This window comes from Clostridium sp. AM29-11AC, assembly GCF_003480545.1.
In the GTDB taxonomy this organism is placed as follows: Bacteria; Bacillota; Clostridia; order Lachnospirales; family Lachnospiraceae; genus Otoolea; species Otoolea saccharolyticum_A.
This window is the reverse complement of sequence record NZ_QUJI01000004.1, coordinates 186821-230094: the sequence shown is the minus strand read 5'-3', so window position 1 is coordinate 230094 and position 43274 is coordinate 186821. Positions and strand designations below refer to the sequence as shown.

General features: G+C 43.7%; 49 protein-coding genes and 1 pseudogene (1 of these 50 cut by a window edge). 25 read left to right on the top strand and 25 right to left on the bottom strand.

The features are described from left to right. The 5 genes from DW757_RS05210 to DW757_RS05190 all read left to right on the top strand — a co-directional run. A partial coding sequence (locus DW757_RS05210; RefSeq protein WP_182433255.1) for a TraX family protein occupies positions 1 to 841 on the top strand: 841 nt, incomplete at its 5' end. 15 nt (positions 842 to 856) lie between these two features. Then, complete coding sequence (locus tag DW757_RS05205; RefSeq protein ID WP_118751166.1) at positions 857 to 2098, top strand: DUF6070 family protein; 1242 nt, start codon at positions 857 to 859, stop codon at positions 2096 to 2098. A 335-nt stretch (positions 2099 to 2433) separates the two neighbouring features. Further along, positions 2434 to 3324 carry a hypothetical protein gene (locus DW757_RS05200; RefSeq protein WP_118751165.1) on the top strand — a complete coding sequence of 297 codons (891 nt, stop codon included), beginning with the start codon at positions 2434 to 2436 and terminating at the stop codon, positions 3322 to 3324. Between the two features lie 83 nt (positions 3325 to 3407). Next, positions 3408 to 3938, top strand: coding sequence for a hypothetical protein (locus DW757_RS05195; RefSeq protein ID WP_118751164.1), 531 nt, complete (start codon positions 3408 to 3410; stop codon positions 3936 to 3938). A gap of 35 nt (positions 3939 to 3973) precedes the next feature. After that, the gene (locus DW757_RS05190; protein WP_118751163.1) at positions 3974 to 4354 is read left to right on the top strand and encodes a hypothetical protein; all 381 of its coding nucleotides are present in this window, start codon (positions 3974 to 3976) and stop codon (positions 4352 to 4354) included. A gap of 174 nt (positions 4355 to 4528) precedes the next feature. On the opposite strand, the gene DW757_RS05185 is transcribed toward DW757_RS05190, so the two are convergent. The 8 genes from DW757_RS05185 to DW757_RS05130 form a co-directional block, all read right to left on the bottom strand. Continuing rightward, positions 4529 to 5728, bottom strand: a complete 1200-nt coding sequence (locus DW757_RS05185) for a site-specific integrase (RefSeq protein ID WP_118751162.1) — start codon at positions 5726 to 5728, stop codon at positions 4529 to 4531. Positions 5729 to 5813: 85 nt separating this feature from the next. Then, on the bottom strand, positions 5814 to 6008 hold the full coding sequence (locus tag DW757_RS05180; RefSeq protein ID WP_087175101.1) for an excisionase: 195 nt from the start codon (positions 6006 to 6008) through the stop codon (positions 5814 to 5816). Between the two features lie 320 nt (positions 6009 to 6328). After that, on the bottom strand, positions 6329 to 7627 hold the full coding sequence (locus DW757_RS05170) for a virulence-associated E family protein (protein WP_015540959.1): 1299 nt from the start codon (positions 7625 to 7627) through the stop codon (positions 6329 to 6331). 10 nt (positions 7628 to 7637) lie between these two features. Next, positions 7638 to 8285 carry a CHC2 zinc finger domain-containing protein gene (locus tag DW757_RS05165; RefSeq protein ID WP_182433254.1) on the bottom strand — a complete coding sequence of 216 codons (648 nt, stop codon included), beginning with the start codon at positions 8283 to 8285 and terminating at the stop codon, positions 7638 to 7640. Positions 8286 to 8356: 71 nt separating this feature from the next. Beyond that, on the bottom strand, positions 8357 to 9946 hold the full coding sequence (mobQ, locus tag DW757_RS05160; RefSeq protein WP_118751160.1) for a MobQ family relaxase: 1590 nt from the start codon (positions 9944 to 9946) through the stop codon (positions 8357 to 8359). Positions 9947 to 10913: 967 nt separating this feature from the next. Further along, complete coding sequence (locus DW757_RS05140) at positions 10914 to 11297, bottom strand: hypothetical protein (protein ID WP_118751156.1); 384 nt, start codon at positions 11295 to 11297, stop codon at positions 10914 to 10916. A 142-nt stretch (positions 11298 to 11439) separates the two neighbouring features. Further along, entirely contained in the window at positions 11440 to 12738 is a 1299-nt protein-coding gene (locus tag DW757_RS05135) for a tyrosine-type recombinase/integrase (protein WP_002586625.1), read from the bottom strand. Between the two features lie 107 nt (positions 12739 to 12845). Continuing rightward, a complete protein-coding gene (locus DW757_RS05130; protein ID WP_227191350.1) occupies positions 12846 to 13520 on the bottom strand; it encodes a helix-turn-helix transcriptional regulator in 675 nt (224 codons plus the stop codon). 173 nt (positions 13521 to 13693) lie between these two features. On the opposite strand from DW757_RS05130, the gene DW757_RS05125 reads away from it, so the two are divergent. Together DW757_RS05125 and DW757_RS05120 are read left to right on the top strand one after the other, a co-directional pair. Then, positions 13694 to 13909, top strand: a complete 216-nt coding sequence (locus DW757_RS05125; protein ID WP_002586623.1) for a helix-turn-helix domain-containing protein — start codon at positions 13694 to 13696, stop codon at positions 13907 to 13909. Between the two features lie 233 nt (positions 13910 to 14142). Continuing rightward, positions 14143 to 15579 (top strand): MobA/MobL family protein, encoded by a 1437-nt coding sequence (locus DW757_RS05120; RefSeq protein ID WP_087301848.1) that lies wholly within the window; start codon positions 14143 to 14145, stop codon positions 15577 to 15579. A 53-nt stretch (positions 15580 to 15632) separates the two neighbouring features. On the opposite strand, the gene DW757_RS05115 is transcribed toward DW757_RS05120, so the two are convergent. The 9 genes from DW757_RS05115 to DW757_RS17320 all read right to left on the bottom strand — a co-directional run bounded on the left by DW757_RS05115 (position 15633) and on the right by DW757_RS17320 (position 19927). Then, on the bottom strand, positions 15633 to 15800 hold the full coding sequence (locus tag DW757_RS05115) for a cysteine-rich KTR domain-containing protein (protein ID WP_087301850.1): 168 nt from the start codon (positions 15798 to 15800) through the stop codon (positions 15633 to 15635). Position 15801: 1 nt separating this feature from the next. Then, on the bottom strand, positions 15802 to 16194 hold the full coding sequence (locus tag DW757_RS05110) for an arsenate reductase ArsC (protein ID WP_002586621.1): 393 nt from the start codon (positions 16192 to 16194) through the stop codon (positions 15802 to 15804). 2 nt (positions 16195 to 16196) lie between these two features. Next, positions 16197 to 16577 carry a thioredoxin family protein gene (locus tag DW757_RS05105; protein WP_074141146.1) on the bottom strand — a complete coding sequence of 127 codons (381 nt, stop codon included), beginning with the start codon at positions 16575 to 16577 and terminating at the stop codon, positions 16197 to 16199. Between the two features lie 18 nt (positions 16578 to 16595). Then, complete coding sequence (locus tag DW757_RS05100; protein ID WP_072851497.1) at positions 16596 to 17609, bottom strand: permease; 1014 nt, start codon at positions 17607 to 17609, stop codon at positions 16596 to 16598. Between the two features lie 88 nt (positions 17610 to 17697). Continuing rightward, positions 17698 to 18006 (bottom strand): metalloregulator ArsR/SmtB family transcription factor, encoded by a 309-nt coding sequence (locus DW757_RS05095; protein ID WP_002586618.1) that lies wholly within the window; start codon positions 18004 to 18006, stop codon positions 17698 to 17700. A 127-nt stretch (positions 18007 to 18133) separates the two neighbouring features. Then, complete coding sequence (locus DW757_RS05090) at positions 18134 to 18511, bottom strand: TnpV protein (RefSeq protein ID WP_002586617.1); 378 nt, start codon at positions 18509 to 18511, stop codon at positions 18134 to 18136. Between the two features lie 574 nt (positions 18512 to 19085). Continuing rightward, positions 19086 to 19400, bottom strand: a complete 315-nt coding sequence (locus tag DW757_RS05080; RefSeq protein ID WP_118751153.1) for a DUF3847 domain-containing protein — start codon at positions 19398 to 19400, stop codon at positions 19086 to 19088. Beyond that, positions 19397 to 19735: a DeoR family transcriptional regulator gene (locus tag DW757_RS05075; protein WP_118751152.1), complete on the bottom strand. Its 339-nt coding sequence runs from the start codon at positions 19733 to 19735 to the stop codon at positions 19397 to 19399. The genes DW757_RS05080 and DW757_RS05075 overlap by 4 nt, the downstream gene beginning before the upstream one ends. After that, a complete protein-coding gene (locus tag DW757_RS17320; RefSeq protein WP_182433253.1) occupies positions 19736 to 19927 on the bottom strand; it encodes a hypothetical protein in 192 nt (63 codons plus the stop codon). A 533-nt stretch (positions 19928 to 20460) separates the two neighbouring features. Here DW757_RS17320 and DW757_RS05060 point away from each other — a divergent pair. Beyond that, positions 20461 to 21282, top strand: coding sequence for a helix-turn-helix transcriptional regulator (locus DW757_RS05060; RefSeq protein WP_118751150.1), 822 nt, complete (start codon positions 20461 to 20463; stop codon positions 21280 to 21282). Between the two features lie 70 nt (positions 21283 to 21352). Here the strand turns inward: DW757_RS05060 and DW757_RS05055 are convergent, their stop codons facing one another. The 7 genes from DW757_RS05055 to DW757_RS05025 all read right to left on the bottom strand — a co-directional run bounded on the left by DW757_RS05055 (position 21353) and on the right by DW757_RS05025 (position 26750). Further along, the gene (locus tag DW757_RS05055; protein ID WP_118751149.1) at positions 21353 to 21550 is read right to left on the bottom strand and encodes a helix-turn-helix domain-containing protein; all 198 of its coding nucleotides are present in this window, start codon (positions 21548 to 21550) and stop codon (positions 21353 to 21355) included. Next, complete coding sequence (locus DW757_RS05050) at positions 21543 to 21965, bottom strand: sigma-70 family RNA polymerase sigma factor (protein ID WP_118751148.1); 423 nt, start codon at positions 21963 to 21965, stop codon at positions 21543 to 21545. Before DW757_RS05050 ends, DW757_RS05055 begins: the two co-directional genes overlap by 8 nt. A gap of 162 nt (positions 21966 to 22127) precedes the next feature. Then, positions 22128 to 22766, bottom strand: coding sequence for an ABC-2 transporter permease (locus DW757_RS05045; protein ID WP_118751147.1), 639 nt, complete (start codon positions 22764 to 22766; stop codon positions 22128 to 22130). After that, positions 22750 to 23511, bottom strand: a complete 762-nt coding sequence (locus tag DW757_RS05040; RefSeq protein WP_118751146.1) for an ABC transporter ATP-binding protein — start codon at positions 23509 to 23511, stop codon at positions 22750 to 22752. The genes DW757_RS05045 and DW757_RS05040 overlap by 17 nt, the downstream gene beginning before the upstream one ends. After that, positions 23511 to 23990 (bottom strand): helix-turn-helix domain-containing protein, encoded by a 480-nt coding sequence (locus tag DW757_RS05035; protein ID WP_118751145.1) that lies wholly within the window; start codon positions 23988 to 23990, stop codon positions 23511 to 23513. Before DW757_RS05035 ends, DW757_RS05040 begins: the two co-directional genes overlap by 1 nt. A gap of 575 nt (positions 23991 to 24565) precedes the next feature. Continuing rightward, a complete protein-coding gene (locus DW757_RS05030; protein WP_118751144.1) occupies positions 24566 to 26362 on the bottom strand; it encodes a BlaR1 family beta-lactam sensor/signal transducer in 1797 nt (598 codons plus the stop codon). Position 26363: 1 nt separating this feature from the next. Further along, positions 26364 to 26750, bottom strand: a complete 387-nt coding sequence (locus DW757_RS05025) for a BlaI/MecI/CopY family transcriptional regulator (RefSeq protein ID WP_118751143.1) — start codon at positions 26748 to 26750, stop codon at positions 26364 to 26366. 224 nt (positions 26751 to 26974) lie between these two features. On the opposite strand from DW757_RS05025, the gene DW757_RS05020 reads away from it, so the two are divergent. The 6 genes from DW757_RS05020 (at position 26975) to DW757_RS04995 (ending at position 32848) form a co-directional block, all read left to right on the top strand. Then, entirely contained in the window at positions 26975 to 27778 is an 804-nt protein-coding gene (locus DW757_RS05020) for a transposase (protein ID WP_243033392.1), read from the top strand. An 80-nt stretch (positions 27779 to 27858) separates the two neighbouring features. Further along, positions 27859 to 28056: a helix-turn-helix domain-containing protein gene (locus DW757_RS05015; protein ID WP_118751142.1), complete on the top strand. Its 198-nt coding sequence runs from the start codon at positions 27859 to 27861 to the stop codon at positions 28054 to 28056. After that, on the top strand, positions 28049 to 28720 hold the full coding sequence (locus tag DW757_RS05010; protein ID WP_118751141.1) for a response regulator transcription factor: 672 nt from the start codon (positions 28049 to 28051) through the stop codon (positions 28718 to 28720). The genes DW757_RS05015 and DW757_RS05010 overlap by 8 nt, the downstream gene beginning before the upstream one ends. Next, complete coding sequence (locus DW757_RS05005; RefSeq protein WP_118751140.1) at positions 28717 to 29904, top strand: HAMP domain-containing sensor histidine kinase; 1188 nt, start codon at positions 28717 to 28719, stop codon at positions 29902 to 29904. The genes DW757_RS05010 and DW757_RS05005 overlap by 4 nt, the downstream gene beginning before the upstream one ends. A gap of 60 nt (positions 29905 to 29964) precedes the next feature. Further along, on the top strand, positions 29965 to 30645 hold the full coding sequence (locus tag DW757_RS05000; RefSeq protein ID WP_118751139.1) for an ABC transporter ATP-binding protein: 681 nt from the start codon (positions 29965 to 29967) through the stop codon (positions 30643 to 30645). Between the two features lie 4 nt (positions 30646 to 30649). Next, entirely contained in the window at positions 30650 to 32848 is a 2199-nt protein-coding gene (locus DW757_RS04995) for an ABC transporter permease (RefSeq protein ID WP_118751138.1), read from the top strand. A gap of 75 nt (positions 32849 to 32923) precedes the next feature. Here the strand turns inward: DW757_RS04995 and DW757_RS04990 are convergent. Then, positions 32924 to 33478: pseudogene (locus DW757_RS04990) on the bottom strand (DUF4368 domain-containing protein); the annotation flags it as partial. Positions 33479 to 34290: 812 nt separating this feature from the next. Here DW757_RS04990 and DW757_RS04980 point away from each other — a divergent pair. The 11 genes from DW757_RS04980 to DW757_RS04930 all read left to right on the top strand — a co-directional run. Next, positions 34291 to 34707, top strand: coding sequence for a response regulator transcription factor (locus DW757_RS04980; protein ID WP_118751137.1), 417 nt, complete (start codon positions 34291 to 34293; stop codon positions 34705 to 34707). A 560-nt stretch (positions 34708 to 35267) separates the two neighbouring features. Beyond that, positions 35268 to 35720 (top strand): sigma-70 family RNA polymerase sigma factor, encoded by a 453-nt coding sequence (locus DW757_RS04975; protein ID WP_118751136.1) that lies wholly within the window; start codon positions 35268 to 35270, stop codon positions 35718 to 35720. Between the two features lie 606 nt (positions 35721 to 36326). After that, positions 36327 to 36740 (top strand): type II toxin-antitoxin system PemK/MazF family toxin, encoded by a 414-nt coding sequence (locus DW757_RS04970; RefSeq protein WP_118751135.1) that lies wholly within the window; start codon positions 36327 to 36329, stop codon positions 36738 to 36740. Next, complete coding sequence (locus tag DW757_RS04965) at positions 36728 to 37066, top strand: hypothetical protein (protein ID WP_118751134.1); 339 nt, start codon at positions 36728 to 36730, stop codon at positions 37064 to 37066. The genes DW757_RS04970 and DW757_RS04965 overlap by 13 nt, the downstream gene beginning before the upstream one ends. A gap of 26 nt (positions 37067 to 37092) precedes the next feature. Next, the gene (locus DW757_RS04960; RefSeq protein WP_118751133.1) at positions 37093 to 37485 is read left to right on the top strand and encodes a hypothetical protein; all 393 of its coding nucleotides are present in this window, start codon (positions 37093 to 37095) and stop codon (positions 37483 to 37485) included. A 254-nt stretch (positions 37486 to 37739) separates the two neighbouring features. Continuing rightward, on the top strand, positions 37740 to 38858 hold the full coding sequence (locus DW757_RS04955; RefSeq protein WP_118751132.1) for a tyrosine-type recombinase/integrase: 1119 nt from the start codon (positions 37740 to 37742) through the stop codon (positions 38856 to 38858). A gap of 12 nt (positions 38859 to 38870) precedes the next feature. Beyond that, positions 38871 to 40847 carry a site-specific integrase gene (locus DW757_RS04950; RefSeq protein ID WP_118751131.1) on the top strand — a complete coding sequence of 659 codons (1977 nt, stop codon included), beginning with the start codon at positions 38871 to 38873 and terminating at the stop codon, positions 40845 to 40847. Further along, on the top strand, positions 40828 to 42330 hold the full coding sequence (locus DW757_RS04945; RefSeq protein ID WP_347559962.1) for a tyrosine-type recombinase/integrase: 1503 nt from the start codon (positions 40828 to 40830) through the stop codon (positions 42328 to 42330). The genes DW757_RS04950 and DW757_RS04945 overlap by 20 nt, the downstream gene beginning before the upstream one ends. After that, positions 42320 to 42742 (top strand): DUF6262 family protein, encoded by a 423-nt coding sequence (locus DW757_RS04940; protein WP_243033389.1) that lies wholly within the window; start codon positions 42320 to 42322, stop codon positions 42740 to 42742. Before DW757_RS04945 ends, DW757_RS04940 begins: the two co-directional genes overlap by 11 nt. Positions 42743 to 42754: 12 nt before the next feature. Further along, entirely contained in the window at positions 42755 to 43111 is a 357-nt protein-coding gene (locus tag DW757_RS04935) for a DUF6262 family protein (RefSeq protein ID WP_118751128.1), read from the top strand. Then, positions 43098 to 43274: the beginning of a DUF6262 family protein gene (locus DW757_RS04930; RefSeq protein WP_118751127.1), read on the top strand. Its footprint extends 210 nt past the window's final position; only the first 177 of its 387 coding nucleotides appear in the window; its start codon is at positions 43098 to 43100; its stop codon lies off the right edge, out of view. Before DW757_RS04935 ends, DW757_RS04930 begins: the two co-directional genes overlap by 14 nt.

Here is a 43274-nt window from a genome sequence, read left to right as displayed (position 1 = left end):
TATCGAATTCTTATCTGGAAGGTTTCATTCCCATAGACACAGAATATTTTACAGCCTCGGTATGCCCGTTTGGATGCGCTGGATTGGACGGTTGGTGGCTCCTATCTTTATCTTTTGTAGTGTTTGGAGCTTTACATATACGAGAGACAGAAAAAAATATTTATTTAGACTCTACATTGCCGGAGTTATCATGTCTCTTATTCAATGGAAATTGTATATTCCCAATAATTTTTTTCGGTCGCTGTTCAGCTTGATGGTTATATTATATCTGTTTGAGTGCTATCAGAAGAAATTAGAGTTTGGAAAGAAACTTGTTTTTTATTTATGCTGGCAGATCGGAACGATTGGAATATGCATCATTCTTTTATCGTGCTTATGCTTACCCGAATCGTTTATTGTGTATGTTCTGGCAGCAGTTATGGGAACTATTTTTAATTTGGAAGGCGGCTTGATTTATGTTTTTCTAGGTGTGCTGTTTTGGCTATTCAGAAATCAAAAAATTAAACTAGCAGCGAGCTTTTGTATATTTGATGTGTTCCTATTTGGTCTGACCACAACTTCCATAATTTCGCTGTCACTTGGATGGTTGCGCTTTCATTTTCCAATATTGACTGCCCCTCTAGAGGGTTTACGGTATCTGTTAGATACGGTTATCGGGCTTCCGCCTGCTGAATTGGGCGGATCTATTTGGCTGCAGAATTATGAATGGATGATGATTGGGAGTTTGCCATTTTTGCTTATGTATAACAAAAATAAGGGGAAATCAAAAAAATGGTTTTTTTATATCATATATCCCGTGCATATTGTTGCTTTATGGTATATCAGAAATTATTTCTTATAGAGTGGAGGAAGTTCTATGAAAAAAATATCTTTATTTTTGCTGATATTTTGTATGGTATTTTTAGGCGCGTGCCAAAATGGGGATTCTTCAAGTAAATCGAGTACAGAGACCGAGGTCAATTCTTCAGATACAGTTGTTGAGATAAATGAAAAGGATGTGTATGAAAAAGGATACGATCTGCCTGTGGATGAAAAAGCGGGGGAACTGGCAAAAGAAGAATGTAAAGAAATTATGGAAATGATTGAAGATATTTATATAAATGCGGATAAAGGAATCGCTTCTAATGTAGTGCTTTCAGACGAAACCATACTTCAAATGAAAGAAATAATTATGGAAACTGGAAATCCTATAACTAGTCCAGAACCTTATGCGGTAATGGAGAATTATAAGAAGCTAGAGGATTTCCTATATGCCTGTATGAACGGTGAAAAGGGTTCTGCGGTCGTCTATGAGTTAAATTACAGCGGTAGCGTTAGTAGAAAAGAATATATTTTTGATGGGACAGATATGTATCTTTTGGCTACTGGAGGAATTTGGAATCGGAATAATCAGCCATCAATTTCCTATGTTTCTTATACTAGAATCAAACAGTGGGAATACACAGAAAAGGGATGGTTTTGTTACGAACTCTGTGTTCCAGAGTATCCAGAGGTAACAGAAATGGTAGACGGGAGTTATCTAATTAGAGTGAAGCCGATGGCAGAAGAACAGAGAGAAATGTCTGAAAGATGTGTACAGGGGTTAGGGTATCGAGGAAATAATCTTTTATGCTCAAATTGGGATGCAACACATATGGAAGAATTAGATTTCAATGGATTGTATGAATACCTATATACAATGAAATATGGAGAAAGATTCAATGCAGAGGACTATCCAAATGGAATTCCCAGGGATACGTTTGAAGACTTGATTATGGAGTATCTCCCGATAACGGAAGATCAGATCCGGGAATATGGAGTGTTTGATGAGGAAAGTCAGACTTATCCTTGGGCGAGACTTGGGTGTATGAATTATTCACCAACATTTTTTGGAACTTCTTTGCCGGAAGTTATTGATATTAGGGAAAATGAAGATGGTACAGTGACGTTGACGGTAGAAGCTGTATGTGAAATGGTTATCTGTAATGATGCAGTTATTACTCACGAACTTACAGTACGTTTTTTTGAGGGTGGGATTTTTCAGTACTTGGGAAACAAAATTTTGAATGATGGCATTGAAGATATACCAGACTATCAATACCGGATACGCGAAGAATAATTGGCTTCAATTTGGGAAAATGATTTGATATATGCAGCGTTTTGTGGTAATCTTACAAATGTAAGAAAATGACCTGGAAGATTATTATTCTGCTGAACGGAAAAATGAATGGTCATATATAGTTGCACCAGAAAAGAACTAGATCATTGAATTGGTAGAGCATAGCAGGATAAGTTTTTCAGAAAAGGTAATCGATGATAGATACCATATTGTTTATTCATGGCGAGATAGGCCAGATTTATTAGAAGAACAAGATTTTTGGGGACATTAAATTGAGATAGGATAACGGATGTGCAGAAAAGTGGGATTTTGTAGAAGAACGGAGGAAATACAATATGTTAGACAAAAGATCAGAAGATCAGATTCAACGCGCTTATGACCGCCAGAAGAAAGGAAGAACAAAAGGATTTTTAGTCCTTCTGGTTGTCTATATTTTAATGATAGGAATTGTCAGCCTTTTTTCAGGGAATCCAATACCCCATAAGGAAACCCTTTTGTTCTTTTCTATATGGGATTATGGTTGGATATATACATATCCGTATTTGGTGGTGCTTTGTGGCGTGGTCGGCTTAGCTTTTTCGTTAATATGGATATACTATATAATTCTGAGAGACCTTATCAAAATTGATGAAATTGTTCTGCAACAGTGTGATGTTGAAATGTATCTGGAGACAATGAGATACGGGGTATCCTATGGAAAGAAGTTGAAATTCAGGGGCTTTCAGAAATTACTTTTTATGTTGTTGCAGCAAAGGTTATCAACGGCACTGATTTCAAATGCAAAATTGGAGGAATGCAGACAATTTTTAACTGAGGAATGGATAGGAAAAAAGAATAGTAGTTTATATAAGCTGGCAATTATGAATTTGGATCTTGTCGAGGCGTATTACCATTTAGACACTGATAAATATAACAGTCTGTTCCAAAAGGCGGCTCCTGCATTCAAAAAGCATAAATTATTTGTTGCAGAGCAGATGTTTCTGGAACAAAAATATGAGCAGACAGCAGCTTTTTTAGGAACGTATAAAGGGAAGAATCCTTACAATGAAGTACAGCGTCAGTATTTGCTGGGTGAATGTTTTGATAAAACCGGAAATAAGCAAATGGCAGAAGAATGTATGCGTCATGTATCTACACATGGAAATACAATGCCATGTAAAAAGAAAGCGCAGGAATGGATCTTAAGTAATATTCCAAAAAGAATTGAAAGCAGTATTACAAATTAAAAGACGAAAAATATTTCCGCAAAGATTTAAATTGGATAGGGAAATTAAACATAATTTCCCAGTGGAACAAGGGGAGAATTCCAATGAGTAAACATGAACTGATAGGCGAGAGATGTAAAAAATATTGGGGCGTTATTCCTATTGTAGTATTTTTTCTGGTAAGGATTATTGTTAGTTTGATAGAAGTTTCCACTGATTCAGCATTACGAAATATTCCACAGATGCTATTGTCCTGGTTTGGAGGAATATCAATTGCGATACTGGTCTTTTGGATAGGAAGAAGTCTTTTTTGGAAGAACAAAGAACAGATTCCAAGAGGGATTCGAATATTACGAGCCACATTTTGCGTAATATATTGTGGGGGAATTATAGTAGCAATTGGAATAGGCTTTTTAAGTAGTGTGTTCTTTTACAGCCCTGAGCATATTGTGGAGCAAAATGGAACCCGTATGGTAGCCAGTGTACATAGCTTTCTGCAAGAGACAGTTTATTATTATGAGTACAAAAACGTTTTGTTCCGTGGAACGGAACAGATAGGATGGAAAGATTATGGAAATGGTGGCGGAGATCCATTTCAGCAGGAAAAAGAGCCACAGCATTCATTTTTAAAATAGATTGATAAAGGGAGGTTTTACAAATAGAAAAAAGAGTGATAAGAAAACGCATCTTAGTATTTATATTTGGTATACTTATCGTTGCCTCGATAATTTTCTTTGTTGGAGAGAAAGTGCTGGATGATGGCTGGTATTATATCCCAGAAAGAGCAATTCGAATTGCCTTAATCTTATGTGTTCTTTGGCAATGTATGTTAATTGTGGGCGTATGCTTATTACAAAAGCAATTAAAGATCCATTTAAGTGGTTGGATCAAAAATGTGACAAGAGTGATAAGTGTTGTAGTGACGATTTCCCTCATATTACTCTTTGCGTGGAATTGGATTTTATATAACCTTAAATTTGATATAAAAGTGGAACAATATGATGAACATATAGCCCTTTATGTAAAAAATACTTTTGTGGCAGATGAATAGTATTTTTATCATATCTTATATATCCCTTCATAAGCCTTCAAACCTTGATATTTCGGGCTTTCCGGCGCTTTTTTCAAATTTTGTGTTTTGCCCCAAACCTACGCTATTCTTTGTAAATCTACGCGAATTCACGGGCAAATGGTGTAGTAAGTGGTGTAGTAACTCGGTGCATTTTCAACCTGATTTTCTCCGCTTTTCCGGCGTGCCCATTTCTTTGAAATCAATGATTTTCGCCATCTGCTCCGCCGCCCGGTCATAGCTGGCGTGGGTGTAGACATTCAGTGTTACTCCCACATCAGAGTGTCCCATCACATACTGCAAGGTCTTTATATCCATACCGGCGTTTGCCATATTCGTACAGAAGGTATGGCGGAACACATGGGGCGTGATATGCGGCAGCGGCTTGTCCGGGTACAACTTCTTATACTTTTTCATCGCCCAGCGCATTTCATTTTCTATGTGTAATGCTACCTTGGGCTTGTCGTCCTTATCCAGCAGCAGAAAGCCGCTGTACCCGTCTACAATGATTTCCGTCTTTATCTTCTTGCGGCGTTCAAGGATATTGTTCAAACTTTGATAGACTTCCTCTGTCATCGGAATAAAACGGCAGCCGCACTCCGTCTTTGTTTTCTCGACGTAATACTTTCCGCCCCGTTCCCGGACAAGCTGATGATCTACCCGGATTCGCCGGTTCTCAAAATCCAAATCACTTTTTGTAAGGCCGCAAAACTCACTGACACGCATTCCCGTTCCCAGCAGCACGACAAATTCATCATAATACTTGGTGTAGGTTTCGTCCTCCCGGATAAAGCCCATCCAAATCTCCTGCTGTTCCTCCGTCAAGGCAATCCGTTTCTGTGAGTCATTGGGAACCACGTCCACTAATTTGAAATCAAAGGGATTTCGGCGGATAATATCCTCGTTGTATGCCATCTGAAAAGCGGGTTTCACAACGCCCCTGACGCTGGTAATGGTGCTGTACCCTTTCCCGTCACTGTGGAGCTTCATAATCCACTTTTGCGCGTCTGATACCTTAATATCCCTTATCTGCCGGTAGCCAAAATCTTCTTTCTTTATCAGGTTCAGAACAAAATTGTAACCGACTTTGGTATTGTAGCGCACGCCCTGTTTCAAACTGATATAACGCTCCACAAGGGCAATCACAGTTACTTTTCCAGCGGCATAGTCAATCCCTTCATCAAGCTGCTTCTGGATTTCTTTTTCCTTTTCCCGCAGTTCCTTCAAATCAGAGGAATAGACGGTCTGCCGTTTGCCTCGAATGTCTGTATAGCGGTACTGATAAATCAGGTCTTTTCTCTGGCTCTCTCCTGTCCGCAGGATTCTTCCTTTATGGTCTTTGCGTTTCTCGGACATTGTCAAACTCCTTTCCGTGATGGAAAGAGCCTTGATATGACATAACTATTGTATCATATCAAGGCCGCCTTTTACATCACAAATTTCAGATAGAATAAGCCTGTTCAATGTACTGGTCGAACAGGCGGCGTTTAATCAAGCGTTTATTTCCTACCCATAAAACGAACCGACAATTCTGGTCGTTTGTCAGGTCACGCAATTTATTGATACCAATTCCAGAATAAGCCGCAGCTTCTTCCAGACTTAGATTACTCTTCTCCCAAATAGGGACTTCTTTCATAGGCAGTTACCTCCATAACTATCGTTGTCGCAGCAGTCGCCAAATGGATATGCAAGCATATCCGCTTGGCTCGTTGCCTGCGCAAATGAAATAAGCCAGACAGGAGAGGGTCGGCAACGAAGTCCGGCAACGGGCTTCAAAAAACCTCGAAAACAATCTCTGTCTGGCGGGTTACTGTTTATTTACTTTTTCTTTTATTTTTCTGTTGCTTTGGTTGTCAGAGGGGAGAAAAGCCCGCAGTTACGGGCTTTTTCCCGGCAACCGGCTCGGCAACGGGATAGCAACGGGGTCGGCAACCGGCTGTGGTTTCCCCGGATTTTTCAGAAGGGAAGTTCCATCTGCTCGGTCACTTCCACAAATCCGTCCGGCGTTTTTTCACGCCCGTTGTCAGCGCCCGTTGCCGGGGCTTCCCGTTCCCAGCCCTTTTGCCTGCCGTATCCTTCAAATATCCGGGGATTGGAGAAATACTTCCATCCCGTGATACAGTGGTTCATGATGTCGTTGACTTCCCGGATTTCCCATTGCTTCGGCTCGTCAAAGGGATGGTTCAGGGCTTCCTTAAAAAGCTGCTTGGAGCATACGGCGCTGCCGGTGTAGCGGTCAAGGTATGCCTGTATCATCCCGGCCTTGGTGTCCTCCGGCATGAAATCCCGCTGGTGTTCTTTGAGGTACTGTATCATTTCGGGTGTAAAAGACAGCTTAAAATCGCCGCTTTTGTAGGTCGTCATGGCTTCCGCCCATACCTGTTCGATATAGGCTCTGGAAGCGGCTTCATCGTCCAAAATGTGTACCTCGGCCTGTTCGGGGTAGACCATGACCGGCAGGAAGCGCCGGTTCCCGGAACGGTCAAGGGGCAGGAAGTCCAGCGCATTGGAAGTCCCGCCAAACACGCATTGCCGCAGCCTGTCCTCCGGGTGGGTTTCGTAGGGGATTTTATAGACCTCCTTCTGGCGGCTTAAAAATGACTTGATTTCCTCTATGCTCTTGGCGTTGGCAGTGGCAATCATCTCCGACATTTCAATTATCCAGTGGCCTTGTAACTTCCGGTACACGTTATCATCGTCCAGCTTCCGCAAATCATCGGAAAACCACTCGTCCTTTACGGCCAGCAGCCGGAAGAAGGTGGATTTCCCGGCTCCCTGACCGCCTACCAGACAGAGCATGACCTCAAACTTACAGCCGGGGCTGAAAGCCCGGTGGATGGCTCCCAGCAGGAACAGCCGCAGGGAATGGTAAGTGAAGTTGTCCGTGTCGGCTCCCAGAAAGTGCCGCAGGCAGTAGCGGATACGCTCTTTCCCGTCCCAGACAAGGCCGCTCAGATAGTCCCGGATGGGATGGTAGCTGTTGGCGTCTGCGGCCAGATCGGCGGCGTCTGCTATCTTTTTCTCGCTGGTCAGGCCGTAGGTATCTTCCAGATACAGCCGGATATATTTCATATCCGTGTCGGTCATGGCCTTACTGCCGGTTCTGCGTTTCCTGCCGATGGGCTTTAGAAGGTCAATGCGCTCGGTCAGGAGATTTTTCGCAACCGCCCCGGAAAGGATGGGGTCATACTGGAACACGGTCAGGCAGTTGTGGATACTGTTCCGCACGCCGCCTTTCTCGGTGCTTTCCAGCATGGCTTTTACTTCAGGGGCGCTCCGGGGCGGTGGTGCGGCTTCGATGGTGTCCGTCACGGCCTGCCGCAGTTCGGGCGGCAAGGTCTGCCATTCTCCGCTCAAGGTTCCTCACTTCCTTTCCGTAGCTGGCAATCAGGGCAGCCCGTTCCCCTATGTCGGAGAACAGCAGCACATCCAGCAGATATTCCACATGGGATTGTTTCTGCAAGGCTTCCACGAAAAGCGGGTGCCATTCCTCGTCCGGCGTCTTGGGGGCATAGTCCCGCTTCCAGCGGCGCAGCAGATTGTGATAGTCAGACAATACCCGGAAACAGTGGCGCTCCATGCGCCGGAATTGCTGCTCCGGGCTTTCCTGCCGGGGCTGGGGGCAGCGGCTCCTGCTTGGCGGCTCCTTATCCTCATAGGGGATAGAGAAGTCCTGCGCCAGCATGAGGGCGGCTTCCTTGGGGCTGACGTTTTCCAGACGGGAAACAAAGTCAATCACATCCCCGTCTGCCTGACAGCCGAAGCAATGGAAGCGCCGGTCAACCTTCATGCTGGGGTTTTTATCGTCATGGAAGGGGCAGACGCACATCCCGTTTCTTCCTACCCGGATACCGTAATGCTCGGCGGCCTGCCGGGTGGTAACAGACTGCTTCACGGCTTCAAATACGTTCAATAGGCAAATCCTCCTGAAAATAAGAAAAGCGCCTGTCATTCTCACGGGGAAAATGGCAAGCGCCTGATTGGTTAAAGTTCCATATCCTGTTTTTGCTGGCGGCGGGGCGTCTGGCGTTTCTCTGCCTGTTCCTCCCGGATACGCTGCTCCCGGCCTTTGACCGCCTGCTGGATGGACGGTTTCTTTCCCGGCTCTGCGGTCTGGCGGTACTGCTCGGATGGCAAAACCTGATTGAGCCAGTGGCGCACATCCCGCAAAATCTTCACATCCTCCTGTACGGCAGTCAGTGCTTCCGTCTTGGAAGCAATATTCTCTGAAAGCTGTGCCTGTTCCCCGGCCAGCTTCTTCGTGCTGTACTTCGCCCCATCAAGGTGAACCTTGAAATACCGCAGGGCAGCGTTGTAGGCGTCCAGTTCCTCCTTATGGTCGGCGGCAAATTTCTCCTTGGGTTTCTTCCAGCGGATAGCAGCATATTTCGCATGAACCGGCTTGTTTGCTTCAAAGTTCCCGATATGGAAAAGCAGCCGGTCAATCTCTTTTACACGTTTCTCCATCGGCCTGATTTCCTCACGGATGGAAACGGCCTGTGCGCTGGCTTCATCCAGATAGGCGTCAAGACTCTCCACGGTGGAAATCTCTTTCTGCCGCAGGAAGTCAAGGGCTTCCATGACCTTGTTGAAATCGCCAACGGTTCCCTTTAGCTTCCCCTTGGAAGTCCAGCCGGTACGTTCCTCGCTCCGTTTATCCAGATACCGGGAAAGCAGTTCGGGGATGGTCGGCTCCTTTGCCTGCTCCAGCGCTTCCAGCAGCGCCGCCTTTTTCTCTTTCAGGCCGGACAGCCAGCCCTTTAAGCTGCGTACCATCTGCCGGATAGACTGCATGAGGGAATTGGCGGCTTTGATGTCCCGGTTCAGGTTTCCGATGTTGGTCTGTATGCCTTTCTTCTCCAACTGGCTGACCGCTGGCCCCATGTGGACGGTGGGGATTTTATCAATCCCCTGTCGGGCATAGGAGCGAAGGTCAAGGCGCTCCGGGCTGCCGATGGCTTCCAGATAGCGGTTCGCCGTATCAGACCATCCCTGCCGCCATATCTCGGCGTACTTTTGGTCGTTCCAGTCCACGGTGTCCTCCTTGTGGCTTTTCCATCTGCCGGACGCAAGCCGGATACGCTCGCCGTTCTCGTCAAGGTCGTAGACCTTCCGGCTCTTAGGGAGCCATTTCCCGGTTTCGTCCATTGCCCGCATGGTAAGCAGGATGTGGGCGTGGGGATTTCCGTCCCCCTTGTCATGGATGGCAAAGTCGGCAATCATGCCCTTGGAAACAAAAAACTCCCGGCAGTAGTCCCGGATAAGGTCGGCGTACTGTTCTGGGGGAAGTTCCCTCGGAATGGCAAGCACGAACCTCCGGGCAAGCTGGGAGTTCCATTGTTTTTCTATGGCTTCGGCGGCGTTCCACAAGGTATTCCGGTCTGCGTACTCCGGCGGGGCATGGGGCGGCAGCATGATTTCGGTGTGGACGATTTCGCTTTTATGGGAATAGTATTTCTGTTTCTGGTCGTATTCGGAAAACAGCCGTTCCCCGCTCTGATAGGCGGCAGACGCAACGGCTGACTGGCGCTTGCTGCGCTGGATGATTTTCACGTCAAAATGCGGGCATGGCAAGTAGTGTCCTCCTTTCTCCCGGCGTCCGGGCAAAAAAAGAGCAGGGAACCTGTTTCAAGATTTCCTGCTCGGTGGTGCCGCCGGTGGCGGCTGGTATTCAGTTTTGAAAGTTCGGGTCAGGGTGGCCCGATAAATTAGGATTTGTATGTGCTTTACAATAACCAATTTAGTGGATTTAGTAATTCAACGAAAAAATGTAGAAAAGTATCACGAAATCTTTCTTTGGCATATGTTTTCCCTTTTCTTAGACTGAAAAGAGCCCGAACAAATGAGATCAGTGTAATCATAGGAATATATAGCACTAATACCAAGATTATAATCCAAAATACTTCCACAGATTTTCTCCCTACCAAACTTAGAATTACTTTTTTCTTTTAAATGGAGCAATAAACAGTATTATCATTATAATAACATATATCCCATAGAGAATATATGTAATGATATTGCTCCAAGGGAAACTTGCCTGGGGGTTATTTAAAGCAACAACAAAAAAGATAATAGCAATTATCAGCATAATAACAGCAACAATTCTAGAAGATTTTTTTGTCATAAGATTACTCCTTTCAAATTACTGTTGTAAATTCAACAAATTGGTTATAGTTCACAATAGCTTATTATTGCAAAGCTTCGTTATTTAGTCCAACGGAGATAATTCCATTTTCCGTATATCATCTATCTTAACTATTGCTACATTTGGACTATCTATAAGACTTATTAATATCGCTTCGTCTTCATAAAAATCGTCATTGTATAGCCCTTCAAGAGTAGTTCCGTCTATGAGCGTCACTACCACAATATGCTCATATAATTGTCTGTATCTTTTGTGGAATTGCTCAGCTTTAAAAAATTTATCCATCGCAATTACCTTTCAATATTTCATAAAACACTTCTATCACTTCCCATTATCTACTCTACAACTTAGGATTTGTCGCTCTGTTCAACTTCACAACAAATGGAAGTTGGCAATTTAAGTTTCGTCTAAATATATTTCTACTTTGATATATTCTTTATTTTTTGCATAAGCAAAAACTTCTGTTTTTCTAATGTAGTCAAATATATTTTCGCTTAAATCTTCGTTCCATGTTGCTTCACTAAATATTTTATTTTCACTGGTAGGCTTGTATAAAATATCTACATGGAGTTGGAAAAATTCATCATCATTTGAAAATTGCCTAACTAACGAAATTTCAAACACTGGTTCGGATGCAAAAGTAGTAAATGTTCCAGTTTCAAATAAAATCATATCTTCTTCGAGTGGTATACTGCACATCTTCTCAAATACATCTACAATCTCTTCCAGTGGCGTTTTATCAGTAATTTTATCCTTCAAGAATTTAATTAAACTGTCCATTGATTTCCCTCCTCCAAATTCCAATTTAACTATCTAATCCTCAAAAACCATTGATTTTTCAAGGCTTCACGCCTGTTTTTCATTCAAACCTTATCTGTTTGCCCTTGTTTTTGCCCTTACGAGCCGAAACAAGGGCAACTTTTTATTCCCCGCCGACCACCTTATCCAGCAGCCTTGCGGAAGTGCGCTTCGCTTCCCTTGTAGAGTGAGCGTAGATGTTCATTGTGGTACTGACATCGGAGTGTCCGAGAAGTTCCTGCACATCTTTCGGCTTTGCGCCGCCGGAAAGCAGATTGCTTGTGTAGGTGTGACGGAGCGTGTGGAAATGGAAATCTTCAAGCCCTTTCACTTTCTTCTTTGCCGCCCTGCACATAATCCCTACCGTACTCGGCGCTTCATACGCCCCGTCTGCTCTCAGGCAGACAAAGGAGATTTCCTTGTAATCCTCCGGGACTTCCTCTGTCCTTTGCAGGCTGTAAACCTCATAATAGGTGCGCCCTTTTTCCTTTACTTCTTTGTAGTAGTTCAGGTGATAAAACTCCCCGTAGCGGAAACGGTTTTTGCGCTGTTCTGTTCTCGCCGCCCGCAGGATTGCCGCCAGCGTGTCGCAGAAATCAACGGTGCGGACTTTGCTCCGTTTTGTCGTTCCCACTTCGGTTGTGTGCCTTGTTCCGTTATAGCGCATGCTTCGGCGTACCGTGAGATATTGTTCCTCAAGGTTAATATCCTGCCAAGTCAAGCCGCATACTTCCCCGATACGAAGCCCCGTGTAGTACGCTATCTGCACAGGCAGCAAGGCGGGATTATCTTTTGCCTTGAGAAATTCCTCCAGCTTTTGGAACTGTTCATGGGTGATAGTAGGAATACTGGAAGTATCTTCCTCACTGTCCGAGAAAATATCCGTTTCCTGCTTCCTGCCCCTCAGCTTCACATACTGCATAGGGTTAAAGGTAATCAGTTTTTTCGGGAAAACCGCAAAGCGGAAGGAATTTTGCAACACCGCCGAGAACAGGAGCATATATCCTTTGCTCATGGGCTTTGAAGTTGTCCCGTCCGGGTTTGTCCCACCGTAGCTCAGAAAATCAATAAATGCCTGCAAATGGTCGGCGGTCACGGTTTTCAGCTTGCGTTTGCCAATGGGATATTGCTTGATACGGTTGACCGTTCCCTGATAGGACATGACCGTCCCGTTGCTTAAGTTGCCGGGTTTCAGTTCTTCCTCTACCCACATATCCAGCATATCGCCTACCGTGATGTTTTCCGCTTTCCCGACAAACTGCTTTTCCTCGTAGTCCGCTATCGCTTTGCGGAGCATGGCTTCTGTTTCTGCCTTGCTCTCTGTGCCTGCAAACTCTTTCTGCACTTTTCTGCCGCTTTCATCTTCAATGTAAAAGCGTCCGTACCACTTTTTGCCTTTCTTTCTTACAGAACCTTTTGCCATAGATAAAAAACTCCTTTCTATCCGTGGCAATCGGGACTGTGACATATGGTGTGCGTAAAGTAATTGTGTCACTTCTGCCAGTGGAAGTCAACTGGCGTCTTTACTTGTCAAGGTGCCACGGAATTTTCTTTTTCGGAAAGCCTTTCTTCGGCTTCCTCCACTATCCCGAAAAGTGCGCCCATCGACATTCTTGTGCGCCCCTCATCGTGGATATGTAAAATCCCGTCTAAAAACCGTTTCATATCCTCAATCGGTACTTCCATCTTCTTGCGGTATACCTGTTCCATGATTGCCCCGGACTCTATGGCGTACCGCCCAAGAGACTCTTTCAGCCCTTTGTCCTCCGCCACACGGTCAACTTCCTCCATAGCGTCAGCAAAGTAGTAGGTCATAACCGTATACAGGTCAACCATCTTGCCGAGAAATGTCGTGAGAAGCTGCTGGTGCGGCTCGCCCTTTACCGTATGGGAAACTGTGTCCAGATACTTCTTGATGTGTTCATCAATATCCCGCTGGCAGAGAGTATAGGTGTCATATTCCTTATCATCGGAAAGACCTGTCAGCCATTCGGGAGTTGTGAGCAACGCTTCCGCAAGACCGTTAATAACCATTGTGCGCTTCGGATCAACTCCGTCCGCTTCGTACCGCTGAATGGTGGATTTGTTCACGCCCACACGCCTGCCGAGTTCCGGCATGGTAATGTTTAACTCTGTGCGGCGTTCCTTAATCCGCCCACCGACCTGTTTTGCGGTGAATGTGGTTTCTTTTTTCAAGGTGTTCACCTCCTGACTAGTATCAGTATAACACGCCGATACTTATTTTGCAACCTTTATCTCGGTAAAAGTTGTAAATAAACTATGAATAGTTGCAAAATAGGTTGACAAGAGATGGCAGAATAAGTATAATGATAAAACAGTAGTTGCAAAATGAGTATTTTAAAAAGGAGGTTGATAGAATGAGCGCAGTCAAAATGGGACTTACCATAGAGGAAGCCGCAGAATGTACGGGTATCGGCAGGAATACCATGCGGAAGCTGGTGGAATGGGGAAAGCTGCCCGTCCTCAAAGTGGGGCGCAAGACCATTATCCGCAGGGACACGCTGGAACGGTTTCTGACGGTCAATCAGGGAAGAAATCTTCTGAAGCCCGACGATGTCCGCAGAGTGGAATGACCATCCATTCTCTTTTCGGAAAGTAACCCTAAGCCCTCGGCGTTTGAGAGCGAAATACACCCCTCGCACAAATCTTCGATTTGTACTCTGGGTATTTCGCCCTTGCAGGGGGCTTCCGTATCAACCGCCTGCGGCGTCTGATACGGGGCTGTCACCGCTGCCGCAGCGACAGCCGCAACCGTAAACGGTTGCAAAAAAGGACGCACCTTGACAACAGAAAACGGAGATGATGTATGCCGAGACACAGTTTTATCCAGATGTCAAAGCTGCCCAATGTCAAAGGGCGAATATCATATATTACAAGCCATGCAAGGCAGGAAAATCTCTATGCCACCTACCGCACCGCTGATAGTCAATTTTGGAGTAACCTTGCAAGAGAAAGCCAGCAGGAGTTTCAGCGCAGCGGCACAGAGGGCAAATGTATCGAAGCAAGGGAACTGATTATCGCCTTGCCCGAGGTCTATACGCAATACGAGCCGCAGCAGGTACTCACGGACTTTACAGAGGAGTTCCGCAGGCGGTACGGTGTGGAGTGCGTGTCCGCCCTCCACCATAACAAGCGCAAGACAAACTATCATATCCATCTGATTTTCAGCGAGAGGCGGCTGCTCCCCGAACCTGATGTGAAGATTGCTTCCCGCAGCGTGTTCTTTGACGAAACTGGAAAGCGTGTCCGCACCAAAAAGGAAATTACGGGGGAGGACGGGCAGATACGGAAAGGCTGTACCGTCATCAAAAAAGGCGAGGTATACGAAAGCCATCTGTTTACTACCAAAGATACACGCTTTAAGGGAGAGCCTTTTCTCCGAGAGATAAAAGAAGTGTATACGGAACTTATCAACCGCCATATCTCTGATCCTGAGCAGCACTTAAAGGTGTTTGATAAAAACAGCGTCTATCTGCCGACCAAGAAAATCGGCAAGAACAATCCCAAAGCGGACGAAATCAAAGCCGACAATGCCGCAAGACAGGAATGGAACAGGACAGCGGATATGGCGTTATTATCGGGTATCTCCGAAGCGAAGATTTTAGAGGTCAAGCGGACAGAGATACACGAAAAGGCGAGCCAGTCTATCAAAAGCAAGGGCTGGCTTCCGGGTCTGTTCCGCAGTATCGTAAACAAGGCAAAAGACTTCCTGCAAAACCTAATCCGTGAACACGCTATGCCGCCTAAGCCTGTCCTTGAAATAGATATGGCAGAGTTCCGCACCATGCAAAAGCTGATGATAAAGGCGCAGGATAAGGCGAAAGAAATCCGGCATTTGCAGGATACGGTACTTCCGAAACTGAAACAGCAACTTGCCGATACAAAAGGGATTTTCAAGGGTAAGGAGCGCAAGGCGCTCACAGAGCAGATACAGCGGACAGAAAAGAAAATCGCTGAAAAGCTGGATAAACTGCCCGATGTTCTGAAAGAGGACGGTTATCCCGATGTGCAGGCGTTCATGGCAACCTACCGCAAGGCGGAGGCTGTCGTGGAGCAGTACAATCGTGACCTTGCCGCATGGGAGCGGCAGGTCAGGGAAAAACAGAAACCCGCCCAAAAAGAGCAGGCAAAGCCGCCTGAACGGGAGAGCCTATTGAAACGCCTGCGCCAGCTTCAGGCGGAGGGCAAGCAGAGAAACCAGCCGAGACAGAGAAAGAAATCCTTTGACAGAGACAGCCGATAGGCACAAAAAACCGCCGCTATGGTATTACCCATGCGGCGGCATACATAAAAATCTTATTTGTGTTCTGCAAGTGTGACTTTCATATCCTGAGCATTGATGATTGTTTCCTTTTTGCACTTCGGACAGTAGAGGGGGAAGTTTCTTAATTCTGTATCTTCCCGTATCATTGTACGAGTTTTATTGCCGCAGATAGGGCATAATATCCATTCTGTAGCTTTCATGTTACTTTTCTAATTTCAAGTCTTTTATTTTTTGAGATATTCTCTCAATGACCTGTATAAAACATTCATCACTTTTGCCCGTCGGATCGGGAAGTCCCCAATTATCATCAAACGCTCTACCGATATAGGGACAACCGACATCACACCCCATTGAAATCGCAATATCGGGCGTAGGGATTTTATCAATCGTCTTGCTATACTGGCTTTGCTCCATATCTATCCCATAAAGCTGTTTCATAAGCCGCACAGCGTCCTGATTGATTTGTGATTTTGTTTCTGTTCCGGCAGAATAGAAATCAAACTTATCTCCCGCCAAATGTTTTCCAAGTGCTTCTGCAATCTGACTGCGGCAGGAGTTATGCACACAAATAAAGGCTACCTTTTTCTTATCCATCGTTAAAACCCCAGCTTGTGCAGCAGAGCAACCACATCAGCAGCTTTCAAAACCTTACCCATAGCAACAACCTTTTCGTTGACAACAAGGGCAGGCATACTCATAACACCGTATTCCATTACTTTCTGCATATCGGTAATGTATTCGACCTCTACGGAAAGTCCCATATCCTTTACTGCCTGCTTTGTGTATTCAAATTGTTCGTGACAGGATTTACAACCTGCCCCTAACACTTTGATACAGCAGATTTCTCCCTCTTTCAAATCAGGACAGCAATCGTTTGTAATGCTTTCTGCTTCGCTGGCAGCACAACCGCAGCTACAAGCGCAAGCAGGTGTTTTCTTTTCTTCTTCCTTTTTCTTTCCAAAGTTAAATAATGCCATAATAATAACCTCCTAAAATTAAACAATTAAATATTGTATTGCGTTGAAAAGATAGCCTACAATAATAATACCAGCAGCACATATTCCAATGAAAATACCAAGCAGTTTCGGTTTGACCGCCTTGCGAAGCATAATCATTGAAGGGAGCGAAAGCGTAGTAACGCCCATCATAAAGGAAAGGACAACGCCGAGCAAAGCACCTTTTGCAAGCAGGGCTTCTGCAATCGGAATTGTACCGAAAATATCCGCATACATCGGAATACCGACTATCGTAGCAAGAATTACGCCAAACGGATTATTTTCGCCAAGTGCTTTGACAATAAATTCTTCAGGAATCCAGTTGTGAATGAAAGCACCAATGCCCACGCCGATCAGAACATAAGGAGCAACCTTTTTAGCGGTTTCAACAACCTGTTCCCACGCAAATTTCATACGGTCTTTGAAATGCAGTTCCTCCTGCGGAACATCAATCGAGTGACCGTTTCGGATATATTCTTCCACTTGATTATCGAGGTGCAACTTTTCAATTAGCGTTCCGCCAGCCACAGCGATTACCAAACCGAATATTACATATAAAACAGCAACTTTCCAGCCGAAAATACTCATCAGTAAGACAAGGCTTCCGAGGTCAACCATCGGCGAAGAAATCAAAAAGGAGAATGTAACGCCAAGCGGCAAACCTGCGCTTGTAAACCCGATAAACAACGGAATGGAAGAACACGAGCAAAACGGTGTTACCGTACCGAGCAGAGCGGCGATGATATTCGCCCATATTCCGTGAAATCTGCCGAGTATCTTTTTAGCTCTTTCGGGCGGGAAATAACTTTGAATATACGAGATAATCAAAATCAAAACGCCGAGCAGTACCATAATTTTTACAGTATCATAGATGAAAAACTGAACACTTCCTCCTATTTTGCCCGTGGTATCTAAACCGCAAGCGTTCAAAAATGTTTCAATGAGGCGATTCAGCCAGTTCATACCAAGGACTTCATTTTGAAAAAAGTCCCAAATTGTTTTTAGTGTCTCCATAAAAAGCCCCTTTCATATAGTTATATTGAAATATGTCGATTTATCATCCCGAATATAAGCCGTGCGGAAAAGCAATCAATAAACTTCCTCACTTTTCACAGCACGACTTGTTTTCGCTTTCAACATCAAGTGTTGTCAACTGCCGCAAACATTCTTTTGCCTGCTCCACACCTTTTTCTGAAATAGAATAGTGTGTCCATTTTCCCTCTTTGCGCCCGACAACTATTTCAGCGTCACAAAGAATTTTCATATGGTGGGAAAGCGTAGGCTGCGTGACATTGATTTCTTCTAGCAACTTGCAAGCACATTTTTCACCTGAACGCAGCAGTTTTATAATCCTAATGCGGTTTTCATCACAAAACGCTTTGAAAATTGCCGCAATTCTTTTTTCATCCATCTCTCTCAATCACCTCCTATAGATAAATGTCTATGTGTTATTATATGCAACACATAGAAAAATGTCAATATATTTTTTTGATTTAAGTGAAACAGCGGTAGGAAAACTAAATCCTACCGCTGTCTTCTTATGCAAAGATGATTTCTTTTTCCACAATCTCCTTTGCACACGCCCGTATGTTATTCATTCTCTGTGTCCATTCCAAAGCGTTTTCCGCCTTTAACTGCTCCGTAATACCCTGCACCCGTTTCATCTGCTCTGTGAGCCTTTCCATGCGTTCCTGCGCCTGCCTGTCGATGTCAGCAAGGTAATTGTTCAGTCTGCCGCTTGTGAACAAGGTTATGTAGGTGGCTCGGCGGTATTCTTTCAGATACCGCAAGTGCCGCTGTCCCCACAAACCAATAGGCTGTTCTTTTTCGGCTGGTAAGATAAGACATGGGATATAATAATCTCCTTGCAGTTCATACCACAGACCATTTTTATCATCGTAAATGTACTTGTCCATTGAAAAATCCTCCGTTATAATATATTCGCACATACATCACAGTTCTCCGATTGCCACACTTTGTTATATCTTGTTATGAGATTTTCTTGCCCTTGTATTTGCCCTTATGAGCAATGAGGGAAAGAGTAAACTTGTGTGTAACCGTATAAAGAGATAAGGCAGACACATTGCGATAAATCCTTTATTTTCAAGGCTTTTGGAGGATTTTATTAAAACACTGTAACCTCTGTTGAGAGGTCATAATTTACTGATATTCAAATTATAATTTGTCGTTGACTTCATTATACCTCATCGTTTCAGAAAAGTATAGAAGCCTATTGTAAAACTTGCTGGACGGGAACAGCTTGCAGCGCAAGGTGTTTCCGGGCGGCAAGTCCACAAAGGGGTAGCTGGCGGCAGCCAGCGCAGGGGAAGTGTAGCTTCCCCTGTGATGATTGGCAGGAGCCGGAACGCTGCGGGCAATCATCCGCTTTCCGCAGGAAGCCCCGGCAGGGCGCAACACACTACCTTCAGGTGGTGTATAGTTGCGCCCTCTTTCAGAGGGGCAGTCCACGGGATGCGGCTCTGGAAGCAATCATGGCCGTTTCCGGCCTGCGTCCTCTCCCTGAAAATTGCCGTTTCCGGCGAACACTTTTTCCATAAGCTGCCGGGTGCTGTCCTGACGGAACAGCAGCTTCAAAAACAAACTGACCTGTTCATCCGTGATAGCTTCCGGGTGGGGAAGGTAGCTTTCCAGCATGGCGGCTCTGGTGCAAAGCCGGTGCGTCCGTTCCTTCCGTGTCAACGTCTTTATCTGGTGTTCCAATATCTTTTCTTCATGCTGCGCCCTCCGCAGCTTCTTTTCCGTTTTCTCTATCTCCTGATTGAGTTTTTCCAGCTTTTCATTCATCGGCGGCTGTCCTCCTTTTTGGGAACGAGTACATATATCTTGTTGGGTTCTCCGAAGCCCTGACGCACTCGCAGTATCAGTCCGGCGTCCTCCAATTCATTCAGGGAACGCTTCACGGTCATGGTGCTGCGGGCAAGTGCCGCCGCCAGTTCCACGATGGGGAAATGGATAAATAAAATCCCATTGGCGTCCTCTATGCCGGACAAGAAAACAATATCCAACATCCGGGCGTACATGACCTTTGCGGTGCTGCTGATCGGGAGCCGCAGCATGGCTCTCGGCAGCGGCATACAGGGCGGCAGGGCGGTGTCTGCGGTCATAAATTCAACTTCCATTCAATCGGTGTCCTCCTTTGCTTTTCGTTTTGAGCGTTTGGAAAGATAATGAGGGCAGTCCACAATGACCGCCCGGAAACTCTGTTTGCAAGTGCGCTGGCATTTCCGGCAAAGGTCGTTGTAAGTTACCCGCCCCCGTTCATTGAGGAAGAAGGACAGTTCCAGCTTCCTCTTTTTCGGCATTCTCGGCATGGTGCCTCCTTAAACAAAAATCCGCCCATTTTAGCCGTAACAGCCGCAATAGACGGATAGCAGATTTTAGTGTCGTGTTTCGGGGCGATTTTCAAGGGAAAAGCGGCCATAGAGCCGCCCGGAAATCCCCCGTAGTATTACGGATAGGGTAGACTATGCCCTATCAGATTATTGTGTTTCGGTATCAATTCGGTGTTCATTTTCGCCGGTTCTCCCTGATGTCGTTCCTGCCCCTGGCTCTCACAACGGCGTTTCGCTCCCTTTGGTACGCTCGTTGCGGTCATGGTTCCTCCATTTCCCTGCCGCAAGTCGTTGCGCTACATCGCCGGGGAGCATATCCCATACAGGCCGGTCATTCGATTGGAATAATCCATCGATGAACTAAGCCCATTATGGCACATTTTTGAGCCTTCTCCCGTATATCCACAAAATAGGAAAACCGCCCCGAAATCGAAAATTTCCACGATTGCGGAACAGGTATGGTATAATGAGATTGACGGCGGCAGCCAGCCGCAGGAAGGAGCGATGTATCTATGAAAACCCGCATTTCCGTACAGGAACGCCTGAAAGATTTACGGGTGGAACAGGGCTTAAATCTGGAAGAACTGGCGCAGGAAACCGGCATTTCAAAATCAGCCCTCGGCAGCTATGAAAACGACAACGATGAATACAAGGAAATCAATCACGGCAGCCTTTTGAAGCTGGCAGACTTCTATCAGGTGTCCGTTGACTATCTGCTCGGCCTTACCAACAATCGGAAATATGAAAACACGCCGATAGAAGAATTACATTTGAGTGATGAAGTCGTGGAACTGCTGAAAAGTGAACGCTTCAATAACCGGCTGCTGTGTGAGATTATCTCCCATGAAAAATTCAAGGAACTGCTGGCAGACGCAGAAATCTATGTGGACGGGATGGCAACCATGCGTTTCCATGACATAAACAGCTCGCTGGCCGCTGTGCGGGCTATGATACTGGAAGCACATCCCGAAGCGGTGGCAGACCGGGCAATCAAAGTATTGGAAGCCGGTCAGGTAGAGGAAGAAGATTTTTTCTGTCATGTGACGCACAAAACATGGGACGTCATTCTCCACGATATACGCAAGGCGCACGAAAATGACAATGAAAGTGCGCCGGATACCACTCCCGCCGATGAACTGATACGGGAAGTACAAAAGGCCATGCAATCGCCGGGGGACAGGGTTCAGCAATTCACGGAGATGTTCTGTAAGGCGTTCCAGCTTAAATATAAGCGGCTCTCACAAGAGGAACGAAGCCTTTTGAAGAAACTGTTCAAGAAATCCCCGCTGATTAAACAATCTGGTATGAACTTCCGGCGCAGGCCGTGGAAATGAAAAACTGCCGTTGTGGGAATGGGTGTTCCTGCAACGGCAGCTTTGGCTTTTTTTATTCAGTTTTTTCAGCTTATCGGTCAAAGCGAAACTTGAACAGCGCGGAAATTAGCTGTTGCTTTACATATTCCTCAACCTCGGCGTTGACCTGCCCGTGTACTTTGGAAAAGTAACGGATATATCCGGCATAGTGGGAAAGGACGGTTTCGATTGCGTCTGGGTCGCCCTCATGGGCTTTGACGATTGTTTCATAGGGGAGAAGTTTACTCATGGCCTTTTCCCTCCATGAGCCGCCGTAACCGCTGCAAGGCAAGCTGGATATGCCGCCCCGCTGTGCTGCGTGTCCGGCCGATATGTACGCCGATCACGCGCTGTGGCTGGCGCAGGAAATAGTAACGGAAAATTTCTTCCTGTGTCTGCTCCGGCAAAAGGGCAAGGGCGGCGGCAAGTTCCGCATGGTACAAAACGGCGGTCTGACCGCAGGCGGTAAAAAGATATTCTTCAAGCTGCTCCGGCTCGGCAAGCTGAACAAACTTCTCATTCATCAGATAGTCAAGGGAAACTTCCCGTTCCCATCTCCGGCGCAGATTCAAAATTTTATCTATGGCTGCGTGACGAATGACAATCTTGCAAAAGGCATTGAATGTGTACTGGATATGCACTTTGTAGGCTTCATCTTCGGTCATGGAAATTCCCCCTCTCTGATAATAGTGCGGGGCGGCAGCACTCCTTGCTGTCGCCCCTTGATTGCCTACCAGCAAAGGCGGGCGGGGCTGTCAACGGCGGCGCGTATGCACCGTTCATCTTGACCGTTGACTGGCTCGGCCGGTTTTGATAATACATCGACTTTACAAATCAACTTTTTCAAAGCGTTTTGCGGAAATTCGATATGCTAATGGAACAAGTACGCCATAGCAGACAATCCCGACTAATAAAATCGGCAACTGTATCAGCAAATGCTCTGGCTGGTAGCTATCTATCCAAACAAGCGCCGGAATGTAAGAAGTGGCTTCTATCGCTACCATGAGAAAAACCATAGGAATTGCTGCAAGAATAAATGATTTTCCGACTTTGTAACCGCTTTTATAAAATGCCGTGAGAAATACCAAATCGAACACCGCATATAAGATAAATCCAAAACCATACCATGCAACGGTCGCGTCTAAACCTACGGGGTTATTTGCTATATTCATGGTATTTCGCAAAAATGCAAAAGGGATAGAGAAAAGCAGTTGAAATAGCTGAAAGAAAACGACAAGCAGGCATTTCCCCAGAACACTTTCCCGTTTTGTTACTGGTAAAACGGCTGTGTACCAGCCATCATTTGTTTCTCGTGCATTTAAAAAAGTGATGTAAGGTGCTAAACAGCCAAACATAAAAATTACACTGTAAGGATAGGACGGCACCAGAACCAGACAGCCCAAAAAGGCAAAAACAATCGAGGTTGGGTGGGCTACAAGCCTCATTTCCTTATACAGTAATGTCATCGTCCCATTCACTCCTTTCTGTACGCAGCATAATTTCTTCCAAAGTGAGCGGCCCCGTATCATCTGGGGTTTTCAAATGCTCAAAGGAGCGCAAAAATGTATCTTTATCTGCGCTTTGCAATACCCGCCCATTCTGAATATAGGTAATATCATCTGTACATCTATCCAAATCAGAAGTAATATGTGTAGAAAACAGAATAGAACATTTTTCGCTTTTCACAATTTGCCGAAAAATATGAAGCAGTTCTTCACGGGATACCGGGTCTAAACCAGAAGTCGGTTCGTCTAAAATCAGCAGCTCGGCGTGGTGGGACAATGCCAGTGCAAGTAGGTATTTTACTTTCATTCCATTTGAAAGTTCTTTGAATTTTTTACTTTCATTCAAAGAAAAATGCTTGATATATTTTTGATACTGGGCTTGATCCCAGTTCGTGTAAAACTTTCGAGTAACAGCCGTAATAGTAGAGAGTTTCTTCAACGGATAAAAGTCAATCCCGCCAAACACAACACCTATTCGCTGCTTGCATTCTTTTTCATGCTGATAGAAATTCTTTTGGAACATGGTGACACTCCCACTTTCTGGCGACACCATGTTGAGAATAGATTTTAAGGTTGTACTTTTCCCCGCCCCATTTTTACCAATCAGCCCCATAATGCGGTTAGGTGCAAGAGAAAAGCTGACATTTTCCAGAGTAAATCCGGGATAGTGCTTATTGATACTCTGGACGTTCAATACAGCTTCCATTATTTTTTCTCCTTTCCGTCGGGTGTATCTGCCATATTCAAAGCAGTTTTGAATAGTCGAGCAATACCCAGAAAAAAATCTTCTTTCATCAATGCAATTCCCGGATGTTCCGGTTCTTCATCCCCTAAAACAACTAACATATCTCCGGGCTTAATTTTGAATACATCTCTGGCCTGCTTGGGAAGTACAATCTGACCGCGTTCACCCACGCGAACGGTTCCGAATATGTGCTTACCCTTGGGCGGTATGCTTTCGCCAGTCTGTTCTTGGTCGTAATGGATTAGGTCGTCGAGTTCCACATCATAAAGTTTTGCCAGCGCGTCACAATTCAGAATGTCGGGTACTGATTGGCCAGTTTCCCATTTTGCAACAGCTTGCCGGGAAACACCAATTCGCTCGGCTACTTCTTCTTGGGAAAATTTATTAAGTTGACGCAGTGTAGTCAAATTATAGGCGATATTACTTTTCTGCATTTTCATACTTTTCACACCTCCTGACCTCATTATACTCTTGACTTTTCAAAAGTTCTACCAACTACGGCAAGCAAAAAATGTTATGTTTGGTTGCGTAGGCTTATATCTTTATTTGAGAATTACGGAATAGCGGGCTGCTGTCTATCAAATTCTTGTGTGTTATTTTATGGCACATGAGCATTTACCCAAAGCACATATTTACTCACATACAACAAGCGACGATACTCTTTTTTAAGAATATCGTCGCTTTGCTGTATCGTCTATAAAACTTGTCACATCAAGGCGCTTTCAAAAATGGTGTAATAGTGGTGTAGTAAGCGCCTTTCTGCTTCGTGAACCCATTGATTTTACTGGCTTTTTCGGGACTTTTCAAGATACTGCCGTGAGAACAGAATACAGAGAGCCCCACTATAGATATGAGGTAAATTGGCTGCTTATGAGGGAATTAAACGACGATGAGTTAGAAGAAGCAATTCAAAAATATGGCAGTCCAGATGCGTATTATGATTCGCAACATTGAGTGGCTATAGGGGATAAAAAGAACTGGCGAAAAACAGATAACGCCAGTTCTTCTTTTTGAATTATTTCCATATATGTAGATCTGAGAGAATGGACATCGTAATTTCTACAGCATTGGTTCCAGTAGCAGATTGATCTGCTTTTATATTGGTAGCAAAGAACCATGTATGCCCCTCGGTTTCAAGAAACCCGATAAACCATCCGTTGACATCCTGGCCATCAATCCGCCCTGTCCCGGTTTTTCCGTAGAAACTTCCACTGAGCGAATGGGATAAGCAAATAGAGTCCTTTACTGCTTGGATATTTTCCGGTGTAAATGGAAGATTATTCTGGTACAGTGCGATCAGAAGTTCTACCTGTTCCACCGGAGAAATTTTCAGGGTAGACTCCATCCAGTAAGAGGCGAGTTCACCATTTATATTTTCATTTCCATATTCAATAGACTGCACATAGGATTGCAGAGCCGCTTTTCTAAGCTGATTATCTAAAGATTGGAAATACCAGTTGACAGAGGAAGTCATGGCAGATTCTAATGTTTGATCTTCATTCCACGCTTCGAAAGGATAGTCTGTATGGTCCCATTCAATTTGTGAATTCTCTGGAGTAATGATCCCCGCATCTAAAGCAAAGAGAGAATCATAAATCTTATAGGTCGAATCTGGAGCAACGCGTGTAACGGCCTGCTCCCTGTCATTGATGAACCAATGATCATTTTCTAGATCATAGAGGACAAAACTTCCTTCGTATGTTCCAAATTGCTCGGAAACATCTAGTGTGGAAATGTTCTTTGTTGTGACGTCCCATTGATATTTTTGGCTTTCTGCTGCCTGGGTGGACAATATTGGTGTGAGTCCGATAAGAAGCATGGCAGTCAGCACAAATGCCACCATGCTTTTTAATTTTTTTGCAAATGTCGGTTTCTCATATGAGGCAATATTGATAATCCTCCGTTTCATCTGTTTCACATTTCCACCGAGAGATGAAGCAAATGGAAAAGGAGTAAGAGAAACCTTTTCTGCAAAGTTGATTAATGTATTGCCATAGTCCTCATAGGTATCCTCATCTAGCATATTTAAAACAGAAGTATCGCAGGCCACTTCTTTGTCATTACGCATTTCTTTCAAAGCATACCAGACAAAGGGATTAAACCAATAAATAACTCTGGCAAGATTCATCAGAAAACCAGCAATTGCATCTTTGTGTTTATAGTGTTGTAGTTCGTGCAACAGCATATGTCTCATGCTGGATTCATTATAGTCCGAAATGAGATGGATTGGAAGATAAATGCATGGTTTCAAAAGTCCTACGATAATAGGGGACTTGAGAAAAGCAGTGCTATAAATAGGAATATTTCTTCGGATTCCCATTTCTTCCAAACAACGATAATATAATTTACGGACTTTTGCGCTTTGAACAGGAAGCGCAGATTTTTCTAAAGCACGTAAACGTAGGGCCGATCTAATTACCAATATAAGCATTGCCAGAATACCCACAATCCAAATTCCCAATAACAGGTATCCTGCAATGGAAGGTGCTTTGCTGTTAACTGAAAGTGCAAAGTCACTCATCCAATCTGTATTTCCATTCAAATTTGTATACTTAGCACCTTCCGTAGCAATTTCCACATTGGTTGCTGGAGAACTCTTTAAAACACTTATCCATGACAAAATTTTCAGAACTCCGAGAGGGCGGATTGGAAGAAACGGAACTGCTAACAAGCCAAGTAGCAGAAACCAGAGGTTATATTGCATCCGGTTGGACAGGCTGTGTTTCAATAGCCGTTTGATTATCAAAAGTATTCCAATGATACCGCTAATAAATACATTACAAATAGCAAAACGAACCATAAAATCAGCCAAATTAATCGCCTCCTTTTTGCTTCCTTTTGGAAAGGAGGGAGCGCAGATTATTAATCTCTGTTTCAGAGAGCTTATCATTTTCTATATATGCAGACAGCATGGCAGTGATATCTCCGTCATAGTACCGTTTCAGAAAAGTATTACTTTCTTGGCCGATGTACTCTTTTTCGTCTACAACTGGTGTATAGACAAATACGCGGCTCTGCTTTTCGTAAGTCAAGGCACCCTTATTTACCAGGCGTTTAATTAACGTCTGTATTGTTTTTGGGCTCCAGCTCGTAGTCCGCAATAATTTTTCTGTTATTTCATTGGTACTGATCGGGGCGTATTTCCATACAATTTTCATAACCTCAAATTCCGCCTCAGAAATCTGTGGTAGCTCACTCATTTCAACCCCTCCTTAATCTTACGAATGTAATAAAATATTATAGATGTTATTCATGAAATTGTCAATTTACAAAAAACTTGAGTTTCCGCAGTTCAGTCCACAAAGCTATCGATCAGGATGATCAATTATACACAACTTTCAAAAAATGCAAATAAAATAAGGAATCCTTTTCCAATAAGATCTCCAGAAAGCTTCCAAAACCGGAAAGGAAGTTCATGGCTGACATGGTTTACGGCATCCTCGCCTCCCGAAGCTGCCTGCTCACTGATATCGTTGACCAGTTGCATGAACCTTCAAGAAAGATCAACATCGTTGACCGCCTTTCAAGGCATCTTTCAAAAGGCGTTCCTAAGGATGCCTTGAAGGCTTATCTTACACAGGTGAAAAAGTGGTGCCCTGTGCAGCCGATCATTCATATCGATGACAGCGACGTTGTGAAACCTGGCGGCTATAAATTTGAGTCCCTCGGATGGGTGCGCGATGGTTCAGAGAGCACTGCTGCAAAAAATGTTTATAAAAAGGGATATCATGTAACGGAAGCTACTGTGCTTACAACCAACAAACATCCAGTCAGTATCTTTTCAGAGCTTCATTCTTCAAATGAGAAGGATTTTACTTCCATCAATGATGTGACTTTTTCTGCTATGGAACGTGCCGCTGCCTTATTCAAAAAAGCGACCTTTGTCATGGATAGAGGCTATGATGACAACAAGATGCTTCTGAAGCTGGATTCCATGAAACAGGATTACATCATCCGCCTGACCGCCAGGCGTAAGCTCCTATACCACAATAAATGGGTATCTGCCACAGAACTGCGTGACCGCAGGAAAGGAAAAATAAAACTGCCTCTGTTTTACAAAGGTAAGATGCAGGATGCTTATCTTTCCCATGTAAAAGTACGGATCACTGCTTTGCGAAAGGATATCTGTCTCATCCTTGTATATGGGATCTTTGCCACAATGTCAAGTGATGAATTAAAAAAATGGCAGCCACGATCAAAGAATTCCTTTTTGTGGCTGCCATTCTGATAATTATTAGCTTGACTTGTACTGCTTAACTTGTTTTATTCGAGAGTACGAATTATAATATGGCAGTACGGAGGTGCTATATGGATTACATGACTTTGAAAGAAGCAAGCAAGATTTGGGGAGTAACACCCCGTTGGATAAATTACTACTGTTCCGCAGGACGTATCCCAGGAGCGGAAAAAATTGGAACCGTCTGGCTTATCCCTAAGAATGCTACGAAGCCATTGGATGGGCGGAGAAAATCTGCCGGGCAATCAGGAGGAGAACATCATGATTGAAGTTTATTATGCGGAAGATGACGAAACGATTGGCAAGTCTGTAAAAGAATATTTGGAACAGCAGAATTGCAAAGTGGCCGTTTTTGATAGAATTGCGGATGTCAAGAAAGCGTTAATCGGTCATTTGCCTACAATCGTCTTGCTGGACTGGAATATGCCGGACGGACAAGGGAGTGAATTATGCCTTTGGGTTCGGGAAAGATGGAAAACTCTGCCGATTGTTTATTTGACGATTAGGGGCGATTCCCACGACATTATTACTGGTTTCCAAAATGGAGCGGATGATTATGTGGTAAAGCCCTTTGATCTTGCCGTTCTGTATTCCCGTATTTTGGCACTGCTGCGAAGAACCAAAACCGTAACCGACACAAAGCTATTCTGCGATGACCTGATGTTGGATAAGGAAAAAACGGCTGTCTATGACGGGCAGAAAGAAATCGTTGTAAGCCAGCCAGAGTACCGGATTCTTCTGATCCTGATGGAAAACAAGGGAAAAACGATCACCAGAAACCAGCTATTAGAGCAGGTTTGGGATCGCAGCGGGAATTATGTAAACGATAATACGCTGACGGTCACAATGAAAAGATTGCGGGAAAAGCTGAATCATCCAGCCTGCTTAAAAACGATCAGAAGCTTTGGCTACCGTATGGAGGACACACAATGAGCGAAAAATGGAAACAAAAAATACTTCTGATTTTTCCGTTTGCTGTTCTTGCGGCAGGCATGATACTTACCGCCGCTTTCTTCCTGCACACGTACCGGCAGATTGCATTTGAACACACCTCGGCATTATGCGAAACCATATTGGCAAATTCTCCTGAAGCAGAGCCGCAGCTATTAGCGGCTCTGAAAGACTATCATTCATTGACGGAACAAGAACTTCGAGGCAACGATTATCTGAGAAAATACGGATACCGGTCCGATGATTTTTGCTATGATTTCCCGCTGGATACAGTGCTTTTTCCGATTCTATCTTTTCTTTTGACCGCTTGCGCTTTTGGGGCCGGAACTTTTTTGTCCCACAGAAAAAACCGAAAGAGGATTGATGATTTGACCGAGTATTTGGAGCAGGTTAATATCGGTGCTGGCGGGACATTGATACAGACGAAGGAAGATGAATATTCCCATTTGCAGGACGAAATATACAAAACTGTCACGATGCTTTATCAAACAAGGGAAACAGCAGTTGCCGCAAAGAAAAATTTTGCAGAGAACCTGGCTAATATCGCACATCAACTGAAAACGCCGATCACAGCGGCCTTTTTGTCGTTGCAGCTTATGGAAAAAGAAATTCCGGGGGCTTACGCAGAACAGGTCAAACAGCAGTTGAAACGATTAAACCGTCTGGAAGAATCCCTGCTTATGCTTTCCAAAATCGATGCTGGAACGCTCCCGCTCAAGCAAGAAAAGGTTGATCTTTATACCGTGTTGAATCTGGCGGCAGATAATCTGAACGATTTATTGCGGAAAAATCACATTTCTGTTGACATTCCAGAAAATGGCTGTATTGAATTTCAGGGAGATTTGGAGTGGACAATGGAAGCCCTCATCAATCTCATAAAGAATTGTATGGAACATTCCAAACCAGGCGGCGTAGTCCATTGTGACTACTCAGGCAACCCTCTCTATGTAGAAATTCGGGTATGGGATGACGGGGCTGGTTTTGACACAGAGGACTTACCGCATCTTTTTGATCGTTTTTATCGGGGACGGCGTGCGCTTGGAGATGGAATTGGAATTGGCCTGGCTCTTGCCCGTTCCATTTTTGAATTGCAGAACGGAACCATAACCGCCTGCAACTTGCAAAATGGCGGTGCTTGTTTTGAAATAAGGATATACAGTCACTGAGATGTCACTTTACTTTGTTATACTGTACGCAAGACCATTTAACAGAAAGGAGAAAGTGACATGGAGATACTAAGATGTGAAAATGTCCGAAAGGTGTATGACTCTGGGAACAATCAGGTCGTGGCGCTGGATTACATTGACCTGTCCGTACAAAAAGGAGAATTTGTGGCAATCATAGGGGCATCCGGTTCGGGAAAATCTACTTTGCTGCACATTTTGGGAAGTGTGGATAAGCCAACAGAAGGGAAAGTCCTGATCGAGGGAACAGAACTATCTGCCATGAACCGAACACAGGCAGCCATCTTCCGGCGTAGGAAGGTCGGGTTGGTCTATCAGTTTTATAACCTTATCCCCACCCTTACCGTCCGAAAAAATATTCTCATGCCGCTCCTGTTAGACAAGCGCAAACCCAATAGAGAATACTTTGAGCAAATTGTACATTCACTGGGAATCGAAGATAAACTGGAAGCACTGCCCAGCCAACTATCCGGCGGCCAGCAACAACGTGTTGCCATCGCTCGTTCTTTGATTTATCGTCCGGCGCTCTTGCTTGCTGATGAACCGACCGGCAACCTGGATCGGAAAAACGGAGCGGAAATCATCGACTTGCTGAAATTATCTAACCGTAATCTGGAACAGACGATTCTTTTGATTACCCATGATGAAAAGATCGCACTGGAGGCGGATCGCATTATCACCATAGAGGATGGAAAGATCATCAGCGATCAGAAACGGAGGTAAGGATATGTGGAAAGACTATTCTATAGGATTCATCAAAAAGAATCGGGCTTCCAGCGTATCCGTTATGGTGGCAGCTTTTATTTCTGCTATGTTTCTTTCTTTATTGTGCGGCTTATTTTATAACTTCTGGAATTATGAAATAGAATCCGTTGTTTTAGAGGAAGGAAACTGGCAGGGACGTATCAGCGGGGCGTTTGAAGAAAATGAAGTATCCGAAATCGAAAATTTTGCCAATGTAAAAACGGCGGTAATCAATGAGGATTTATCAGACGAACAAACTCTTGTAGTCGATATTTGCTTTGATGACATGAGGGCTGCGTATCAGGATATGCCTTTGATCGCCCAACAGTTAGGCGTTCCTGAAACTTCCGTATCGTATCACGAATCGCTGTTGTCAAGTTATTTCATCAACGATCCGCAGGACAGCAATCCGCCCTTATTGATGGCTTTTTATCTCTTTGTACTCCTGCTTGTATCGGTGTCTTTGATTTTAATCATTCATAACTCGTTTGCTGTTTCGATGAATGCCCGTGTACATCAATTTGGCATCTTTTCCAGCATCGGGGCGACGCCGGGGCAAATTCGTACCTGTCTCTTACAAGAAGCGGCGATGCTTTGCGTGTTTCCTGTTTTGCTCGGAAGTTTTGTCGGAATCACTTTGACTTTTGGAGCTATCCAGGCTGTAAATGTCCTCGCGGAAGGTATTGTCGGCAGGCATGAAGCTGTCTTTACCTATCATCCGCTTGTGTTTGCAGTCACGATTCTGACCTCGTTTTTGACGGTGCTGATTTCTGCCTGGCTGCCAGCCAGGAAATTGAGCAAGATGACCCCACTGGAAGCCATAAAAAACACGGGAGAATTACAGCTAAAACGGAGAAAAAAATCCCGTATTCTTGCGCTTTTATTTGGAATCGAAGGGGAACTTGCCGGGAATGCGCTGAAAGCACAGAAGAAATCTTTGCGAACCGCCACGCTGTCGTTGACCCTTTCTTTTTTGGGCTTTGCCCTCATGCTGAGTTTTTTTACTCTCTCTGGAATCAGTACAAACCATACCTATTTTGAACGCTACCAGGATGCCTGGGATGTGATGGCAACGCTTGAGGACACAAAGATCGAGGACTTCTCTCATACGGATGAAATCCATGCTTTGCCTGATACAGACAGTGTGATTTATCAAAAGGCAAACGCCGTTTGTTCTATTGGGGTGGACGCTGTCAGCGAAGAAGTAAAAAGTCTGGGTGGTCTTGAAACAGTCGCCGGAAGTGATGTCAGTATGGCAGATGGGATTTATACCATTCAGGCTCCTATTGTAATTATGGACGACAGCAGTTTTGCCACGTATTGTGAGCAGATCGGCGTTTCCTCAACGGAAAACGGGAGCGTTGTTTTGAACCGTATTTGGGACAACATAAACAGCAATTTCAGATACAAGGAATATGTTCCGTTTTTGTCAGAGAACCAGGACACGATGACTTTACAAAACATGGAAGATGCGGCTGCAACTGTGGAGATTTCGGTTTTGGGCTTTACAAAGGAGCCGCCGGTTTTGAGAGAAGAATATGATAACTATGCTTTAGTCCAATTTGTGTCGCTTTCCACCTGGAAACAAATCGAAGGGACGATTGGAAATGCTGAACCAGATACCTATATCCGCATTCTTTCAGAAAAAGAAAGAACCCTGACAGAACTAAGTATGATTGAAACCGAGCTGACGAATGTGCTGGGGCATGACATTTCTTTCGAGGTAGAAAACCGGATTCAGGAAAAGATAGACAATGATGCCATGCTGAACGGATACAAACTGATAATTGGGGCGCTATGTGTACTGCTGGCCTTCATCGGGATCGCTAACGTATTTTCCAACACGTTGGGATTTATACGGCAAAGGAAAAGAGAATTTGCGAGATATATGTCCATTGGCATGACGCCAGAAGGTATGCGAAAAATGTTTTGGATTGAAGCCCTCGTTATAGCGGGCCGCCCCGTTCTGATCACGCTGCCGATTACGGTTGTGTTTGTGTGGCTGATGATAACGGCAAGCTACTTGAATCCAATGGAATTTTTAGCAGTGGCTCCCATTGTTCCTATCCTGCTTTTTATCGCGGCACTTTTTGGCTTTGTCGCACTGGCATATTACCTGGGTGGCAAGAAAATTCTGAAATGTGATCTGGTAGAAGCACTGCGAACGGATTATATGGGATAATACTATCGTTTAGGCAAATCACTTTATCCACAACAAAAGCCCCATCCCTCCAAAATGAGAGATGGGGCAAACTATTTACGCTGCAATCTCCGGGATTTCCCCGACAAAGTTATAAACGATCCTGACTTCCTGTACCTTCTGGCCGTCCACCTTCTTGACCTCGCCGATCAGGATTTTACTGATAAGCCGGTTCAGTACGGACTCGTCCAGTTCCGCAATGGCGGCATAGCGCCGGATTTCCTTGATAAAGGTTCGGACTTCGCTTTCCTGTGCGTCCGCCCGGCTCTGCATCACCGCCAGATCGTGCAGGCGTTTCTGGTTGGCTTCCTGCTCCTGTTCCAGCGCCGCCGTCAGCTTCATAAACCGCTGTTCGGCCAGGACGCCTTTGGCCTTATCGGTGTACAGGCTCAAAAACATCCCGTCAATTTCCTGATTCCGGGCTTCCAGCCGTTTCCGCTCCTTCTCAGTCTGGGAAGCGTCCACCAGATACCGGCGCTCCATCCGGCTGCTGAGCCGCTGGTAGAACGCATCGGCGTCCTTCATGGCCTGCGCCGCCAATTCTTGTATATCCTTCAGCACCAGATTGTACAAATCCCTTGCCTCAATCTTGTGGCTGGTACAGGCGTTCTTCCGCTGCAAAAAGCAGGTGTTCCAGTTTGAAAACTTTCGGGTACGGAAGCTTGCTGCCATCAATGCGTTAAATTTCTTCCTTACCTTATGTATGGCCTTTCTGGCACATATGTCTATGAAGTCAGAAACAAACGCCCTTAAGGCTTCCATCATACAGAAAGCGGATCCTGTAAGGGAAAAAGTATATTTCAACTATTACCGACTGGCTAAAGGCATATCCGGCTTACTCTCATATGCAAAAGAAGGAGTCCGCCTTTGGTTTAGGACAAAGCGTCCGGCTGACCGGCAGCTTTCTCTTAAGTTGCTCATTTGAATAAGATAAAAGGTTATGTCTCCTAAAGCCCGGTTATATCTGGGCTTGTTAAAGTGTCCCTACTCTCAGCATCGCCATTATGTTCCTCTTAAAAGATCAGAAGATCTATTCTTTGGGTTGTCATTTCTATCTTTTTATTGTAGTATGCGGAAACTCAAGACAAAAAACTCTTGACTTAAAGTCTTACATATGTAATAATTAAATCTTACAAAGGTAAGAAATGAAGAGAGTGTCAATTCTATGAGAAAGATAATTTTTACGCTTTTGTAGAGTTATAGAAAACTGTATTCGATAATGCTTTAGGAGAAAAACAAATAAATACATAAACTAATTGAGATTCAAAGAATACTTAAAAGTATTTGAGGTAACTTAAGCGAGTCGTATGAAAATATTACGATGAACAGGCAACAAGGCAGGCTTGTCAAAGTCTTTAGAGATTTCTTGTTACCAAATTGAATATCGGAAAATAATATTGACAATTTGCCAGGAGGATGGATATATGGATGAGATTATTATAATACGAGCATTAGATTCAGATGGAAGTTCATTTAAAAAGATTATAGATGCTTTGCATGAAAATAATATTCGTATGGCTGAAATGATATCTCCGGTATTATCATTTGGTGAGATAGAGATTTATCCAGCGTCTAGGCGTGTCTTGCGGGCGGGAAGTGAGATACGTTTAAATTATAGTGAATATTCTATTCTTCATTGTATGGCAAAATCTCCTGGTAGAGTATATACTAAAGAACAACTGTATTCAGCAGCGTGGGGAGAAGAATACCAATATGGAATGACTACAGTAGAAAATACAATTTGGCGTCTGAGAAAGAAATTAGAGCCAGATCCCAAAAATCCAATTTATATAAAAACGGTGTTTCGTGTTGGATATAAAATTGATGCAACGGAAACTTAATAAATATGACGACTATCAATTATAGAGAGAATGATAGTCGTTTTATTTTTTAAATCGTGCTTATCGCAAAACATACAAGTGTTAGAGAAATTATTGTGAAATCTTACAGATAAACTGTGCATATGGCAGTTTATCTCATTGTTTATTCTGCAGATATATCGTGTTCTGCATATCAAAACGCTGAGAAAACCAGCCAAAAAGTAACGATTTGGCGGGTTTGATGAATCAAGAAAATTTCCTCCAATTCGTTTTGAAGATTGGAGGTTTTATATGCGTTGGAACATTTACGCATCGCTGCTAATTCGTAGCAGCGACATTCTATTACAGCTCACCTAAACAGGCTGAACGGTAAACAGCCAAAAAAATTGATGCTTCTTCCGCTGATTTTTGCGGCGACAGAAGCGAACCAACAGAACATGTAAAACAGGAAAAGAACGACTGTACAGAGAAAGAAAACTGTATAGCCGTTCTTTTTTGCTGCCTACAGCGGGAACCACAGTGCCGTGGCCCGCCGCTTGTCCTTCGTTTTCGCGCAATTCGAGAATAAAGGAGGACAAGCAATGGCAAAGCCATATAAAATTCCGGACTTTAAAAAGCTGTATCCAGAAACGAAGAATGAAATTATCGCTGTGTTGAAGATATCAGAAAGAAAAATGCAGTATCAGGAATATGACCTCAAGAATGAACAGATCGTGATAGACATGGAAAAGCAGACCGTAACCGTTATTCCGAGCAGGGAAGATTCCTACGAGCGGATGAAAGAAGCAGATGTACAGTTCAGGGACGAAGGACCCGGACCGGAGGAACAGGCCATCCTCCGCATGGAGATCAAGCAGCTGTACAGGGCGATCCTCTGTCTGTCTGAGGATGACCGATATCTGATCGTTCAGCTCTACTTTGAGGAGCGGACGGAGCGGTGTCTGGCGAAAGAATTAGGATGTTCCCAGAATGCTGTCAATAAGCGGAGACAAAACATTTTAAAGAGACTGCGTCATCTGATGGAAAATTTTTAAGAAAAATTGTTTTCGTGGGTTGTCAAACCGGTCTGCCAACGTGGAAGTAATTGAGAGGGTCAATTTCCCTCAACCGCTCCTTGAAAAATACCGTCCATGACGGTCATATCCGGAAACACAGATACTTTAGCTGTTCAAGCCCGAAAGGGAAAGCATTGCGGAGGATACGCGAGGACCACCTGCAGGTAGTCAGAGTACTTGTTAAAAGAAAAGAATCAAAGGTGCAGAGCGGCAACTATCCATCCCAAAGCAGCCTCGGCCGGCTGCCTGCCATGACCTGAACAGCTTATCATGATACTTCCGTCCAGTCACAGCCCCGTAAGAAGCGGGATCACGCAATGAGGGCGGCTCGGAGAGATCCTCGGAGGGGTGAAATGCCCATGACGGCCTTAAGCCGAGGCCGGTCTGTGTTTACCGCCCAAGGGTGCATAAGGGCATCCGGCTCCGGGGAGTAGTGTCGAATAGGAGCCACGCGAAGCGAAGAACAAGTAAGTTTTCATATCAGAAACTACGGCGGCAGGTGTCCATACATGGAGGCAAAGATTTTACAGTCTGATGTCGCCTGCCGCCGTCCTTGTGATATGAAACCGGAAAGGAGGTTCTGATGTGGGTATTAGAAAAGGTGACATCTACTATGCGGATCTGACACCCGTTATTGGCTCCGAACAAGGAGGAGTACGCCCGGTGTTGATCATTCAAAATGACGTAGGAAATCGATTCAGTCCTACTGTGATTGCGGCGGCGATCACCAGCCGGCAAGGGAAGCGTATCCTTCCTACGCATATTCGCTTGGAAGATGATCTGCAAGGACTGCATAACAATTCCATGGTTTTATTGGAGCAGATACGGACAATCGACAGAACACGACTGCGGGAATACATAGGGCGATTGAATGTTAACACCATGCATGAGATCGACCATGCCATTGCGGTCAGCTTTGGGCTTAATGAAATTTTGAGACGGGATGGTGCTTATGGTAATAGAGGAGAGAGACGAGGAGGGATGAAGTGGAGAAGATAAAACGAGCATGGATCTACTGTGCCATTGATGCACCGGAAGATATTCATGGCACACTGAAAGAGCAATTCAGACAGCTTTGTGATTATGCAGAACAGGGAGAATTCGAAACCATTGGAAGTTCCAGTGACTGCGGAAGCAGACCGCTTATGGACCGTCCGGGATTCAGACATTTCATAGAGGCGGCGAAAGAGAGAAAGGCAAATGTTCTATTGGTTGTAAACAGGAATTCCTTGTCCTATTCTTCTATGCAGCTGGCACAGATACAGGCTATGGCAGAGTCCATAAACGTGGAGATATGGTCGCCACAGGAAGGTAGGATATTTTGAGATACCGTTAGAAAGGGGATAGAGCTATGACATCAGATAGCAGAAAAATGATTCAGGATATTATGGATTCTGAAAGTATGGGTTATGCCTATGTGTATCCATTGGATGGCGATCCCAGGAAGGAATATCTGATTTCCCTGTCACCAGAGAATATAGCAAATTTTATTGGAAATAAGGGATATGATGCAGAAAAAATAATTATCACGGATGTAGTGGATCGTCTGGTAGTGAATACCAGTATGGTTTTTCTTGATACCTGTCCAGACCAGAAACTGTGCAGAAAGATAATTGGTTATCTGGCACCTATTCAAATGGGAGAAAAAGAAGCCGGTGCTATTCTTGCGGTAAGCCGTAATACTGCAGATGAATACTTCCAAGAGGAAGATCAGATGGTAACAATGGCAGAGATGGGGATGTAATAAATTATTGAAATGATGAGGAGACAATCTGGTGTGGGTACTGGGAATATTGCTTGGATTGACAGTTGGATTTATTGTACTTCTGCCGATAGCATTTCGGATTGCGGGAAGCTACCAGACAGACTGAAGGACTTTGTTGGTAGTGCTTGGATAAAGGGAATAAAAAGGGCCTATTTTCAGTGGTCTTTGTGAATAGCTATATGGAGGTTTACGCAATATACTGTGTATAGCGTTAGAGGAAAGGAGAGGGTAATGTGGCAAGATATATCGTAGATTCGCAGATGGAAAACCACGAAAAATATTACTTTATTCGTGAACTGGAAAGCCAGGATATCGTACTATTACCCACCAAGTACCTGATGCATAAAAAGAGATCAAGGCTATCCCCAAATACAATCAGAAGAAGTGCTGGAGCAATTTCGTATTATCTGAATTATCTGGACGAATATTCTCTTAAACTGGATGATATATGGGAAATGAAATATGACAAACAGCAGGAACACTTTACAGATTATCTAATATGGCTGCAAGCCGGACTACATAGTGGGGATAATGTCAAAAAGAATCCATGTAACGAAACATGTAATGCATATTTGAAAGAGGTGTTCCGATTTTATGGATTTGCCGGACGACAGGATGAACCCGTGAAACAGTTGAAGGTTCTTTCAGACATGAAAATTATTGTAAATAATTCTGTGGGCGTAAGAAGAACTATCCATCGAAATAGTTTTCACGGATATTTACAGGAAAAAGGGCATATAGGAAAAACCATCGAGCAGGATAAGATTGTGAGGCTATTAAAGGCATGTGCCAATTGTCGCGATCAGATCCTGCTCTTATTATTAGCGGAAACAGGGTTTCGCATCGGCGAACTCTTGGGAGTCAGGTATGCGACAGATATTGATTATGAGAGGCATTTATTATATGTCAACTTCCGTGAAGATAATGAAAATCAGGCCAGAGCAAAAAATGCAGAGTATCGGAAGGCCAAAATCAGCGATGCTACATTTGAAATCCTGCAATTCTATATGGAGGAGTATCAAGACCTTATTTTTCAACAGGAGTATCTGATTATTAACATTGCTGGGGACTATGCGGGCAAGCCTATGCAAGATACAGGGGTGTATGCCTTAATGGAACGATTGCAAAAGAAAACAGGGATAAAGGTAACTCCCCATATGCTTCGTCACTATTTTGCAAATGCCCGAAGAAAAGCGGGATGGAAGCTGGAACTTATAAGCCAAGCACTGGGACATCGAAATATAGAGACAACGATGAGATATCTTAATATTTCGGATGAAGAGCTGATTGAAGTCAGCGAAAAATTTTATGGACAGCACCAATCCATATATGGAGTTGATAAGTTGCTTTAAGGAGGGAACTATGTGCCTGCATTAAGAATATTAAATACGGAACTTCAAGAAAAGCTGGACTACCTCCGCACTCAACTGACAAAAGGAAGTGAAGCACCGAGTATAGGCTGGGAATATGCAGAGTACTACCTGGCAGAGGCAGGAATATATGATGTCCTGCTGATAGAAGAAAAAGATTTCTGTAACTATAAAGCCTTTTTGACAGAAATAGGTTGCTTTACAAAAGATCAGGTTTTTCAATTATCAGGATCTTTACGGAGGCTGAAGCAGGAGCTTGTTCAAAATGAATACGGAGAACTGATAAATGAAATTGAGCAGTGTGATACAGCCCAAAGTAAACTGAAAGGGAATGTCAGGAACTTTTTGATACGCCAAGGGATACATCATATCAGAGAAGTGGATTATAGTATCCGGAAACTGTATGAAAGTGAATTAAAGAAAACAAAATCTTCGTCTAAAACTTTTGAGTATTTAAAAGTGCTGGATCGAATCAAACAATTTGATATCAGAAAAGAGATGACAACGGTTTCCAGAAGAAACCGAATGCATCTTAAATATGAAAACCGAGTGATTTTCCTTCCCTATATTCCCGATCAGGATCTGGCTGCAGAATTTGAGTATATTCATGATAAGAGCGAATTGGTGTGGGACTTTAGCTGGAACGTATCAGAAAAGCTAAAGAGGCAGGTCTTTCAGGTGTTATGTTATGCACTGGAAAACATAAAAGACAGCAAAGACCGTAGGGTTCGGTATCTGCTTCCTTTGAAGTGGCTGTACGAATTTTGTATAGAGAAAGAGATCAGAGATATCGAATGCCTTGAGATGGCTCAGATACAAGGGTTAGAAGCAATTGTTGCAGGCAAAGTTGTCAATGTGAAAAACAGCATGCAGATTGTGGATAACAGCCGCAAAATATTATTTATGAGTGGACAGGAAATTCACTGGCATGCGAATGTTTGGTATCTGGAACGGTTCAATTTCGCACCGGAACGAATCAATCCGAGCAATCCGGTGTATCGATTTACATTTTATGAAGTGCTAAATTTGAAGAACCGGGAATTGCTACAGGAATATATGAGGTATCAGGTGGGTATCAGTAATCTGACAATCAATAATATTCGAAGCCAGCTTGGCTATATAAAAAAGTTTTTGATCCATTTTGATGAAATGGAATCTATATGCCGAGTTACAGATGAGCAGATAGGTGAATATTTTAGATCAATTATAACTGAGGGAAATAAGGCGGAGACAGTAAACAGACAGATATTTGATGTTTATAAGTTTTTCCAATATCTAAATGTCAAAGGATATATTAAAAAGCAGGTCTTTGATCCTGACTATTATAGTTTAAAAGTCCATCCTTATCATCATGACCGGAGCGTTCAAGAAGATGAATGCATGGAGATTTTAAATAAGCTGAAATACTTTCCAGAAGTCCAACGATTGATTTTTTTAAACCTATGGGCAACCGGATTGCGGATCAGCGAGGTTTGTACTCTGAAAGGGGGTGCTTATTATTGGGATGGAGAAGATGCCTGGCTCAAAGTATATCAGATTAAGATGAAAGCGGAGAAGATGATTCCAATATCGTTGGTGCTTTATCGGATTATGAAGATCTATATAAAAAAGTATCACATTAAGACTGCGGAATTCCTTTTTAAAGCACAAGATGGAGGTGCATATCGGACGGGGACATTCCTCAAAGGCTTTAGATCAAACTGTAAGAAATATGGCGTGTGCCTTTCGGGAGATAAATTTAAAACTCATGATTACCGGCATACCCTGGCAAGCGGTCTTTATGATAATGGAGTATCTCTTCAGACAATACGCGATTATTTGGGCCATAACAACGAAAATATGACGAAGCAGTATATAGACTATATGCCAAAGAGGATAGAGCAAGCCAATATGGACTACTTTAGACAGCCCGGTAACGCCCTCGCAGATGGGATTATACCGAAAAAGAGAGGTGAGAAAACTGGAAAATAAGATACATATCTATGAGCTGGATTGTTATATCAACGCTACAGAAGAACAAAAATCAAAGATGCGGATTCGAAAAGAACGTTACTTTGATTTAGATGGACTACCATCGGAAGAGGTAAAGAACCTGCTGGAGGATTTCATTTGGGAAAGAGGAAAGAGGCTTGCACCAAGCAGTTTGGCTTCCGAACTCCTTTATTTTAATAATATCCGCCACTTCCTGATCGATAAAGATATTAAAACGCTTAGATATAAAGATGAGAACAAAATCATTCTGCAGTTAAAAAGCTGGATGCTTGAAGAGGGATATGCTCTCACGAGTAAGAAGTATCGGGAAATTTCTGGAATTACAGCAATAGAAACTCCAAACATGGTTAAACATATGAAAAAGATTCTGGAGTATTCCCGAAAGAATGAAGAATGCTCAGAACAGGATAGGGACATCTGGCGGCTGGATAAATTCGACTTACCCTTTCGGACAAATCCAATAAAAAATGTAAAGACAATAAATTTTATGTCAATCAGCCAAGAGGTTATCCGTAAAGAGGTCAAGGAGGCAATTTTTATACATTTAAAGTATGAAGCGTTAGGAACTATTCTTGCTGAAATGACAGCCATCAAGAGATTTTGCAAATACCTGGTTTTAAGACATACAGATGTACAATCTCTACTCGATTTAACGCGGGATATCATAGAAAAGTATTTGATTTATCTCCAAACCGAGGCAAAAGAGAGGAAAAATTATCGTACCGATTTATATAGCTTAAGACGGGTAATAGAAGATGTTGGTAATCATTATGATAGACAGGACATTAAATGTTTATTTATAAGCAATGATTTCCCAAGTACGCCGAAATACCTGTTTCGTTTCTACTCGGATGAAACCATAAAGCGGTTGAATGAATACATCTTCTGGATGGACGAGCAAATAGCCAGAGCGTTGATCCTTCACCAACTGCTGGGAACAAGGATCTCAGATACGCTTACGCTGAAAACAGACTGTTTGAGTATTAGAGAAAACCGGTATTTTATAAGGATTGAGCAGGTAAAATCAATCACATACGAAAAAGCTATTAGTGATGAAGTAGCTCGACTTATCATAAAAGCTATTGACTACACGGAACAGCAGTATGGAAAAACAGAATACATTTTTGTAAAGAAGAATGATCCATCTAAGCCATTTCAATATAGCATGCTTCAGGATCGGGTTATGAAACTGATTAGGAGAAACGATATACGGGATGAGAATGGGGAGCTGCTAAACTTTGGAACCCATATGTTCAGACACTGCTATGGAAAAAAATTAACAGAGATGCATATCGATGACTGGATGATCGCAAGGCTCTTAGGGCATAAAACTTTACAAAGTGTATATTATTATCGCAAAATCGGGAACAAAATGATGGCAGATGAAACGCGGGTAGCCAGGGAAAGAATTGATATGATTTTGCTGGACATTGTGAAGGAGTGGGATGGCTATGAAATATGACAAGATGATAGCCGTGAACAAAGCAGAGAGTGAGAAGAAAGTAGAAAAGGCCATACAGGCGATAGAGGATATGAGATCCAGAGGCATTCAAGTTTCTGTGACAGAACTAACTCGTTGTACGGGCTTATCCAGAGGTTTCTTTTATAAAAATATATTAGTACGCCAGAAGTTGGACGAGGCTACTAAGCAATTCCTGCCAATTAGAGAAGGCCAAACGGCACGGAATCAATTTGTAAGAGATAACAAATTACAGACTATCAGGGAAGATTTTGGAAAGTCTGAAGCTGAAAATCAGAGGTTGAAACTTGAAAATGCACAGCTTGCTCAAAGGTGTACTGATCTTCAAAAAGAGGTGGATGCATTGAAAAAACGGTTGGATCGAAAAGAAATTGCTTTACTGAAAAAAATATAGGAGGAGCTAAAAGTGAAGTATGATAAAATCGTTCGGATGAAGAAACAGGAGGCAAAGCAGAATTTAGAAATAGCCAGGATAGAGATTGAAAATATGCTTAAGTCCGGTGAGAGCGTCAATGTAACAACTTTAGCAAAAAGAGTGGGAGTTTCAAGAAGCTATTTTTACAGAAATAAAGAGGCAACTCGACTGGTGAATCAAGCATTGGAAAAAGAAGAACATATTTTGAAAGAGAATGCAGGTGTAGTACATATCCCGGAAGATATTGAAGAAAAGATGATTGATTTGCGCATAGAAATTATGAGACTGAAGAGTGAAAATGAGTTTCTTAAAGAGAAGTTGGGGAAAGTGGGATATGAAATACAATAAAATGGTAGAAATTAGCCAAGAAAAAAGTAGGGAAAAGGTTGAAAGAGTAAAAATTGAAATAGAGCGTATGCTTGCCAGAAAAGAACGAGTGACGATATCTGGACTGGAACGAATAACCGGCTTTTCTAACAGTTTTTTTTATCGCAATACAGAAGTTAATCAG

Excerpts from the sequence above, each read along its gene's own strand:
- DW757_RS05015 (WP_118751142.1), top strand. The coding sequence starts at position 27,859 with ATGGATTACATGACTTTGAAAGAAGCAAGCAAGATTTGGGGAGTAACA.
- DW757_RS05095 (WP_002586618.1), bottom strand. The coding sequence starts at position 18,006 with ATGGATGAAAAAAGAATTGCGGCAATTTTCAAAGCGTTTTGTGATGAA.
- DW757_RS04980 (WP_118751137.1), top strand. The coding sequence starts at position 34,291 with ATGGATGAGATTATTATAATACGAGCATTAGATTCAGATGGAAGTTCA.
- DW757_RS05020 (WP_243033392.1), top strand. The coding sequence starts at position 26,975 with ATGGTTTACGGCATCCTCGCCTCCCGAAGCTGCCTGCTCACTGATATC.
- DW757_RS04975 (WP_118751136.1), top strand. The coding sequence starts at position 35,268 with ATGGCAAAGCCATATAAAATTCCGGACTTTAAAAAGCTGTATCCAGAA.
- DW757_RS05050 (WP_118751148.1), bottom strand. The coding sequence starts at position 21,965 with ATGACCGAAGATGAAGCCTACAAAGTGCATATCCAGTACACATTCAAT.
- DW757_RS05060 (WP_118751150.1), top strand. The coding sequence starts at position 20,461 with ATGAAAACCCGCATTTCCGTACAGGAACGCCTGAAAGATTTACGGGTG.
- DW757_RS05105 (WP_074141146.1), bottom strand. The coding sequence starts at position 16,577 with ATGGCATTATTTAACTTTGGAAAGAAAAAGGAAGAAGAAAAGAAAACA.
- DW757_RS05110 (WP_002586621.1), bottom strand. The coding sequence starts at position 16,194 with ATGGATAAGAAAAAGGTAGCCTTTATTTGTGTGCATAACTCCTGCCGC.
- DW757_RS05010 (WP_118751141.1), top strand. The coding sequence starts at position 28,049 with ATGATTGAAGTTTATTATGCGGAAGATGACGAAACGATTGGCAAGTCT.
- DW757_RS05045 (WP_118751147.1), bottom strand. The coding sequence starts at position 22,766 with ATGACATTACTGTATAAGGAAATGAGGCTTGTAGCCCACCCAACCTCG.
- DW757_RS05090 (WP_002586617.1), bottom strand. The coding sequence starts at position 18,511 with ATGGACAAGTACATTTACGATGATAAAAATGGTCTGTGGTATGAACTG.
- DW757_RS05035 (WP_118751145.1), bottom strand. The coding sequence starts at position 23,990 with ATGAAAATGCAGAAAAGTAATATCGCCTATAATTTGACTACACTGCGT.
- DW757_RS05000 (WP_118751139.1), top strand. The coding sequence starts at position 29,965 with ATGGAGATACTAAGATGTGAAAATGTCCGAAAGGTGTATGACTCTGGG.
- DW757_RS05080 (WP_118751153.1), bottom strand. The coding sequence starts at position 19,400 with ATGAATGAAAAGCTGGAAAAACTCAATCAGGAGATAGAGAAAACGGAA.
- DW757_RS05195 (WP_118751164.1), top strand. The coding sequence starts at position 3,408 with ATGAGTAAACATGAACTGATAGGCGAGAGATGTAAAAAATATTGGGGC.
- DW757_RS05180 (WP_087175101.1), bottom strand. The coding sequence starts at position 6,008 with ATGAAAGAAGTCCCTATTTGGGAGAAGAGTAATCTAAGTCTGGAAGAA.
- DW757_RS05135 (WP_002586625.1), bottom strand. The coding sequence starts at position 12,738 with ATGGCAAAAGGTTCTGTAAGAAAGAAAGGCAAAAAGTGGTACGGACGC.
- DW757_RS05025 (WP_118751143.1), bottom strand. The coding sequence starts at position 26,750 with ATGAGTGAGCTACCACAGATTTCTGAGGCGGAATTTGAGGTTATGAAA.
- DW757_RS04940 (WP_243033389.1), top strand. The coding sequence starts at position 42,320 with ATGAAATATGACAAGATGATAGCCGTGAACAAAGCAGAGAGTGAGAAG.
- DW757_RS04960 (WP_118751133.1), top strand. The coding sequence starts at position 37,093 with ATGACATCAGATAGCAGAAAAATGATTCAGGATATTATGGATTCTGAA.
- DW757_RS05125 (WP_002586623.1), top strand. The coding sequence starts at position 13,694 with ATGAGCGCAGTCAAAATGGGACTTACCATAGAGGAAGCCGCAGAATGT.
- DW757_RS05170 (WP_015540959.1), bottom strand. The coding sequence starts at position 7,627 with ATGCTGGAAAGCACCGAGAAAGGCGGCGTGCGGAACAGTATCCACAAC.
- DW757_RS05040 (WP_118751146.1), bottom strand. The coding sequence starts at position 23,511 with ATGGAAGCTGTATTGAACGTCCAGAGTATCAATAAGCACTATCCCGGA.
- DW757_RS05140 (WP_118751156.1), bottom strand. The coding sequence starts at position 11,297 with ATGGACAGTTTAATTAAATTCTTGAAGGATAAAATTACTGATAAAACG.
- DW757_RS05205 (WP_118751166.1), top strand. The coding sequence starts at position 857 with ATGAAAAAAATATCTTTATTTTTGCTGATATTTTGTATGGTATTTTTA.
- DW757_RS05120 (WP_087301848.1), top strand. The coding sequence starts at position 14,143 with ATGCCGAGACACAGTTTTATCCAGATGTCAAAGCTGCCCAATGTCAAA.
- DW757_RS05100 (WP_072851497.1), bottom strand. The coding sequence starts at position 17,609 with ATGGAGACACTAAAAACAATTTGGGACTTTTTTCAAAATGAAGTCCTT.
- DW757_RS05075 (WP_118751152.1), bottom strand. The coding sequence starts at position 19,735 with ATGGAAGTTGAATTTATGACCGCAGACACCGCCCTGCCGCCCTGTATG.
- DW757_RS05005 (WP_118751140.1), top strand. The coding sequence starts at position 28,717 with ATGAGCGAAAAATGGAAACAAAAAATACTTCTGATTTTTCCGTTTGCT.
- DW757_RS05200 (WP_118751165.1), top strand. The coding sequence starts at position 2,434 with ATGTTAGACAAAAGATCAGAAGATCAGATTCAACGCGCTTATGACCGC.
- DW757_RS05115 (WP_087301850.1), bottom strand. The coding sequence starts at position 15,800 with ATGAAAGCTACAGAATGGATATTATGCCCTATCTGCGGCAATAAAACT.
- DW757_RS17320 (WP_182433253.1), bottom strand. The coding sequence starts at position 19,927 with ATGCCGAGAATGCCGAAAAAGAGGAAGCTGGAACTGTCCTTCTTCCTC.
- DW757_RS05055 (WP_118751149.1), bottom strand. The coding sequence starts at position 21,550 with ATGAGTAAACTTCTCCCCTATGAAACAATCGTCAAAGCCCATGAGGGC.
- DW757_RS05185 (WP_118751162.1), bottom strand. The coding sequence starts at position 5,728 with ATGTCCGAGAAACGCAAAGACCATAAAGGAAGAATCCTGCGGACAGGA.
- DW757_RS04995 (WP_118751138.1), top strand. The coding sequence starts at position 30,650 with ATGTGGAAAGACTATTCTATAGGATTCATCAAAAAGAATCGGGCTTCC.